The 56433-nt window shown below is 72.9% G+C and carries 50 protein-coding genes (2 of these 50 running past the window's edge); 19 read left to right on the top strand and 31 right to left on the bottom strand.

Features of this window, described 5'->3' with window-relative positions:
- On the bottom strand, window positions 1-2258 hold the 5' portion of the coding sequence (locus tag IE267_RS35845) for a sensor histidine kinase (protein ID WP_189766086.1). The gene continues 598 nt to the left of window position 1, outside the view; the window shows 2258 of its 2856 coding nt (coding positions 1-2258); the start codon lies at window positions 2256-2258; its stop codon lies off the left edge, out of view.
- A gap of 108 nt (window positions 2259-2366) precedes the next feature.
- Here IE267_RS35845 and IE267_RS39970 point away from each other — a divergent pair, with 108 nt between their 5' ends.
- A complete protein-coding gene (locus IE267_RS39970) occupies window positions 2367-2999 on the top strand; it encodes a hypothetical protein (RefSeq protein WP_229861619.1) in 633 nt (210 codons plus the stop codon).
- 42 nt (window positions 3000-3041) lie between these two features.
- Here IE267_RS39970 and IE267_RS35835 read toward each other — a convergent pair whose 3' ends face one another.
- The 4 genes from IE267_RS35835 to IE267_RS35820 all read right to left on the bottom strand — a co-directional run bounded on the left by IE267_RS35835 (window position 3042) and on the right by IE267_RS35820 (window position 11250).
- The gene (locus IE267_RS35835) at window positions 3042-7667 is read right to left on the bottom strand and encodes a coiled-coil domain-containing protein (RefSeq protein WP_189766085.1); all 4626 of its coding nucleotides are present in this window, start codon (window positions 7665-7667) and stop codon (window positions 3042-3044) included.
- Window positions 7668-7721: 54 nt separating this feature from the next.
- On the bottom strand, window positions 7722-8636 hold the full coding sequence (locus tag IE267_RS35830) for a hypothetical protein (RefSeq protein ID WP_167155106.1): 915 nt from the start codon (window positions 8634-8636) through the stop codon (window positions 7722-7724).
- A 301-nt stretch (window positions 8637-8937) separates the two neighbouring features.
- A complete protein-coding gene (locus IE267_RS35825) occupies window positions 8938-10464 on the bottom strand; it encodes a hypothetical protein (protein WP_167155103.1) in 1527 nt (508 codons plus the stop codon).
- Window positions 10465-10542: 78 nt separating this feature from the next.
- Complete coding sequence (locus IE267_RS35820) at window positions 10543-11250, bottom strand: GntR family transcriptional regulator (RefSeq protein ID WP_229861618.1); 708 nt, start codon at window positions 11248-11250, stop codon at window positions 10543-10545.
- A 271-nt stretch (window positions 11251-11521) separates the two neighbouring features.
- Here IE267_RS35820 and IE267_RS35815 point away from each other — a divergent pair, with 271 nt between their 5' ends.
- The 5 genes from IE267_RS35815 (at window position 11522) to IE267_RS35795 (ending at window position 15966) form a co-directional block, all read left to right on the top strand.
- Window positions 11522-12811, top strand: a complete 1290-nt coding sequence (locus IE267_RS35815; RefSeq protein ID WP_189766083.1) for an MFS transporter — start codon at window positions 11522-11524, stop codon at window positions 12809-12811.
- Window positions 12808-13602, top strand: a complete 795-nt coding sequence (locus IE267_RS35810) for a putative hydro-lyase (protein WP_189766082.1) — start codon at window positions 12808-12810, stop codon at window positions 13600-13602. The genes IE267_RS35815 and IE267_RS35810 overlap by 4 nt, the downstream gene beginning before the upstream one ends.
- 98 nt (window positions 13603-13700) lie before the next feature.
- A complete protein-coding gene (locus IE267_RS35805) occupies window positions 13701-14474 on the top strand; it encodes a LamB/YcsF family protein (RefSeq protein WP_161254462.1) in 774 nt (257 codons plus the stop codon).
- Complete coding sequence (gene pxpB / locus IE267_RS35800) at window positions 14471-15100, top strand: 5-oxoprolinase subunit PxpB (protein ID WP_189766081.1); 630 nt, start codon at window positions 14471-14473, stop codon at window positions 15098-15100. Before IE267_RS35805 ends, pxpB begins: the two co-directional genes overlap by 4 nt.
- Window positions 15097-15966: a 5-oxoprolinase subunit C family protein gene (locus IE267_RS35795; protein ID WP_189766080.1), complete on the top strand. Its 870-nt coding sequence runs from the start codon at window positions 15097-15099 to the stop codon at window positions 15964-15966. Before pxpB ends, IE267_RS35795 begins: the two co-directional genes overlap by 4 nt.
- Here the strand turns inward: IE267_RS35795 and IE267_RS35790 are convergent.
- The 5 genes from IE267_RS35790 to IE267_RS35770 all read right to left on the bottom strand — a co-directional run bounded on the left by IE267_RS35790 (window position 15867) and on the right by IE267_RS35770 (window position 21484).
- Complete coding sequence (locus tag IE267_RS35790; protein ID WP_229861617.1) at window positions 15867-16832, bottom strand: SGNH/GDSL hydrolase family protein; 966 nt, start codon at window positions 16830-16832, stop codon at window positions 15867-15869. The genes IE267_RS35795 and IE267_RS35790 overlap by 100 nt on opposite strands.
- A complete protein-coding gene (locus tag IE267_RS35785) occupies window positions 16829-18100 on the bottom strand; it encodes a glycosyltransferase (RefSeq protein WP_167155082.1) in 1272 nt (423 codons plus the stop codon). Before IE267_RS35785 ends, IE267_RS35790 begins: the two co-directional genes overlap by 4 nt.
- On the bottom strand, window positions 18097-19212 hold the full coding sequence (locus IE267_RS35780) for a glycosyltransferase family 4 protein (protein ID WP_167155079.1): 1116 nt from the start codon (window positions 19210-19212) through the stop codon (window positions 18097-18099). The genes IE267_RS35785 and IE267_RS35780 overlap by 4 nt, the downstream gene beginning before the upstream one ends.
- Window positions 19213-19405: 193 nt before the next feature.
- Window positions 19406-20824, bottom strand: coding sequence for a HEAT repeat domain-containing protein (locus IE267_RS35775; protein WP_167155076.1), 1419 nt, complete (start codon window positions 20822-20824; stop codon window positions 19406-19408).
- A gap of 267 nt (window positions 20825-21091) precedes the next feature.
- Window positions 21092-21484 carry an ankyrin repeat domain-containing protein gene (locus IE267_RS35770; protein ID WP_161249412.1) on the bottom strand — a complete coding sequence of 131 codons (393 nt, stop codon included), beginning with the start codon at window positions 21482-21484 and terminating at the stop codon, window positions 21092-21094.
- A gap of 296 nt (window positions 21485-21780) precedes the next feature.
- Between IE267_RS35770 and IE267_RS35765 the strand changes: the two genes are divergently transcribed.
- Complete coding sequence (locus IE267_RS35765) at window positions 21781-21975, top strand: hypothetical protein (protein WP_100577357.1); 195 nt, start codon at window positions 21781-21783, stop codon at window positions 21973-21975.
- A gap of 73 nt (window positions 21976-22048) precedes the next feature.
- Window positions 22049-23644: a hypothetical protein gene (locus tag IE267_RS35760; RefSeq protein WP_167155073.1), complete on the top strand. Its 1596-nt coding sequence runs from the start codon at window positions 22049-22051 to the stop codon at window positions 23642-23644.
- Window positions 23645-23699: 55 nt separating this feature from the next.
- On the opposite strand, the gene IE267_RS35755 is transcribed toward IE267_RS35760, so the two are convergent.
- Window positions 23700-25202 carry an SCO1417 family PLP biosynthesis transcription factor gene (locus IE267_RS35755; RefSeq protein ID WP_161249408.1) on the bottom strand — a complete coding sequence of 501 codons (1503 nt, stop codon included), beginning with the start codon at window positions 25200-25202 and terminating at the stop codon, window positions 23700-23702.
- A 30-nt stretch (window positions 25203-25232) separates the two neighbouring features.
- On the opposite strand from IE267_RS35755, the gene yczE reads away from it, so the two are divergent.
- The 4 genes from yczE to IE267_RS35735 all read left to right on the top strand — a co-directional run bounded on the left by yczE (window position 25233) and on the right by IE267_RS35735 (window position 28835).
- Window positions 25233-26009 (top strand): membrane protein YczE, encoded by a 777-nt coding sequence (gene yczE, locus IE267_RS35750; protein ID WP_229861616.1) that lies wholly within the window; start codon window positions 25233-25235, stop codon window positions 26007-26009.
- Window positions 26006-26770 carry a glycerophosphodiester phosphodiesterase family protein gene (locus IE267_RS35745; protein ID WP_189766079.1) on the top strand — a complete coding sequence of 255 codons (765 nt, stop codon included), beginning with the start codon at window positions 26006-26008 and terminating at the stop codon, window positions 26768-26770. The genes yczE and IE267_RS35745 overlap by 4 nt, the downstream gene beginning before the upstream one ends.
- 53 nt (window positions 26771-26823) lie before the next feature.
- Window positions 26824-28206, top strand: a complete 1383-nt coding sequence (locus tag IE267_RS35740) for an MFS transporter (protein WP_189766078.1) — start codon at window positions 26824-26826, stop codon at window positions 28204-28206.
- Between the two features lie 254 nt (window positions 28207-28460).
- On the top strand, window positions 28461-28835 hold the full coding sequence (locus tag IE267_RS35735; protein WP_053724453.1) for an RNA polymerase-binding protein RbpA: 375 nt from the start codon (window positions 28461-28463) through the stop codon (window positions 28833-28835).
- 202 nt (window positions 28836-29037) lie between these two features.
- Here IE267_RS35735 and fxsA read toward each other — a convergent pair whose 3' ends face one another.
- The 4 genes from fxsA to IE267_RS35715 all read right to left on the bottom strand — a co-directional run bounded on the left by fxsA (window position 29038) and on the right by IE267_RS35715 (window position 33204).
- Complete coding sequence (gene fxsA, locus IE267_RS35730) at window positions 29038-29619, bottom strand: FxsA family membrane protein (RefSeq protein ID WP_189766077.1); 582 nt, start codon at window positions 29617-29619, stop codon at window positions 29038-29040.
- Window positions 29620-29755: 136 nt separating this feature from the next.
- Window positions 29756-30520, bottom strand: coding sequence for a polyprenol monophosphomannose synthase (locus tag IE267_RS35725; RefSeq protein ID WP_161249397.1), 765 nt, complete (start codon window positions 30518-30520; stop codon window positions 29756-29758).
- A gap of 574 nt (window positions 30521-31094) precedes the next feature.
- Window positions 31095-32753, bottom strand: coding sequence for an amidohydrolase (locus tag IE267_RS35720; RefSeq protein WP_189766076.1), 1659 nt, complete (start codon window positions 32751-32753; stop codon window positions 31095-31097).
- 10 nt (window positions 32754-32763) lie between these two features.
- On the bottom strand, window positions 32764-33204 hold the full coding sequence (locus tag IE267_RS35715; protein ID WP_053724457.1) for an Lrp/AsnC family transcriptional regulator: 441 nt from the start codon (window positions 33202-33204) through the stop codon (window positions 32764-32766).
- A 203-nt stretch (window positions 33205-33407) separates the two neighbouring features.
- On the opposite strand from IE267_RS35715, the gene IE267_RS35710 reads away from it, so the two are divergent.
- Window positions 33408-33830, top strand: coding sequence for a hypothetical protein (locus IE267_RS35710; RefSeq protein WP_189766075.1), 423 nt, complete (start codon window positions 33408-33410; stop codon window positions 33828-33830).
- A gap of 80 nt (window positions 33831-33910) precedes the next feature.
- On the opposite strand, the gene IE267_RS35705 is transcribed toward IE267_RS35710, so the two are convergent.
- The 3 genes from IE267_RS35705 to IE267_RS35695 form a co-directional block, all read right to left on the bottom strand.
- Window positions 33911-35011, bottom strand: coding sequence for a phosphotransferase family protein (locus IE267_RS35705; protein WP_189766074.1), 1101 nt, complete (start codon window positions 35009-35011; stop codon window positions 33911-33913).
- A gap of 49 nt (window positions 35012-35060) precedes the next feature.
- On the bottom strand, window positions 35061-36182 hold the full coding sequence (locus tag IE267_RS35700; protein ID WP_189766073.1) for an Rv3169 family protein: 1122 nt from the start codon (window positions 36180-36182) through the stop codon (window positions 35061-35063).
- An 874-nt stretch (window positions 36183-37056) separates the two neighbouring features.
- Window positions 37057-38265, bottom strand: coding sequence for an acyl-CoA dehydrogenase family protein (locus tag IE267_RS35695; RefSeq protein WP_167155045.1), 1209 nt, complete (start codon window positions 38263-38265; stop codon window positions 37057-37059).
- 366 nt (window positions 38266-38631) lie between these two features.
- On the opposite strand from IE267_RS35695, the gene IE267_RS35690 reads away from it, so the two are divergent.
- The gene (locus IE267_RS35690; protein ID WP_189766072.1) at window positions 38632-39885 is read left to right on the top strand and encodes a glycoside hydrolase family 18 protein; all 1254 of its coding nucleotides are present in this window, start codon (window positions 38632-38634) and stop codon (window positions 39883-39885) included.
- Window positions 39886-39935: 50 nt separating this feature from the next.
- Here IE267_RS35690 and IE267_RS35685 read toward each other — a convergent pair whose 3' ends face one another.
- Window positions 39936-40595 carry a TetR/AcrR family transcriptional regulator gene (locus IE267_RS35685; RefSeq protein ID WP_167155038.1) on the bottom strand — a complete coding sequence of 220 codons (660 nt, stop codon included), beginning with the start codon at window positions 40593-40595 and terminating at the stop codon, window positions 39936-39938.
- Window positions 40596-40706: 111 nt separating this feature from the next.
- Between IE267_RS35685 and IE267_RS35680 the strand changes: the two genes are divergently transcribed.
- The 3 genes from IE267_RS35680 to IE267_RS35670 all read left to right on the top strand — a co-directional run bounded on the left by IE267_RS35680 (window position 40707) and on the right by IE267_RS35670 (window position 43365).
- Window positions 40707-41321: a DUF6230 family protein gene (locus IE267_RS35680; RefSeq protein WP_161251467.1), complete on the top strand. Its 615-nt coding sequence runs from the start codon at window positions 40707-40709 to the stop codon at window positions 41319-41321.
- Window positions 41322-41581: 260 nt separating this feature from the next.
- Window positions 41582-42487 carry a DUF6114 domain-containing protein gene (locus IE267_RS35675; RefSeq protein WP_189766071.1) on the top strand — a complete coding sequence of 302 codons (906 nt, stop codon included), beginning with the start codon at window positions 41582-41584 and terminating at the stop codon, window positions 42485-42487.
- Window positions 42484-43365, top strand: coding sequence for a hypothetical protein (locus IE267_RS35670; protein ID WP_189766070.1), 882 nt, complete (start codon window positions 42484-42486; stop codon window positions 43363-43365). The genes IE267_RS35675 and IE267_RS35670 overlap by 4 nt, the downstream gene beginning before the upstream one ends.
- A 15-nt stretch (window positions 43366-43380) precedes the next feature.
- On the opposite strand, the gene IE267_RS35665 is transcribed toward IE267_RS35670, so the two are convergent.
- On the bottom strand, window positions 43381-43545 hold the full coding sequence (locus IE267_RS35665; protein ID WP_161245538.1) for an SCO1431 family membrane protein: 165 nt from the start codon (window positions 43543-43545) through the stop codon (window positions 43381-43383).
- Between the two features lie 117 nt (window positions 43546-43662).
- Entirely contained in the window at window positions 43663-45024 is a 1362-nt protein-coding gene (locus IE267_RS35660; RefSeq protein WP_189766069.1) for a C39 family peptidase, read from the bottom strand.
- Window positions 45025-45337: 313 nt separating this feature from the next.
- Between IE267_RS35660 and IE267_RS35655 the strand changes: the two genes are divergently transcribed.
- Window positions 45338-46030 (top strand): uridine kinase family protein, encoded by a 693-nt coding sequence (locus IE267_RS35655; protein ID WP_189766068.1) that lies wholly within the window; start codon window positions 45338-45340, stop codon window positions 46028-46030.
- Between the two features lie 292 nt (window positions 46031-46322).
- Window positions 46323-48218 carry an AAA family ATPase gene (locus IE267_RS35650; RefSeq protein ID WP_161244674.1) on the top strand — a complete coding sequence of 632 codons (1896 nt, stop codon included), beginning with the start codon at window positions 46323-46325 and terminating at the stop codon, window positions 48216-48218.
- A gap of 10 nt (window positions 48219-48228) precedes the next feature.
- Here the strand turns inward: IE267_RS35650 and IE267_RS35645 are convergent, their stop codons facing one another.
- The 10 genes from IE267_RS35645 to ribD all read right to left on the bottom strand — a co-directional run.
- Window positions 48229-49323 carry a hemolysin family protein gene (locus IE267_RS35645; protein WP_167155026.1) on the bottom strand — a complete coding sequence of 365 codons (1095 nt, stop codon included), beginning with the start codon at window positions 49321-49323 and terminating at the stop codon, window positions 48229-48231.
- Window positions 49320-50657 carry a hemolysin family protein gene (locus IE267_RS35640; RefSeq protein WP_161244671.1) on the bottom strand — a complete coding sequence of 446 codons (1338 nt, stop codon included), beginning with the start codon at window positions 50655-50657 and terminating at the stop codon, window positions 49320-49322. Before IE267_RS35640 ends, IE267_RS35645 begins: the two co-directional genes overlap by 4 nt.
- A 183-nt stretch (window positions 50658-50840) precedes the next feature.
- On the bottom strand, window positions 50841-51329 hold the full coding sequence (locus IE267_RS35635; RefSeq protein ID WP_167155023.1) for a PH domain-containing protein: 489 nt from the start codon (window positions 51327-51329) through the stop codon (window positions 50841-50843).
- 71 nt (window positions 51330-51400) lie between these two features.
- Window positions 51401-52246 carry an ATP phosphoribosyltransferase gene (hisG, locus tag IE267_RS35630; RefSeq protein ID WP_161246687.1) on the bottom strand — a complete coding sequence of 282 codons (846 nt, stop codon included), beginning with the start codon at window positions 52244-52246 and terminating at the stop codon, window positions 51401-51403.
- 47 nt (window positions 52247-52293) lie between these two features.
- Complete coding sequence (locus IE267_RS35625; RefSeq protein WP_100577332.1) at window positions 52294-52575, bottom strand: phosphoribosyl-ATP diphosphatase; 282 nt, start codon at window positions 52573-52575, stop codon at window positions 52294-52296.
- A gap of 35 nt (window positions 52576-52610) precedes the next feature.
- Window positions 52611-53096: a 6,7-dimethyl-8-ribityllumazine synthase gene (gene ribH / locus IE267_RS35620; RefSeq protein WP_100577331.1), complete on the bottom strand. Its 486-nt coding sequence runs from the start codon at window positions 53094-53096 to the stop codon at window positions 52611-52613.
- A 95-nt stretch (window positions 53097-53191) separates the two neighbouring features.
- On the bottom strand, window positions 53192-54490 hold the full coding sequence (locus IE267_RS35615; protein WP_161246689.1) for a bifunctional 3,4-dihydroxy-2-butanone-4-phosphate synthase/GTP cyclohydrolase II: 1299 nt from the start codon (window positions 54488-54490) through the stop codon (window positions 53192-53194).
- Window positions 54487-55134 (bottom strand): nicotinamide mononucleotide transporter family protein, encoded by a 648-nt coding sequence (locus tag IE267_RS35610; protein WP_161246725.1) that lies wholly within the window; start codon window positions 55132-55134, stop codon window positions 54487-54489. Before IE267_RS35610 ends, IE267_RS35615 begins: the two co-directional genes overlap by 4 nt.
- 5 nt (window positions 55135-55139) lie before the next feature.
- On the bottom strand, window positions 55140-55748 hold the full coding sequence (locus tag IE267_RS35605) for a riboflavin synthase (protein ID WP_167155020.1): 609 nt from the start codon (window positions 55746-55748) through the stop codon (window positions 55140-55142).
- Window positions 55749-55750: 2 nt separating this feature from the next.
- Window positions 55751-56433, bottom strand: the 3' portion of a protein-coding gene (gene ribD, locus IE267_RS35600; RefSeq protein WP_373304629.1) for a bifunctional diaminohydroxyphosphoribosylaminopyrimidine deaminase/5-amino-6-(5-phosphoribosylamino)uracil reductase RibD. It continues 379 nt past the right edge of the window; only the last 683 of its 1062 coding nucleotides appear in the window; its start codon lies off the right edge, out of view — the gene reads right to left on this strand; its stop codon occupies window positions 55751-55753.

Genomic DNA, 56433 nt, shown 5'->3' with positions numbered 1-56433 from the left:
ACCAGGGTCGGCACCCGGTGGCGGCGCGGCAGCGGCAGCGGGTCCCGGTCCTCGCCCTCGTCGGCGGCCTGCTGGTGCTGCTGGCGTTCGTCGGCCGGCTCCGCGGCCCGGCGGGCCGAGCGCAGCATGCCACCGCGCCCCGGGTCGATCGCGTCACGGCCCACGGGCGCCTCGAACACGGAGGGCTCGTCCAGGCCCAACGGGTCGATGGGGGGCTCCAGTTCGACGGGTCCGTCCAGGACCGACTGGCCGGGAATGCCGACCGGCATGGGGGAAAGCGCCCGGCGGGGAGCGTCCTGGACGCCCCGGCTGTCACCCTTGGCCGCCTTGCGGTCGAGCCGGAGGTCGCTGCCCTCGGTCTCGGGTGCGTCGGTGAGCAGCGTCGCCGGGATGAACACGACGGCGGTGGTTCCTCCGTACGGCGACGGCTGGAGCGAGACGCGTACGTTCTGGCGCTGGGCGAGACGGCTGACGACGAACAGACCGAGGCGGTCGGTGTCGGAGAGCTCGAACTCGGGGGTCTCGGCGAGCCGCAGGTTCGCGTCGAGCAGGGCCTCGGGGGCCATGCCGAGGCCGCGGTCGTGGATCTCCAGGGTGAAGCCGTTGGCGACCCGCTCGCCGTGCACCTGGACGGCGGTGTGCGGGGGCGAGAACACCGTGGCGTTCTCCAGGAGTTCGGCGATCAGGTGGGTCAGGTCGGCGACGGCCGGGCCGCCCACGCCGAGCCGGGGCAGCCTGCGCACCTCGATGCGTTCGTAGTCCTCGACCTCGGCGACCGCGGCCCGTACGACGTCCATGAGCTGTACGGGTTTGCGCCACTGGCGGGAGGGGGCGGCGCCGGAGAGGATCACCAGGCCCTCGGCGTGCCGGCGCATGCGGGTGGTGAGGTGGTCGAGGCGGAAGAGGTCGGCGAGTTCGTCGGTGTCCTCGGTGCGCCGCTCCATGGTGTCCAGGAGCGTCAACTGGCGGTGCAGGAGCACCTGGTTGCGGCGGGCGAGGTTGACGAAGACCTCGGAGACGCCGCGGCGCATGTCGGCCTGTTTGACGGCGGCCTCGACGGCGGCGCGCTGCAGGGTGTTGAGCGCCTGGCCGACCTGGCCGACCTCGTCGCGTTCGTAGTCCAGGCGCGGCGCCTCGGTCTCCACGTCGACCTGTTCGCCGGCGGCGAGGCGGCGCATCACGCTGGGCAGGCGGACGCCGGAGACCTCGTGGGCCTCCTTGCGGAGCCGGGTGAGGTCGCGGACCAGCTCGCGTCCGATGCGTACGGACATGAACAGGGAGACCAGGAGGGCGAGGAGGCCGAGGACACCGGCGAGGGCCGCCTTGATCACCACGTTGAAGGCGACCGGCTCGACCCGGTCCTGGTAGCGGTTGCCGGCTTCGGTGCCCAGCTGGGCGAGGCGGTCGAGGACCGGTGTCGCGGCCTGCTGCCAGCGGGTGGCGTCGAGGTGCCGGGGCTCCTTGCCGGGCCCGGCGTCGATGATGGCGGCCTCGGCGGCGCGCAGCGCCTCGGTGTCGGGTCCGCGCCAGTACTGCTCGAAGACATCGCGTTCGGAGCTGGGCAGCATCTCCAGGTTGGTGTCGTAGAGCAACTGCCGATTGGCCACCAGGTCGGATATTCGGCGCAGTTCGGGTGCGGTGGTCTTCGGAGTGATCAGGGAGGAGGCGACGAGGGCGTCCTCGCGGGAGAGCATCTCGCGGGCGCGGGTGACGCCGACCAGGGCCCGGCCCTGCTTGTCCATCTCCACGTTCTCCAGGGCGTGGAGATTCATGAGGAAGCTGTAGCAGGGGTCGATGAGGCGGTTGTAGAAGTCCAGCGCCTGGGGCCGGTCGACGGTGCCCTGTTCGACGGAGCCGCGCAGCACGGCGAGCGAGTCGAAGCCGTCGAGCACGGCCTTGAGGTGATCCTTGGCTATCGGCTGGAGGTCGCTGCGGACGCCGGAGTCCCGGGCCGCGGCGCGGATGGCGGCCACGGCGGTGTCGGTGGCCGCCCGGCGGCTGCGCAGCGAGGCGAGGGCGTCGGAGGGGCGTTCGTCGGCGAGGTAGACGAGGGTCTGTCGGCGCTCCTGCTGGATGACGCGGACCGTGTCCTCGATGGGGTAGCCGACCTTCTTGACGATGTTCGCCACGTTCATCAGCTCGTTGGCCTGCCGGCCGGTGAGGTACGTGGAGAACCCCCACAGCGCGCTGAGGGAGACGAGCGGCACCAGCAACAACGCCACGATCTTCCTGCGGATGGACTTCCCGCGAAAGCGCATGGCCTCCCCCAGATCAACCGTCAAGAAACGGCGTGAGCCTACTACTGACACAGAGACAACTCGAAGGCACGTCCGGACGATTTTCGGCCGCCCTGAACGGTGGTGATCATGAGTTGTCCCGGTATTCCGGGAGATGACGGCGCCCTTCGAGGCCGGGAACCCCCGTCATGGCGGCTTTTCGCCTCTGGGGGCAGATGGCTGGAAGTCTTCGTTCCGGGCAATTCCCGGGAATCTTCCGGGAGTTCCGTTCGTCTGTCTGTACGGGTGGCGCGGAACCGTGGGGGTACGCGTGGCGGGGAGCGAGGCGTCGGGGCCCCGCGGGTGGGGAGGATGACAGGCATGAGCGTTGAGCAGCAGCCGTTGTGGGTGGAAGAGCCTGCGGTGCGACCGCGGCTGCCGGACCCGGTGCGTACCGCGGCCGTGCGCGCCGTCATCATCGTCGCCGCGACGCTGATGCAGGCGATGGTCGCCTTCCTGAGCGCACTCGCCGGTTCGTGGCTCGCCTTTCCGATGGTGCTGAGCAGCGTCGGCAGTACGGTCCTTGCCACGTGGGGGGTGCTGGACGTCTGGGTCACCCGCCAGGTGTGGAACCAGCGCAACGGCGTGGTGTCGATACCGAGCAGCACGGCGCGCAAGCTCCGCAAGGAGCGGCGCCGGGCCCGGCGGGCCGCCCGCGCCGGCGAGCGCGGGGCCCGAATACGGTCGACGGACGGCTCGGGGCAGCGGCTGTCGCGCGCCTGAGCCGGTCCGCCGCCCGGCGCCGCACCGTTGTGCCGTCGGGCCTCAACTCCCTTGCGCGGTGGGCTTCTTGAACATGCGGGTCGCGGTGATCTCACCGTGCACGGTCTCGCCCGCGGTGTCCTGCTGGGGCAGACCGGGCCGCAGATGCTCCTCGACGCTGATGTACTTCAGGCCCGCCCGGAGGTCCGCGTCGTTGCGCAGCCGGATCACCAGGGGGAACTCGGCGAGCGCGGTCGTGTCGAACAGGCCTGTGGTGTAGAGGAGTTGGACGCCGAGCGCGTCGGACACGGCCCGCTGGAGCTCCAGGAGGTACGTCGCGTTCGCGCGGCCGATCGGATTGTCGAGGAAGAGCGTGCCGGCGTGCCGGTGCTTGTCACGGCCCCGGTCGTTGCTGCGCAGCGCCGCCATCGTGCAGTACAGGGCGATCGCGGCGGTGAGCAGCTGGCCGCCGGAGAAGACGTCGCCCATCTGCCCGACGGGGACGCGCTCGGCGCGCAGCACCGCGTCCGGCTTGAGGATCTCCACGCTGATGCCGCGCGGCTCCAGGGCCGCCTGGACGCCGCGCAGTAGCAGGGACATGCCGTCCCTGCGCAGGTCGGAGTTCTTCCGCACGGCCGCGCGGGTGGCCTCGTCGATGACTTCGCCGAGGCGCTCGGTGAGGGTGGCCTGGTCCGGCTCCTCGAAGCGGATGCGCAGGAATTCCTGGCCCGACCACTCCCCGAGACCCTCGGGGAGCTGGGAGAGCCGCTGGGCTGAGCGGAGCGTGGTGAGCGCCGAATCCACCAGGCCGCGCAGCCGGTCGACGATGGAGTCCCGGTTGCGTTCCAGCTGCGCCAGCTCGTCGGTGAGGACCCGCAGGCGCGGCTCGAAGGCGGCGGCCCAGGCGGCGGCGTGCTCGGGCAGGGAGGCGGCGGGCAGTTCGCGGATCTGCTGGCGGGCCGGGGTGCGGACCTGCTCGTAGCGGGTCGCGTTGGCGTGGCGCACCAGGATGTCGCTCGCCTCGCGCACGGCGGATTCGGCGGCCGAGAGGTCGCCGGAGCAGCCGCGCAGCGAGCGGCGCGTCTCGGTGGCGGACTGGCGGGCCTCCTCCAGGGTGCCCGGGTACGGCTCGGGGGCGTTCTCCTCGTCCGGGCCCTGGCTGTTGTCCCGCAGCAGGTCGCGCAGCAGGGCGGCCGTCTCGTCGAAGCCGCCGGCCCCGTCCTCCGCGGTCCGGTGGGCGGTGAGCAGTTCCGCGTGGGCGGCGCGGGCTGTCTCCAACTCGTCGGTGCGCGCCGCCAGTTGGGTCGTCGCGGTACGCAGCAGGGCCTGGGCCTGCTCGGCGTCGGCCGGGACGTGGTCCTCGGGAAGGTCGGTGTGCCGCTCGCCGTCGGCGGGTGCCAGGCGCTCGGCCTCGCCGCGCAGCCGGCCGAGCTGCTCGCTGGCCGTGGAGGCACGGGTCTCCAGCATCTGGACCAGTGACTCGGCGCGGGCGACGGCGGCCTGGCGGGAGGGGCCGTCGGCGCCGTCGGTGCCTTCGAGGAGGGTGGCGGCGCGGGTGCGCACCTTGTTGGTGAGCCGGTCGAGCTCGGCCAGGGCCGCACTCTCGTCGCTCTCGGCGCGGGCCTGCTCGGCCCGCAGGTCGGCGCCGACGCCGACCTTCTCGTACAGCTGGGACGCGGCGCGGTAGGCCTCGCGCAGGGCGGGCAGCGCGTGGCGCGGGGCGTCCGCGTCGGGCTCCGGGAGGTTTTCGGGGGCGCCCGCGATCTCGGCGCGCTCCGCGCGCAGCGCGCGGGAGGTGCGGTGGGCGTCGTCGGCGGCGCGCTGGGCGGCCCGGCGGTCCTCGTCGGCGGCCTTGGCGCGCTCCAGGAGCGACTGCGCGCGGGCCTCCGACTCGGCCGCCTCATCGGCGAGTTCGCGGAGCTTGACCTGCCAGCCGGCCCGCTCGCGGAGCCGGAAGGCGAGCCCGGCGAGGGCGTCGGCCGCGCGCCGGGCGCGCTGGGCGGCCTCTTGGCGCTCCTCGCGCACGCGTGCCGTCTCGGCCGCCGCTTCGTCCGACTCGGCTCGCGCGGAACGGGCCTCGGCCAGTTCCTCGGTGGCTGCCTTGGCGGCTTCGCGGGTCGTTTCGGCCGCGGCGGCCAGCTCGGCGAGCATGCCGGGCGGGCAGTCCGCGCGCCAGGACCCGATCCGGGCGGCGAGCGAGCGGTCCCCGGTGAGCCGGGCGGCCAGCGTGCGGATCTCCTCGTCCCGGGCGGTGGCGCGGGCGCGCAGCGTCTGGCGTTCCTCGTCCGCGGCGTGTTCGTCGTGCATGGCCGGGTTCGGCGGCACGAGGAAGATGCCGCTCTCGCCGCCCGAGTCCGCGGCCGGTACGGGTGCGAGCAGCGCGGCAGTCGTGCCGACGGCCACGGCGGAGCGGGGCAGCAGGGCCGCGCTCGCGAGGGCCTCGCGGGCCCGGGCGTGCGAGGCGGGGTCGGTGATGACCACGCCGTCGACGAGCTCGGGGCGGGCGGCGAGCACCGCGGCGTGGTCGGCGGGGGCAACCGCCTGGGCGAGGTAGCGCCAGCCGGGCAGCGCGGGGATGCCGTGCTCGCCCAGGTACTCGACGGTGGCCAGGACGTCCGCGCTGGGCGGCAGGAGCCCGCCGTCGCCGAGCGCGCCAAGGATGCGGGAGTCGTCGGCGGCGGCCGTGCGCAGCTCGAAGAGCTGGCGTTCGGCGGAGGCGATGGACTGGTCGAGGAGCGCGCGCAGTTCGTCCGCGCTGCGGTCCAACTCCTCGGCGCCGAGCGGACCTTGGAGCTTTTCCCCGTCGTGCCTGCGGGGCTCGGGCACCCCGGCAGCGGCACCCGCGCCGGGCAGGCCGAGGAGTTCGGCCAGGCGCTCCTCGGCGGCGATCGACTCCGCGGCACGGCGCTCGGCGTCGTAGGCGTTCCCGGCGGCGCGCGCGGCGTCCTCGGCACGGGCCGCGGCCAGTTCGGCGCGGGCCTCGACGGAGGCGGCCTCGCGGGCCCGGTCGGCCGCGGTGCGGGCGGCCTCGCGGGCGGTGTCCCAGCCGGCCACGGCGGTCTTCTCGGCGTCGCTCGCGGCGAGGGCCGCGCGGGCCGGGTCGGCGTCCGGTGCGCTGTCGTCGAGCCAGCCGGCGCGGACCGCCTCGGCGGTCTCCTGCTCGACCTCGGCGAGGCGCTGGCGCAGGTGCCCGGTCTCGCTGCGGGCGCGCTGGGCCTCGGTCGCGGCGGCGGTGGCGTCGCGGTGCGCGGCCTCGCCCGCCTCCTGGAGGCCCGCCGAGCGCCCCTCCTCCTCCGCGGCGACCCGCTCGCCGTCCTCGGCGGCCGTGTGCAGGGCCCGTACGAGATCGGCGGCGGCCCTGGCGCGGGCGGCGAGCGCGGGGGCGGCGTCGCGCTCGGCCTCCTGGATGGCGACGGCCACGCGGGCCGAGCGGTCGGCGGCGGCGCGGTGGCGCAGCACGGCTTCGGCGGCCTGCCAGGCGGAGTGCAGGGTCCGGGCGTCGGCCAGTTCGCGGCGCTGTGCGGTGGCCGCCTTCTCGGCGACGGCGAGCGCCAACGAGGCGTGCCGGTAGGCGAGTTCGGAGGCGATCAGGGAGCTCGTGCCGCGGGCCTGCTCGGCGAGCGTGACCTGGTGGGCGGCGGCGGTGACCTGCTGGGCGAGGTCGGCTGCGCGGCCCCGCTCCTCGGCGGCGCGGGCCGAGAGACGGCGGGCGAGCGTACGGGTGCGGCGCTCGGCGCCGACGTGGATGTCGCGGGCCCGGGCCCGGGTCTCGGCCGCTTCGACGATCCGGTTGAGCAGGTCCACGGAGCCCGCGGTGAAGTCGCGTTCGGCGGTGAGTTCGGCACGGCGGCCGAGCTTGTTGCCGAACCCGCTGACCAGGTCCGCGAGTCCGTCCGTGTCACGGGTGTCGGTGACGGCGCGCAGGAGCAGGTCGGTGAAGTCGGAGTCCTTCTTGACCGCGAACAGGCCCGCGGCCTCGCCCTCGTCGGCGTTCATCTCCCGCTGGTAGCGGAAGAGTTCGGGGTCGAGGCCCAGGTCGCCGAGGTGCTCGTTCCAGCGGTCGTGGATCTCCTCCCAGTACACCTCCAGATGCGGGTAGGCCTTGGTCGCCTCGGTGATGGCGTCACGGAAGCCCTTCATGGTGCGGCGCCGGCCCTGGGCACCGGAGGCGCCTTCCGCGGACGGCCGCATCGCGCTGGACTCGGCGACCGGCAACGAGTCGAGGCTGAGGCCGGGACCGGGCCGGAAGGAGTACCAGGCCTCGGCGAACTTCCTCGGGTCGTTGGAGACTTGGCGGCCGCGCCACTCGCTGACCTTGCCGACCACGACCAGTTCACCGGTGAGGGTGTGCTGCCACTCCAGGGCGACGTGTCCGCAGTCGTCGGCGAGCAGGAACTTGCGCAACACGCCGGAGCTTGCACCGCCCAGGGTGTTGCGGTGGCCCGGCAGCATCACCGAGAAGATCAGCTTGAGCAGTACGGACTTGCCGCCCCCGTTCTCCAGGAAGAGCACGCCCGCGGGCGCCGGGCGGCGCGGCGGGCCGACCGGCTCGTCCTCGAAGAACTCGGCCTGCGCGGGGGCCGGGTTGGGCACGGGCGCTCCGACTCCCCGCAGGTCAAGCACGGTGTCGGCGTAGCGCGCACCGGCGGGCCCGATGGAGTAGAGGCGGACCCGGGACAGCTCGTACATGTCGGCGGACTCTCGTCGTTGTGTGGGGGGAGGGGACGGAAGGGAAGGTCGTGGTCAGGAGTGGAAGGGCAGTCCGGCGTCGGCCGCCAGTTCCAGGTCGTCCGCGTCCGACGGCGCCAGCAGGGTGGCGCCGCCGTCGGTGACCGCGACCACGCCGAGCTCGATCAGCTCGGTGAGGGCGGCGCTGCCCGCCATGTCGCGGACCTGCAACTGGTAGCGGGCGGTGGTGCGGTAGGCGCCGCCCGCGTCGTCGCCGGTCCGCTGGAGGAAGCCGGATTCGGTGAGGAAGGCGACGGCCTTGGCGACGATGCCGGTGGTCGAACCGGCGAGTCGGCGGGCGTCCTTGGTGGCCCCGGTGGAGCTGCGCCGCGCGTAAATGCGCCAGGCGGCCTCCAGGCCGGGAGCGCCGGTCTCGGGGTCGGTGTTCTCGCCGGTCTCCTCGGCCCGCTCCTCCAGCCGGCGGCAGGCCTGCCGGACGAACGCGTCCACGCCGTTGACGGTGATGCGTCCGATGTATCCGTCGTCGGCGAGGTCCTCGGGCCGCGGGAACGCGAGGGCGGCGACGGCGAGATGGGCGAGGCCGTGCAGGAACCGGTCGGCGGAGTCGGGGGCCGCGGCGCGGCGGGCGTAGTCGCCCATGCGGACGGCGAAGACGGAGTCCTCCGCCGCCGTCACGGCCATGCCGGCGCGGGGCGACACCTCCAGGACGATCAGGCCGAGCCCCGCGGCGACGGCGTCCGCGAGGCGCGCGAACGCGGGGTCCTCGCGGTGACGGCGGAGCAGTTCCGCGTACTCCGCGTCGCGGGCGGGGAGCAGCTTGGGCTGGAGACCGAAGGCGACGAGCCGTGCGGCATCGGCGGCGTCGGCGGGGGTGATCCGGCCCTCGCCGCCGGCGCCGGTGCCGGGTGCGGCGGGCGCCGGTTCGGCCTCGTCGCCGAAGGCGACGTGCTCGGTGGGGTGGTCGGTCACGGGGTGGTCTCCTTGGTGCGTGCGGTGCGATGTGCGCGGTGCGTGTGCGGGGCACCTGCGGCGGGTTCGCTCCCCGCCCCGCCCCTTCCCGCACCCCTCCGGGGGATGCCGTCCGGGTGCGGGCCGTGCGTGGTTGCTCGCGCCCGCGCGGCGAAGCCGCATGTGTCACGGCCCCGCACACCTGGCAGCACGGGGTACGCGGCGCTCCCGGCGCGTCCGGCGATAAAGGACGCGCGCCGTTCAGGCGCGAACGGAGCCCTGGGCGGGGCCCCGGGGCCGCGGGTGGTCCGGGGTGGACGTGTCACGCCGCCTCCGTCCGGCCCGCGGCCATTCCCACCGCGTCCAGCAGGGCCATTCCCACGATCAGGTCCGCCCCGCCGAACTCGGGGTCGTCCAGCTGGGTGCCGTCGTCCACCGCGAACAGCAGGCGCTCCTCGCCCTGGCGGTAGGCCGTGCCGACCGGGGGGCTCGCGGCGTGGACCGCCAACAGGGCGACCAGGTAGGGCAGTTCGGGGTCGAGGCGGCGGGCGTCGGCCAGCAGGCCGGAGAGGCGGCGCGGCGCGTCGTGCTCCAGGTCGAGCAACTCCATGGCCGAGGCCAGCTGCTCCTCGCTGAAGCGGCTGTCGTCGGGGGTGGCGATCAGCTCGGGCTCGGGCATCTCCGCGCCCAGGTGTTCGCGCTCCATGGGCGGGGTGAGCAGTATGTCCACCAGGTCCCCGACCCGTACGGACACCGGGGTGCGCAGGCCTGCGCCGCGGGCGAAGAAAGCGTCGGTCACCCGGATCGCGTCCGTCACCGGGAGCGGCAGCAGCGGGGCGACCAGCTGGCCGTACAGGTCGAGTCCGGAGCGGGCGGCGGGCCGGGCGAAGGCCTGGCGGTCCTGTTCGGCGCGGAAGAGCGGGCCGGCCTCCAGGAGGCGGGACTGGAGCTGGGTGTGGCGGCGGATGCAGTCCTTGACGATGTCGACGAGCTCGGCGGCACGGCGTTTGTTCTCCGGGTCCTCCGCTTCGTCGCGGGCCTTGCGGATGTTGGTGAGGATCGCGTTCTCGTGCCGGTAGCGGTCGGCGACGTGGTCGAGGGCCTCGGCGATCATGTCCGGCACCGCGTTGAGCCAGTCGACCGCGCGGACGTTGCGCCGCGTCGCCTCCAAGGTGCGCCGCAGCGTCTCGGCGTACTGCACCGTGCGGTAGCGGGCCTGTTCGGCGGCGAGCTGGGCGTCGGCGAGGCGGCCCCGGCTGATGAGGACCTCCAGCTTGACCTCGGCCGCGATCTGGGCGCTGGTGACGTCCGTGTCGAGGGCGCCCACCAGGACGTTGACGGCCTCGTCGGTGGTGCGCAGATAGACGGCGCCGCCGTGGCCGGGGACCTCTTCGAGGAGCTTGAAGTCGTAGTCCCTGCGGACGTAGACCCCGTCGGGGTTGAACGTGCCGTACACCGCGCGGAAGCCGCGGTCCACGCTGCCGACGTTGATCAGGTTCTCCAGGACCCAGCGGGCCACCCGCTCGTGCTCGGCGGTGGGCCGGGCCGGGGCCTGGGCGGCGACGCGCGGGATCAGCCGGGCCACGATCTGCTCGTGGTCGGCGCCCGTGTCGAAGTCCATGTTGAGGGTGACGAGGTCGATGGAGGCCAGTGCCACCTCGGCCATGGCGTACACCGAGTACTCGCCCGCGAGGTTGGCCTTGCGCACGTCGAGGTCGTGCAGCGGCGCGGTGCAGGCCAGCGCGCGCAGGCGGCGCGCGAGACCCTCGTCGGCGGCCGGGCCCGGTGCCGGGCGCACGGCCGCGCTGAGCTGGGGCGGAACGGATTCCGTCGAGGCAGGCGAAGTCACGCTGGACAGATTAGGTCCTCGCACTGACAACGGTCGAAACGGCGCAGATCCGCCCGCCCCCCGCACCCGGTGCGCGGGTCAGGCGGGCAGGCCGGTGACCAGTTTCGCGTACGCGTCGACGAGCTGGGCGCGCGAGTCGTCGAGGTAGTCGGCGAGCAGCCGCCGGGCCGCGTCCCGCCGGCCCGTGCGCAGTGCCTCCACGATCTCCCGGTTGCGGACGAGGTAGGGCTGGTGGAGGCGGCGGGGATCGTCCACCACGTGGAAGGCCAGGCGGAGTTCGGCCAGAACGCCGCGCATCAGCTCGTCCGTGCGGGCGCTGCCGGCCAGGCCCACGAGTTCGCGGTGGAAGTGGATGTTGGCGGTGGACACGCCCGCCCAGTCGCCCTCCTCGGCCGCGCGTTCGCCGCCGGAGACGGCCGCGTCGAGCCCGTCCAGGGGATAGGGCGGCTTGCCGAGACCCTGGACGACGGCGCATTCGACTAGGCGCCTGGTGCGGTAGATGTCGGTGACGTCCTCGACGGCGAGCACCCGCACGAAGACTCCGCGGTTGAGCTCGTGGACGAGCAGCCGTTCGTGGGTGAGCAGCCGGAACGCCTCGCGCAGGGTGTTGCGCGAGACCCCTAGGGCCTTGCCGATGGCGTCCTCGACGAGGCGCTCGCCCGGCGGGAAGTAGCCGTCCGCGATACGGGTCCGCAGGATGTCCGCGACCCGCTCCGCCGTGCTGGTGCGGCCGAGCAGTGCGCGGTCCTCGGCAAGTCCGCCCGGCCCGGGACCCGTTGTCGCCACAGCGCCCTCTCTCCTCCGTCGGCCGCTCCCGCCGACGCGTGCGCCCATCGTAGAAGCACCGTGAGGACATGAGGAAGCGGGAACGTCCGCGCAAGAGCCTTGTCGGATCGTTCAACAATCCCCTACGTTGAAACGACGGCACGCCGAAACGACCGCACGGTGAAGCGTCCGCACCGCGCCCCCGCACGGCACCCTCAAGCACCCAGCACCCCTCCGGCACAGCCCCGGCAGCCCTCTCGTCCGCCCTCTCGTCCCCTCCTGCGAGGTGCACATGAGCACGACCAAGGCAGAGCCGCAGCACGGTCGACTGCCCTACGAAAGCGGCCCGTTCGGCTGGCTGCGCGCGCTCGGCCCGGGCGGCCGGCGCGCGTTCGGCGGCGCGTTCGGCGGCTACGCGCTCGACTCGTACGACTTCTTCACGCTCCCGCTCACCATGGTCGCGATCTCGGCCCACTTCGGTCTCGACACCGGCCAGACCGGGCTGCTGACCACGGTGACGCTGGTGGTCTCGGCCGTCGGCGGCGCGCTCGCCGGGGTGGTCGCCGACCGCATCGGCCGGGTCCGGGCGCTGATGATCACCGTCGGCACCTATGCGCTCTTCACCGTCCTGTGCGGGTTCGCGCCCAACTACGAGACCCTGCTGGTCTTCCGCGCCCTCCAGGGCCTCGGCTTCGGCGGCGAGTGGGCGGTCGGCGCGATCCTGGTCGCCGAGTACGCGTCGGCCCGCCACCGCGGCCGCACCCTGGGCGCCGTGCAGAGCGCGTGGGCGGCGGGCTGGGCGCTCGCCGTCGTCGTGTACACGCTGGTGTTCCAGCACGTCGGCCCGGACACCGCCTGGCGCGTGATGTTCTGGACCGGAGCGCTCCCGGCCCTCCTGCTCGTCTACGTGCGCCGCAACGTCGAGGACGCCCCCGAAGCCACCGAGCAGCGCCTCGCCACGGCCCGCACCACGAGCGGCGGCGCCACCTTCGCGGCGATCTTCCGCGGCCCGCTGCTGCGCACCACCCTGTTCGCGGTGCTGCTCTCCGCCGGCGTCCAGGGCGGCTACTACACCCTCGCCACCTGGGTACCTACCTTCCTCAAGAGCGAGCGGCACCTCACGGTGGTCGGCACCGGCGGGTATTTGGCGTTCCTCATATCCGGCTCCTTCATCGGCTACCTGACCGGCGGCCACCTCACCGACCGGCTCGGCAGGAAGAAGAACATCGCCCTGTTCGCCGTCCTGTCGGCCGTCTGCATCCTCCTCTACACGCACCTCCCGTCCGGGGCGAACACCCTCCTGCTCGTGCTGGGCTTCCCGCTCGGCTTCTGCATGTCGGCGATCTTCAGCGGCTTCGGCTCCTTCCTCAGCGAGCTGTATCCGACGGCGGTGCGCGGCAGCGGCCAGGGGTTCACGTACAACACCGGGCGGGCCGTGGGCGCCTTCTTCCCGACCCTGGTCGGCTATCTCTCCGACAGCTGGGGCGTGGGCGGTGCCCTGGTCTTCGGCGCCGTCGGCTACGCGATCGCGGTACTGGCCCTGCTCGGCCTGCCCGAGACGCGCGGACAGGAGCTGTCATGACCCGACTCGAACCGCCCGCGCTCGCCTCTCCCCAGCAGGCCCGCACCCTGTTCCGTTCCGGCACGGACGTGCCGACGGCGGGCTGGGCGCCCGGGCACGCCCAGGCGAACCTGGTCTGTGTGCCTGCCGACTGGGCCGAGGACGTACGGCTGTTCTGCGAGCGCAATCCGCAGCCCTGCCCGGTTCTCGACGTCACCGGTCCCGGCGCCTTCCGGACGCGGCTCGCCCCCGACGCCGATCTGCGCTCCGACCTTCCCCGCTACCGGGTCTGGGAGAACGGCGAGCTCATCGCCGAACCGGTGGACGCCACGGCCTTCTGGCGGGACGACCTGGTGACGTTCCTCATCGGATGCAGCTTCACCTTCGAGTCCCAACTGGCCGCCGAGGGCGTGCCGTTGCGCCACATCGAGCAGGGCCGCAATGTCTCGATGTACGTGACGAACCGGCCCTGCCGGCCGGCCGGACGGCTCAGCGGGCCCCTCGTGGTGTCCATGCGCCCGGTCCCGGCCGCCCTGGTGGCCACCGCCCGCCGGGTGACCCGGGCCATGCCGGCCGTCCACGGCGCTCCGGTGCACTCGGGCGACCCCGCGGCACTCGGCATAGCGGACCTGTCCCGGCCCGACTTCGGGGACCCGGTGCGGGCGGAGCCCGGCGACGTGCCCGTGTTCTGGGCCTGCGGGGTCACCCCGCAGGCCGCGGTGACGGCCTCCCGGCCGCCGTTCGCGCTCACCCACGCGCCGGGCCGGATGTTCCTCACCGACGTCCGCGACGAGCACTACCGCACCGGCTGAACCACGCGCACCCGCGTCCCGGCCGAGCGCGCCGCGCCCGGCCGGGGCACACTGCACCACAGGACCACGCACCCCCGTGAACAGGAGACGCACCGCCCATGACCCGGTCCGCGACGACGTCGATCGACCTCAATGCCGATCTCGGCGAGGGCTTCGGCCACTGGCGCCTCACCGACGACGAACAGCTCCTTTCCGTCGTCACCAGCGCCAATGTGGCCTGCGGCTTCCACGCGGGCGACCCGGCCATCATGCGGCGGGTGTGCGCCTTGGCCGCCGAGCGCGGGGTGCGCATCGGCGCCCAGGTCTCCTACCGCGACCTGGCGGGCTTCGGCCGTCGCTCCATGGACGTGCCGTCCGACGAGCTGGCCGCCGAAGTGGCCTACCAGATCGGCGCGTTGGAGGTCTTCGCACGCGCCGCGGGCAGCCCGGTCTCGTACGTCAAGCCGCACGGCGCGCTCTACAACCGCGTCGTGCACGACGAGGAGCAGGCGGCCGCCGTCGTCGAAGGCGTGCTGCTCGCGGGCACGGGTCTTCCGGTCCTCGGCCTGCCGGGTTCCCGGCTGCTCGCCGCGGCCGAGCGGGCCGGCCTTCCGGTCGTCACCGAGGCGTTCGCGGACCGCGCCTACACCCCAGGGGCCACCCTGGTGCCGCGCGGCAGGGACGGCGCGGTGGTCAGCGACCCGGACGCGGTGGTGGCGCGGGCCGTGTCGATGGCCCTGGACGGCACGGTGGTGTCCGAGTCCGGCGAGCGGGTCGCCGTCGGGGCGGGCTCGCTGTGCCTGCACGGGGACACCCCGGGCGCGGTGGACCTGGCCCGCCGGGTGCGGGCCGCTCTTGAGGCGGCGGGCGTCTCGGTGGCGGCGTTCGCGTGAGCACGCCGCGCGTCCTGCCGGTCGGGGAGCACGCCCTGCTGGTCGAGCTGGACGACGGCGAGCGGGCCGGAGCCCTGCACGCCGAGCTGCTGCGGCGCCGCGCCGCCGGGACCCTGCCCGCGGTGACCGAGATCGTGCCCGCGGCCCGTACCGTCCTGCTCGACGGCGTGGCCGATCCCCCTTCCCTGGCAGCCCAGTTGACCACCTGGGAGATCCCTCCCCTGGAGGGGGCCGACCAGGAGACGGTCGAGATCCCCGTCCGCTACGACGGCCCCGACCTGGCGGACGTCGCCGCCCTGTGGGGGGTGTCCGAGCGGGAGGTGGCCGGCATCCACTCCTCGGCCGAGTTCCGGGTGGCCTTCTGCGGCTTCGCCCCCGGTTTCGCCTACCTCACCGGGCTCGACGACCGGTACGCGACGCCCCGCCGGGCCACCCCGCGCACCGCGGTCCCGGCGGGCTCGGTGGCTCTCGCGGGCCCGTACACCGGCGTCTACCCGCGCTCCTCCCCCGGCGGCTGGCAGCTGATCGGCAGCACGGACGCGCCCCTGTGGGACCCGCGCCGCGAGCCCGCCGTCCTGCTCACGCCGGGCACCCGGGTCCGCTTCGTCCCCGGAGGGGCGCGATGACCGACCGGGCGCTGTCCGTCGTGCGGGCCGGCGCGCTCACCTCCGTACAGGACGAGGGGCGGCACGGGCACGCGCACCTCGGGGTCCCGCGATCGGGCGCGCTCGACCTGCCCGCGAGCCGGCTCGCCAACCGCCTGGTCGGCAACGCGCCGGGAGCGGCCGTCCTGGAGACGACCCTCAACGGCTGTGCGGTACGCCCCCGTTGGGCGGTCACCGTGGCGGTGACCGGGGCGCCCTGCCCGGTCACCGTGGACGGCCGGCCGGTCGCGTGGGGAGCCCCGGTGCGGGTGCCGTCGGACGCGGTGGTCGAGGTGGGCGCGGCGACCCACGGGGTGCGCTCGTACGTGGCGTTCGCGGGCGGCATCGCCGTCGAGCCGGTGCTCGGCAGCCGCTCCACCGACCTCCTGTCCGGGCTCGGCCCGGCGCTGCTCAGGGAGGGTGCGGTGCTGCCGCTGGGGCGCCCGGGCGCCACGCGTCCCCCGGTGGACGAGGCACCCGCGCCGGGGGTGCCCGAGGAGCTCGTACTGCGGGTGCGCCCGGGGCCGCGTGCGGACTGGTTCACGCCGGACGCGCTCGCCGCGCTCGCGGCCGGGCACTACCGGGTGTCCTCGGCGAGCAACCGCATCGGGCTGCGCACCGAGGGACCGGCGCTCAGCCGGTCCTTGGAGGGTGAACTGCCCAGTGAGGGAATGGTGTTGGGGGCGGTACAGGTACCGCCGGACGGACGGCCCGTGGTCTTCCTGGCCGACCATCCGACGACCGGGGGCTACCCGGTGATCGGCGTCGTGCCCGAACCGGACCTGGCGGCCGCGGCACAGGCCGTGCCGGGCACCCCGCTCAGGTTCGTCCTGACGCACTGGCGCTGATCCGGCACCGGCGCGACGGTCGCGAGGGCGGCGGCGAGCGCGTCCGCGGCGTGCAGGTCGAGCCGGACCGCGGTGCCCCGCGCCGCGTGCCGCAGCTCGTCACCGGCGAGCCGCAGCAGCTGGGGCAGCAGGTCGGTGGAGCGCCGGGCGAGCCAGGCGGTGCCCGATGTGGCCAGCCAGTACAGCGAGGCGGCAGCGCCCGGCGGCGGCTGTTCCGGTTCGGCCGAGGGCGGTGCGCCCGCGGCGATGCCCCGCTCGGTGAGCAGGGCGTGGCAGCGGGCCGCGATCAGCCGGTGACCCCGCTCACCCGGGTGCAGCCGGTCCGCGCTCCACAGCGTGCGGTCCTCGACCCACGCCGGGTCGGCGAGGTGCAGGTGCACGGCCCCGTAGCGTGCGGACAGGGCGTGCACCACGCCGTTGACGGCCCGCTGGCGCCGCGCGAGCGGCCGGGCGAGCGGTCCGGGCAGGCCCAGCATGGCGCCGGGATCGGGCAGACATGCCGTGAGGAGCACCGCGCCCGCCCCGACGAGGTCCGCGTACAGCGTGTCCAGGCGGACGGCGATGCGCCGGATGTCGAAGGAGCGGCGCAAGGTGTCGTTGACGCCGACGACGACCGAGACGAGGTCGGGTGCGAACTCCCTTGCCCGGGGGGCCTGTTGCTCGACCACGTCGAGGGTGAGCGCCCCGCTGGCGGCGAAGTTGCGGAACTCCCATCCCCGTTGTCCCGCGGCGAGCAGCGCCGCCCAGCCGCGCCGCCCCCCGGCGACCGGATCGCCGACACCCTCGGTGAGGGAGTCGCCGAGCGCCGCGAACCGCAGGGGGCGGCGGGCGAGTCGAGGCGCCGCCTCGACGGCCGGGGCACTCACGCGATCACCTCCGGCGCCGCCCGGTGCGGGGCGGGCCCCGTGGTGTGCGGCGCGGGCTCGGCCGCCCCGGCCGCCGGGATGTCGTGGGCGGCGGGCCCGGTGGCCCCGGACGCCGGTGCGCAGTGCGGGGCGGGTTCGGCCACCACCGCCGGGGCGTCGTGCGCGGCCAGGAAGGCGGTCACCGCGCCGCCCCAGCCGAACAGCTCGGCCCGCGCCCGTGCGGCCGCCCTGCGGCGCTGCTCGGACCTGGCCAGCAACTCCCTTACCGCGAGGGCGAATTCCTCGCCGGTACCGCCCGCCGCGAGGCCCGCGTCGGCGACGACCTCGGGGAGTGCGGACGACGCCGCGCACACCACGGTGGTCCCACACGCCAGGGCCTCTAGCGCCGAGAGGCCGAACGTCTCCGCGGGCCCCGGGGCCAAGCAGACGTCGGCGGCGGCCTGGAGATCGGCCAGGTCCTCGCGGTCGGCGATGTGCCCCAGGAATTCGACCGGCAGCCGTTCCCTCGCCGCCCGGCGTTTCAGGCCGCCCGCGAGCGGCCCCTCCCCCGCGACCACCAGGGCCGCCCGCACGCCCGCACGCCGCAGCGCCACGAGCGCGTCCAGGGCGAGGCCCGGCCGCTTCTCGACCGAGAGCCGCGAGCACAGCAGGAGCAGCACCCGGGCGCCGCGCGCGTGCCGGGCCCGCAGCACCGTGGAGCGCCGGCCCGGCCGGAAGCGGACCAGGTCGACGCCGAGCGGCGCCCGGACCACATTGCGCGCCCCGATCCGCACGAACTCGCGCTCCGCCCACTCCGTGGTGCACACGATCCGCGAAAACGCCCAGCCCGTACGCCTGTTGAGCCGATCGGCGGCGCCCCGGGCCAGGGCCTCGGGCAGGCCCCAGGTGCGCAGCACCCCGTCGGCCGTCTCGTGCGAGACCATCACGGAGGGCACCCGGGCCCGCCGGGCCCACTCCCCGGTCCAGCGCAGGGTGGTCCGGTCGGACACCTCGACGCGATCGGGCGCGAGCTCCGCCAGGACCCGGCGGACCGGGCGCGGGTCGGCGAGCACCCGGTAGCCGCCGGTGCCGGGCAACAGGGCGCCCGGCAGGGTGATCACCCGTCCCTGCTCGGTGAGTTCGTCACGCGCCCGGGCGCCGGGCACGATCAGTACGGGGTCGTGCCCGGCGGCCAGATAGCCCCGGCCGAGTTCGCGCAGGGCGGTGCGCAGGCCGCCGGAGGCGGGCGTGACGAAGTTGGCGAGCCGCACGATCCGCAGGCCGCTCATGCCGCCACCGCCGTCCGCGCGTCGAGCACCTCGGTGTAGTGCTCCAGGAGCAGATCACCCACCGCGGCCCAGGTCCGCCCGAGGACGGCGCTGCGCCCGGCCCGCCCGTAGGCCGCCCGGAGCGCCGGATCGCCGAGTTCCCGCACGGCATCACGGAAGGCCCCGGCGTCCCCGGGCGGCACGAGGAGCCCGGTTCTGCCGTGGGCCACCAGGTCGAGCGGGCCGCCCGCAGCCGGCGCGACCACCGGCACCCCGCTCGCCATGGCCTCCTGCACGGTCTGGCAGAACGTTTCGTACGGGCCGGTGTGCGCGAAGACGTCCAACGAGGCGTGGATGCGGGCGAGTTCGGGTCCGGTGCGGCGGCCGAGGAAGATGGCACCGGGCAGCGCCGAGCGCAGCGCTGGGGCGCTCGGCCCGTCGCCGGTGACGACGACGCGCACGCCGTCCAGCGCGCAGACGTCCGCGAGGAGTTCGACCTGCTTCTCGGGGGCGAGCCGGCCGACGTAGCCGACGATGAGTTCGCCCTGGGGGGCGAGTTCGCGGCGCAGGGCCGCGTCGCGCAGTTCGGGCCGGAAGCGCTCGGTGTCGACGCCGCGCGGCCACAGGCGCACCCGCCGTACGCCGTGTTCGGTCAGGTCGCGCAGGGCTGCGGTGGACGGGGCGAGGGTGCGGTCGGCGGCCGAGTGGACGGCTCGCAGGCGCCGCCAGGCGGTGCCTTCGCCGGCACCCATGTAGGTGCGGGCGTATCCGGCGAGGTCGGTCTGGTAGACGGCGACGGCGGGTACGCCCAGGCGGGCGGCGGCTGCCATGCCCCGGACGCCGAGGACGAACGGGCTCGCGAGGTGGACGAGGTCGGCGCGGTGCGCGGCGATGGCCGTGGCGACCCGTCGGCTCGGCAGGGCCAGGCGGACCTCGGGATAGCCGGGCAGCGGAAGCGAGGGCACCCGTATGACGGGGCACGGCGCGTCAGAGCCCTCCCCCGTGGCCGTGGCCGGGGCTATGACGAGCGGTTGGTGACCGCGTGCGGCCAGGTGCCGTGCGGTCTGCAGGGCGCAGTGGGCCACGCCGTTGACGTCGGGCGGGAAGGACTCGGTGACGATGACGACACGCATACCCGTGTTGTCGTCGCGCCGGGAGTGGCCCGGTCGACTTGGATCTTTCCGCCCGGGGAACGTCCCGTGAGCGTTGCCCTTCCGGGGCCGGGTCGGGCGTCCATGAGCGTTGCCCTTCCGGGTCCGGCGTCCAGGAGTGTTGCCCGTCCGGGTCCGGCCGTGGGTCGCACGGCCTGCCCCCGTAGGCCGTGGATCACACGGCCGTGGGGTCCGGGCCGAGCCGGTCGTGGATGGCGCTCTGCACCTCGGCCTCCTCGGCCGGGTCGGCGGCGAGCCTGCGCAGCCGGTCGGCCACTCTGGCGTCCACGAGCTCCGCGTACTGGGCGGCCACTTCTCTCGTGGTCTCCTCGCAGTCCCACAGGCATTCGACGGCGAAGCCGGTGGCGAAGGAGGGGTCGGTCGCGGCGAGCGCACGGGCGGTGCGGCCGCGGAGCTGGGAGGAGGCGGTTTCGCGGTAGACGTGGCGCAGGACGGGGGCGGCGCAGGAGATGCCGAGCCGTCCTGCCCCGTCGACGAGGGCCCGGAGCAGCGGGGCGTCGGGGCCTTCGGCGCGTACGGTCTCGCGGAGCACGCCGAGCACCAGCTTCTCGTCGCCGGCCTCGCCGCGTGCGGCGAGCACGCCGGCGGCGGCGGCGCCGAGCTGATCGGGGCGCCGGGCCCAGCCGCGGGCCCGGTCGACGGCCTCGGGGCCGCACATCCGCTCGAAGGCGTGCACGGCCGCGTCGGCCGCGGTGCGCGAGCCGGTGGAGACGGCCGCCTCGATCAGGTCGAGGACCCGGGCGTCGCACGACTCGGCGAGGTAGTGCAGGGCGGCGCCGCGGGCTCCGTCGCTGCCGGAGCGGGCCGCCTCGACAATGGCGTCCCGGTCCTCGGGCCCGGCGACCGCGCCGAGGCACCGGGCCGCGGGCAGGTGCAGGACCGCGCCGCGTTCCAGGCCTTCGTCGGCCCAGTCGAAGACGGCTCGGACGCTCCAGCCGGGCCGGGGTCCGGACGGCCGCATCTGGCGCTGCCAGCGGTCGAAGGAGCCGGTCTCCCGGGCGGCCCGCACCCGCTTGCCCACCTCGTCGCGCGGGTCCTCGGCCCAGAGCCGCCAGGGCCGGGGCTCGAAGGCGTCGCGCACGGTGGTCGCGAGCTCGGCGTCGCCCTCCGTGGTGGCCGGGAAGCGGCCGAGCACGGACGTGGCGAGGCCGCGCAGGCCCGCGTCGTCGTCGCGCAGCGCCAGCTCGTCCAGGGCCCAGGCCCAGTTGGACCCGGTCGCGGCGTAGCGGCGGAGCAGCGCGAGGGCGTCGCTCCTGCCGTACGAGGCGAGGTGGCCGAGGACGGCCAGGGCGAGCCCGGTCCTGGAGTCCTCGGTGTCGAGGACGTCCTCGGCACTGAAGAGGTGGCTCTCGATCTGGTCGAGCCCGCCGTCGAGGTCCAGGAAGAGCCGCGCGTAGTACAACGAGCGGTTCTCGACCTGCCAGTCGGTGCGGGGGTCGCTCAGTACGCAGTGGTTGAGGGCCGCCAGGGCCTCGTCGCGCGGGGCGGCCAGCGCGTGCAGCGTGCCGTCGCCGCGGCCCCGCTGCAGCAGGCCGAGCAGCGTGCCGCTCGGCGCTATGACTGGATCGAACATGGAAATAGCCTCACATCAAGCTGTCGACGCAACCGGGGATTCGTGCCTTGCCCTAGGCCGCGCAGCAACATGAGGGGTCGCCCGCCGTCTTCTGCCTGGTGTAGACCATCTTCCTGCCTCTCGTCGTGGTTCCCGGTGAAGGAACCCTGCCCCCGATGTAGGGGTTCGACGTCATGATGACCCAGCCATTTCGCCATTGCGACCACATTTACGGCGCCCCTCTCCGCGGGCTCTTCGGTGGATCCCCCGTAAACGCTTGGTGGACGCTCAGTTGGCCCCGAACAGGGCGAGCAGCTCCGCCTTGCCGAACATCCGGGCGGTGTCGACCGCGGAGGGCGTCCCGGCGGAAGGATCGGCTCCGCCGGCCAGGAGGGCCTTGATCACGGCGTCCTCGCCCTTGAAGACCGCCCCGGCGAGCGGGGTCTGGCCGCGGTCGTTGGCGCGGTCGGCCTCGGCGCCGCGGGCCAGCAGGGCGGCGACCGCCTCGGCGTGCCCGTGGTAGGCGGCGAGCATCACGAGGGAGTCGCCGCGGTCGTTGGTGAGGTTCGCGGGCACCCCTGCGTCGACGTATGCGGCGAGCGCCTCGGCGTCTCCCTGGCGGGCCAGCTCGAAGATCTTGGACGCCAGCTCGACCACCTCGGGATCGAGGTCCTCACTCATCGAAAACTCCTTAGGGGCAACGGAACAAACCCGCACGGCGACAGCGCCGTACGAGTGAATCGACAGGGTACTGCCCACCGGGCCACATGACGTGGCCCACCGGCGGCAAAGATCACCGCGAGTGACGGTTTGACCGTCCGAAGGCCGCACAGTGTCCCGCTCCGGGCTGCTTTTCATATCCGCCACTCCAGTGAAATTGGCAGAGTTTCACCCATTTGCACCTTTTATCGCATAGATACTTCCTGTGAGCCTGGAAGAACTCATGGTGACCGTCCCCATCAACCAGGAGATCCCCAATGATCCTGTCCATCTCAGGTGTGGTGCTGCTCGGAATCATCTGCTTCCTCTTCTTCAAGAAAGACGGACTCAAGGCCTCGCACGCGCTGGTGTGCGCACTCTTCGGCTTCTACCTCGCGGGCACCGCCATCGCCCCGAGCATCACGGCCGGAGGCGCGAGCCTCGCCAGCCTGCTGGGCGGGATCAAGTTCTGACCTCCCGCCGTCCGCCGTCGCACGGCGGACAGCACGGCGGACCCCCTTGCGGACACAACTCCAGGAGAACGATGTGGCCCGGCGACCACTCCCCCGCATTCTGAGCAGCAGCAGCGCATCCATCGTTCGCAGCCGCGAGATCGCGCGCACGGCCGCCGACAGCGCCACCGACGTTCTCCATCCGCTCATCACGATCAGCCGCGGCCTGCGGCTGATCACCGCCGCCCTGCGCGGCAAATGGGCCGCCACCCCCAAGGAACGGCGTGGTCCCGCGCTGTTCCTGACGGCGGCCGTGGTCCTGGTCGTCGCGCTCATCCCGTACGGGCCGCTCCTCGCCCTGATCACGGTGATGGGCGCGGCCGGCTGGAAGGGCCGGGTGAAACCGGTCGTCAAGACGGGCCCCGACGAGGCCGAACTCACTCGCCTCCAGTCCCTCTACGAGGCCCTCGTGCCCTACTTCTCCGTCCCCGAGGACCCGAGCCCGCTCTTCTCGCACGGCGGCGAGTGGGACAAGGCCTTCAGCGACCACGCCTTCGACGACAGCGGCCGTCTCACCCGGCTCGCCATCCGCTACCCGGCGTACTTCACCGACGGCGAGCCCGCCGCGCGGGCCCGCATCGAACAGCTCCTGCACGCCAAGTCGGGGCGCGGCCGTGAGTACCACTTCGCCTGGGACGAGGAGGGCAACCAGCTCACGATGAGCGTCCTGGACGCGCTGACCACGGCGATCGCGGCCCAGCGCTTCGTGACCTCGCCGGGCGAGACCGTCCTCGGCTTCACCGACGCCGACGCCGTGCGGCGGACCGTCCCGGTCACCGCGGGCGAGGAGAGCCACGACGCCCCTCCGGTGGTCTGGCGCACCGGGCCCCGCTCCACCGAGCCGCACCTCCTGATCGTCGGCCAGCCCGGCTCGGGCACCACGACGCTGCTCCGCTCGATCGCGCTCCAGGCCCTCCAGCACGGCGACCTGCTGATCGTCGAGGGCAGCGGAACGGGTGAGTACGCCTGCCTGACGGGCCGCTCGGGCGTGCTCGCCGTCGAGTGCGGCCTCGCGGGTGCGCTCGCGACCCTGGAGTGGGCCTCGCACGAGACCGAGCGCCGCCTGATCTCGGCGAACCGGGCCCGCCAGGCGGGCCACCCCGCGCCCGAGGACACCAAGCGCCCGCTGTGGATCCTGCTCGACCGGCCCAGCGTCCTCGCCGACCTGGCCGCGGCCGACGGCCGCCCCGACCCGCAACACCTGCTCCAGGTCCCGCTGCGGCACGGCCGGGCCGCCGGGGTGACGGTGGTGGTGGCCGAACAGTTCGAGACCCTGGACGACCTGTCCGAGCCCGTGCGTTCGCAGACCCGGGCCCGCGTGGTCCTCGGCCCGGCCTCGCTGGGCGAGGTGGAGTCCGTGCTCGGCGTCCCGCCGCACACCACCCCCACCGCCGAGGTCCCGCCGGGCCGCGGCTACGCACGTCTGGGCACCGGCCCGGTGCTCCGTCTCCAGGTCCCCGCGACGCCGGACCCGTACGACGACGCCACGACGGAGGCCCACCGCCAGGCGGTCCTGGACCTCCTGCCGGCCCGGGAGGGCCCGGTGGAGGCGACGCCGGTGGAAGCCGCGACCGTCCAGGCCCCTCCCGCCGACGCAACACCGGTCGAGACGGTCCCCGCCGAGGGGTAGCCGCGGAGCAGAGGGGCAGCGGACCGGCTCGTACGGCGACCGGGCCCGACCGGGCCTACGCCACGAACGTCCGAGGCGGCTCCGCGCTCCCGGAGCCGCCGCCCGTCTCGACCAGGCGGGCGGCGGCCGCGAGGCGGACGGCCGCCTCGTCCGCGACCGGGCCGCCCACCGTGAACGGCAGCCGGACATAGCCCTCGAAGGCGCCGTCCACTCCGAAGCGCGGCCCCGACGGCACCCGCACTCCGACGCGTTCGCCGACCTCCGCGATGCGGGAGCCCGAAAGGCCCCCGGTGCGCACCCACAGGGTGAGGCCGCCGCGCGGCACGTCGAACTCCCAGCCGGGAAGTTCCCTGCGCACCGCGGCCACCAGGGCGTCCCGGTTCTCGCGGGCCTGGGTCCTGCGCAGCTCCACCGCCTGCTCCCAACCCCCCGTGCCCATGAGCCAGTTGACGGCGAGCTGCTCCAGGACCGGAGTCCCGAGGTCGGCGTACGCGCGGGCGGCGACGAGCGAGCGGATGATGTCGGGCGCGGCCCGCACCCAGCCGATCCGCATGCCCGCCCAGAACGCCTTGCTCGCCGAGCCGACCGTGAGCACCGTGGCCCCGGCCGGGTCGAAGGCGCAGACCGGGCGCGGCATGGCGAGATCCTCGTCCAGCCACAGCTCGCTCATGGTCTCGTCGACGACGAGCACGGTGCCGGCCGAGCGCGCCGCGTCCACGAGCCGGCGCCGCTGATCCTCGTCGGCGAGCGCCCCGGTGGGGTTGTGGAAGTCCGCGACGACGTACGCGAGCCGGGGCGCGGCGTCCCTCAGCACCTGGCGCCAGCGCGGCAGGTCCCAGCCGGCCAGGCCTTCGGCCATGGCGATCGGCACCAGGCGGGCGCCCGCCTCGCGCATGAGCTGGAGGATGTTGGCGTACGAGGGTGACTCGACGGCGATGCGTTCGCCGCGGCCGGCGAACAGATGGCAGATCGCGTCCATCGCCCCCATCGCGCCCGTCGTCACCATGATCTGCTCGGGCATCGTGGGGATGCCGCGCGCGGTGTAGCGGTCGGCGAGCATCTGCCGCAGTGCGGGCAGGCCCGCCGGATAGTCGCCATGGGTGTGGGCGTACGGCGGAAGCTCTTCGAGCGCGCCCTGGACGCCCCGGGTCAGCCAGGGTTCGGGCGCGGGCAGGGCGGCGCAGCCCAGGTCGATCATCGAGCCGAGCGACTCGGGCGGAAGCGGTTCCAGGCCCCGGCCGGGCAGCGGATGCCCGGCGGGCACGGCGGTCCAGCTGCCGGCGCCGCGCCTCGATTCGAGGAAGCCCTCGCCGCGCAGCGCCTCGTAGGCGGCGGCGACCGTGGTGCGGCTCACCGACAGGGCGAGGGCCAGCTCACGCTCGGCGGGCAGCCGGGCGGCGGCCGGGACGCGGCCCTCCAGGACGAGCAGCCGGATCCCGTCGGCCAGCGCACGGTAGGCGGGCGGCTTGCGCAGGCCCGCGCCGATCGGTCGGGGCTGCTGCGCCTTGAGCTGGCGGGCGAGCTGGGCGGGCCCGATCGCCGAGGTCCACTGAGCCATCGAAGTCAGTCCACCTTCCCGGAATTGGCCATGGTTGCAGTCCATTGTCCCGCCACAGAGTGGCACGGGTCAGTCCACTACCACCACACAGGGGGCCTCACCTTGTCCACGCACCTCACCCGGAGGGTGGTCCAGCTCTACGTCGGCCTCGCGCTGTACGGCGTCAGCTCGGGACTTCTCGTCCGCGCCGGGCTCGGCCTCGAACCCTGGGGGGTGCTGCACCAGGGTCTCGCCAAGCACACCGGTCTGTCGATCGGCGTCGTGTCCATCATCGTCGGGGCGGCGGTCCTGCTGCTGTGGATCCCGCTGCGGCAGCGGCCGGGACTCGGCACGGTCTCCAACGTCTTCGCGATCGGCGTCTTCATGGACGCCACCCTCGCCGTCGTCCCCGATGTGCACGGGCTGCTCGGCCAGGTGCCGCTGACGGCCGCCGCGATCCTCTGCAACGGGGCCGCGACCGGCCTCTACATCTCGGCACGCTTCGGCCCGGGTCCGCGCGACGGGCTGATGACCGGTCTGCACCGGGCGACGGGACGCTCGATCCGGCTCGTGCGTACGTCACTTGAGGTCGTGGTGGTGGCGACCGGCTTCCTGCTCGGCGGTTCGCTCGGCATCGGCACGGTCCTCTACGCCCTGGCGATCGGACCGCTGGCCCAGTTCTTCCTCCGCATCTTCGCGATCCCCGTCCCGGCCCCCGCGCCCGACACGGCACCGGCCCGGGCCACGGACCCCGCCCCGGCCCCGGCGTCCACGGGCAACCCCGCCGTCGCACCGGCGTCACCGGAGCGCGCGATACTTCCCCGGTGACTCGCGTACGCCACCCCTATCTGGACCACCCGTCGCCGATCCCGTTCGCCCATCGCGGCGGGGCGGCCGACGGCATCGAGAACACCGCCGCCGCCTTCGCCCGGGCCGCCGAGGCCGGTTACCGGTACTTCGAGACCGATGTGCACACCACGGCCGACGGGCGCCTGGTCGCCTTCCACGACGCGACGCTCGACCGGGTCACCGACGCCGGGGGCAGGATCGCCGAGCTGACCTGGGACGAGGTGAAGCGGGCCCGGGTGGCCGGGCGCGAGCCGCTGCCGCTGTTCGAGGAACTCCTGGAGTCCTTCCCCGGGGCGCGCTGGAACGTCGACCTCAAGGCCGAGTCCGCGCTCGTCCCCCTGGTCGACCTGATCCGCCGCACGAACGCCTGGGACCGGGTGTGCGTCGGCTCCTTCTCGGAGGCCCGGGTCGCCAGGGCCCACCGGCTCGCGGGCCCGCGCCTGGCCACCTCCTACGGGGTACGCGGCGTGGCCGCGCTGCGCCTGCGCTCGTACGGGATTCCGGTGCCGCTGCGCCCCGGCGCCGTCAGCGCCCAGGTCCCGCTGAGCCAGAGCGGCATTCCGGTCGTGGACCGCCGCTTCGTGCGGACCGCGCACGCGCTCGGGCTGCAGGTGCACGTCTGGACCATCAACGATCCCGAACGCATGAGGGCGCTGCTCGACCTTGGCGTGGATGGCATCATGACCGATCATCTGGAGACACTGCGCACGGTACTGACCGACCGGGGCGTCTGGCACTGACCCGACCCCCGGCAGCCACCGCTTCGCGTACGGCACGAGCGAGGGGGCGCGGGTTGAGCGCTGAAGCCACGGACACGCTGGACCGGCCGGAACGGCCGACCGGCGCGGCCGACCGCAAACGGGAACAACACGGCTGGTACTTCTACGACTTCGCCTGCTCGGTGTACTCGACGAGCGTGCTCACGGTGTTCCTCGGCCCCTATCTGACCTCCATAGCCAAGTCGGCGGCCGATGCCGACGGGTTCGTGCATCCGCTGGGCGTACCGGTGCGCGCGGGCTCGCTCTTCGCCTACGCCGTGTCCGCCTCGGTGATCTTCGCGGTGATCCTCATGCCGATCGTGGGCGCCGCCGCCGACCGCACCGGCCGCAAGAAGCCCCTCCTGGCGGCCGCCGCCTATACGGGTGCCGCGGCCACGGCCGGGATGTTCTTCCTGGACGGCCACCGCTATCTGCTCGGCGCGGTGCTCCTGATCGTCGCGAACGCGTCCCTGTCCGTCTCGATGGTCCTCTACAACGCCTATCTGCCGCAGATCGCGGGCCCCGAGGAGCGCGACCAGGTCTCCTCGCGGGGCTGGGCGTTCGGCTACACCTCGGGGGCCGGTGTCCTCGTCCTCAACCTGATCCTGTACTCGGGGCACGACGGCTTCGGCCTGTCCGAGTCGACCGCCGTACGGATCTGCCTGGCCTCGGCCGGAGTGTGGTGGGGCGCGTTCACGCTGGTACCGCTCCGGAGGCTGCGCGACCGCGAGGTCGCGGCGGCCGGGGGGCGGGCCGGCGCGACCGAGGGGCGGGTCGGCGCGGGCTGGCGGCAGCTGATCTCGACACTGCGCGACATGCGGGCCCGTCCGCTGACCCTCGCGTTCCTGCTCGCCTACCTCATCTACAACGACGGTGTGCAGACGGTCATCTCGCAAGCCTCGATCTACGGCTCCGAGGAACTGGACCTCGACCAGGACACGCTCATCGTGGCCGTGCTGCTCGTGCAGGTCCTGGCGGTGGCCGGGGCGCTCGGGATGGGTCGGCTCGCGCGGACGTACGGGGCGAAGCGGACGATCCTGGGTTCGCTCGCCGTCTGGGCTGTAATCCTCGGGGTCGGCTACTTCCTGCCGGCCCGCCAGCCGGTGCTGTTCTTCGTGCTCGCGGGCGCGATCGGCACGGTGCTCGGCGGCAGCCAGGCCCTGTCGAGGTCGCTTTTCTCACACATGGTGCCGAGCGGCAAGGAGGCCGAGTACTTCTCGGCCTACGAGATGAGCGACCGGGGTCTGAGCTGGCTGGGGCCATTGGTGTTCGGTCTCGCGTATCAGCTGACCGGGAGCTACCGGGATGCCATCATCTCGCTGGTGGTCTTCTTCGCGGTCGGGTTCGTGCTGCTCGCCCGGGTGCCGGTGCGGGCCGCCGTGGCCGCCGCGGGGAATCCCGTTCCGGCGCGGATTTAGACGTTGAAGTGAAAGGCCGGTAGTGTACGCCTTTGGCCTGCCAGGCGGACCGTTACTGCGTGCTTGAGTAGAGAAGACGCTGGGTGACATCTGCTGTCAGATGTGACAAACCGGTCACTGGTGGGTACAACAAGGGGCGGCACGACGGCGACGCATGACCCAGAACGGGAATCTTTACCGCCGACCGGACGTTGACCGGATGACGACGACAGTGACACCTGTCCTGTGGGCGACAAGCCCGGGAGGCACGATTCATGAGTGAGCGAGCTCTTCGCGGCACGCGCCTCGTGGTGACGAGCTACGAGACCGACCGCGGCATCGATCTGGCCCCGCGCCAGGCCGTGGAGTACGCATGCGAGAAGGGACATCGCTTTGAGATGCCCTTCTCGGTGGAGGCGGAGATCCCGCCGGAGTGGGAGTGCAAGGTCTGCGGGGCCCCCGCACTCCTGGTGGACGGCGACGGCCCTGAAGAGAAGAAGGGCAAGCCCGCGCGTACGCATTGGGACATGCTCATGGAGCGGCGCACCCGCGAGGAGCTGGAGGAGGTTCTGGCCGAAAGGCTGGAGGTCCTTCGTTCCGGCACCATGAACATTGCCGTGCATCCGCGCGACAGCCGCAAGTCCGCCTGATCGCGCAGTTCGGCGATACAGCGCACAAAAGCTGAGGGCCGGTCACACCATCTGGTGTGTGACCGGCCCTCAGCTTTTGCATGGGCCCTCGGCTTTCGCGTGGCCGGGCCCGTTGGAATGCGGCCCGGCCCGGGCCTGAACCGGTGCCGGAATCCGGGCCGGATGCGGGCCCTGGACGGGATGCCCAGGGCCCGATGCGCGGTCAGGGGACCAGCGGCGGACGCGGGCCCCGGTCGTCGCGCGGCGGGTAGGCGGAGGCCCCGCCCTCCCGGATGACCTCGCCCGGCACGACCTTGCCGTCCGGGTAGTGGATGCGGGCCTGCTGGAAGGCGTCCCCGAGGGCGCCGCCGCCGGCCGCCCGCATCCGCTTGTCCAGGGAGCGTTCGGCGAAGCGGGTGACGGACTTCCGCACCGGCGGGAGCAGACAGAGCAGCCCCAGCGCGTCCGAGACGAACCCGGGGATGATCAGGAGCAGGCCGCCCAGCATCGTCAGGGCGTTGCCCTCGCCGCCGCCCTTGGCGGTTGTGGGGGCCGCACCGGACTGCTGCTCCTTGAACGTCTCGGTGAGGTTGCGGAAGGCGCGGCGCCCGGCCCGCTTGATGACGTAGCCGCCGAGCAGCAGGCCGCCGACGAGCAGCAGCACCACCAGCAGGCCACTGGTGGCCGAGGCCACCACGGTGAGCAGCCAGATCTCCAGGACCAGCCAGGCGGCGATCCCCAGGGGTACGAAGGTGCGGGCGCGCGAGCGCTTGGGAGCTGTCGGAGGCGGAGTGCCGGTCGTCATGCTCCCAGTGTGCCTGGGAGCCGATCGGGGCGGCGTAAGGAGAAGATCAGTACGCCCTGGTCAGGCACCCCGGCCATACGGGTCCCCGGCTCTGCCGAAGCTCCCCGGGACCCCGGGACCCCGGGACCCCGTGGCGCTACGGCTTGCGGCCCAGGAGCTTGTTGGCGCGGGACTCGACGCCCCAGGCGGTGACCCGCCAGAGCGCCTCGACCAGGATGTCGTTGCTCATCTTGGAATCGCCGCGTTCGCGCTCGACGAACGTGATGGGCACCTCGACCACGTGGAAGCCCGAGGCGACCGCGCGACGCGCGAGGTCCACCTGGAAGCAGTAGCCGGCCGAGGCGACCTCGTCGAGGCCGAGGCCTTCGAGGGTCTCGCGGCGGAAGGCCCGGAAGCCGCCGGTGACATCGCGGATCGGGACGCCGAGGAGCAGCCGTGAGTAGGTGGAGCCGCCGCGCGAGATGTACTCGCGGTACTTGGGCCAGTTCACGATCCGGCCGCCGGGCACCCAGCGGGAGCCGAGCACCAGGTCGGCGCCCTTGAGGGCGGTGAGCAGCCGGGGCAGCTCCTCGGGCTGGTGGGAGCCGTCGGCGTCCATCTCGACGAGGACGCCGTAGTCGTGCTCGATGCCCCAGCGGAATCCCGCCAGGTAGGCGGCGCCGAGGCCTTCCTTGCCCTTGCGGTGCAGCACGTGGACCTGGTCGTCCTGGGCCGCGAGCTCGTCCGCGAGTTTGCCCGTGCCGTCGGGGCTGTTGTCGTCGGCGACCAGGACGTGGGCCTCGGGGACCGCCGCCCTGACGCGGGCGACGATCGGCTCGATGTTCTCCGCCTCGTTGTAGGTCGGGATGATCACCAAGGCCTTGCCCAGCGGGCCGTACCGCCTCTGACCGCCGTCGTTCACTGCTGCCCCTTATTGTCCGTACGCAGGGGTCCACCATAGCGAGCGGTCGTGATCAGGCCGTACCGCGAGGGTGTGTGGTGTCGGATGCGCCCGGATGGCGGCGGGGATCCGCCGGAATGCCGGATGTCGTGAACGTGTCGGTACGGGGGCCCGGCGCCCTTCGGGCCGACCTGGGACCCGCTGGCTGCGGGTCGACCGAAAGCCGTTGTCTACTGAGCATCCGGGCCCCACCCGGGTCGCACCTTCCCCGGGCCCTCAGGGGGCAGGGGGGACGCCCTCGCGGCTGAAACCTTCCCTCGCCCCCGAGGCGCGGGCGCTGAACCTGGCTGCCAGTGGTGGTGCGCCGGTGCGGCACACCACCCCATGACCCAGCGGCGTTCGACGACTGCGTGGAGGTTCAACCGTTCGGACAGTCCTGTGGTGGACTCGGCCGAACCTACCGGCCCGTTGCCGCGTTCTGTCAACAGCCGATTGAGCTGCGACGTTTTTTCAAATCGCCAGGTCAGTCCCGAAGATCCGCAGGTCGTGGCGATGCCGTGACGGCCGTCCTTCGGGGGTACGAAATGTCCCTATGTCACTCGTTCGGCCGCGCGAATACCGTTTGTCCGAACACCACGGTGCGCAGACAGACCGGCAGGGCCACGCCCGGAGTGAGGTCCGGCAGGCCCGGGGTGCCCGAGCGCGGGTCGGTGGACCAGCGGGCCACCCGGTCGTCCGGAGCCTGCACCACGAGCTCCTCGGCACGCCAGACCGCGTAGTCGGCCGGAGCGCCCGGCACCAGCGTCCCCGCGTCGTCCCGGCCGAGCGCGCGCCAGCCGCCCCGGGTGTGGGCGGTGAAGGCGGCACGGACCGAGATCCGGTGGTCCAGGGTGTGGTGGAAGGCGGCCGCACGCACGGTGCCCCACGGGTCGAGCGGGGTCACCGGGGCGTCCGAGCCGAAGGCGAGCGGCACCCCGGCCCGCAGCAGGGCCGCGTACGGGTTGAGGGTGCGGGCCCGCTCCACGCCGAGCCGCTCGGCGTACATGCCCTCCTCGCCGCCCCACAGCGCGTCGAAGGCGGGCTGCACGGAGGCGGTGAGACCGAGCTCGGCGAAGGCCGCGACGGTCTCGGGCGTGAGCATCTCGGCATGCTCGACGCGGTGCCGGGCGGCGCGGATACGGGCGAGGCCGACCCGCTCGGCGGCGGCCCGTACGCCGTCCACGACCGCGGTCAGGGCGGCATCGCCGATGGCGTGGAAGCCGGCCTGGATGCCGGCCTCGGTGCAGGCGGCCACATGGGCGGCGACCTCGGCGGCGTCCAAGTGGCGCGCGCCGGTGTGCGGGGCGTCCGCGTACGGGTCGTGCAGGCAGGCGGTGTGGGAGCCGAGGGAGCCGTCCACGAAGAGGTCCCCGGCCGCGCCGACCGCGCCGAGTTCGCGGATGCGATCGGCGTCCTCGGCCCCGGCGACACGCTCGGCCCAGTAGCCGAAGACCCGCGGCCCCCGCTCGTCGCGGGCCAGCGCGAGCAGTGAGGTGAAGTCGTCCTCGTCCGAGATGTCGGGTCCCCCGCACTCATGGAGGCTCGCGATGCCGAGCGAGGCGGCCCGGCGCAGCGCCGCGCGCTGGGCCTCGGTGCGCTGGCGCGGAGTGATCGCACCGTGGGCCGCGGCCCGCACCGCGTGGTGGGCGGCGCCGGTCAGCGGCTCGCCGTCCCGGTATCCGGCCAGGTCACGAACGCCCGGGACCAGGTCGAGCAGGGCGGTGGTCACGACGGCCGAGTGCACATCGATGCGCGGCAGATAGAGCGGGCGGCCGCCCGTGGCAGCGTCCAGCTCGGCCCGCGAGGGATGGCGCCGCTCGGGCCAGCGGGCCGCGTCCCAGCCGTTGCCGAGCAGCACCTTGTCGTCGGGGCGGGCGGCCGCATGGGCGCGTAGGGCGTCGAGTGCCTCGGGCAGGGTGCGGGCCGCGGACAGGTCGAGGCCGGTCAGGGCGAGCCCGGTGGCGGTGGTGTGCACATGTGCGTCGGTGAACGCGGGGGTGACGAGGGCACCCTCAAGGTCGACGACCTCGTCGACGCCACTGGCGAAGGCGTCCGCGGCACCCTCCGAGCCGACCCAGGCCACGTGTCCGCGTTCGACGACCATCGCGGTGGCGAACGGGTCGGCGGGGCTGTGCACGTCACCGCCGCGCAGCAGGACGGTGCGGTGGGCGGACTCTTCGGCCGGCTCTTCGGTTGTGGAACTCGCGGAACTCATGGAGGACAGCCTAGATATGCGGCGGCCGCGCCTCGTACGGGGTCGACAGGACCACGGTCGTACGGGTCGAGACGCCGGCCAGGGTGCGGATGCGGGTGAGCAGGTGCTCCAGCTCCAGGGGGGTGGCCACGCGCACCTTGAGGATGTAGTTCTCGTCCCCGGCCACGCTGTGGCAGGCCTCCAGCTCCGGCACGCCCGCGAGGCGCTCCGCGATGTCGTCGGGGGCGCTGGGGTCGAAGGGTTTCACCGAGATGAACGCGGTCAGCGGCAGGCCCACCGCCTCGGGGTCCACGACGGCGGCGTACCCGCGGATGACCCCGCGCTGCTCCAGCCGCCGTACGCGCTGGTGCACCGCCGAGGTGGACAGGCCGGTGGCCTTGCCCAGGTCGGTGTAGCTCATCCGCCCGTCCTTGACGAGCAGATCCACAATCTGACGGTCCAGCTCCTCCATGGCGATCAACCTATGGCCCCGGGTGCCCTTCGGGACAGTCGGGGGACGCCCGAAAGGGCACCTGCGGGCGGCATGTGACGAACACCACAGGTTTGCGGACGCCCGGACGGGGGCCAGGTGGTTATCGCCACGGCTTGGCGGGAAGTGCTTGCTTTGGTCGCGGCCGCGGCGCAATGCCGGCCCACCCGAGGGGGAGTGTCCCAATGCAGAATCCCAAGCGCACCGGACGTACGGAACGCGAACGTGGCGAATTGGAGCCTGCCGATATCGCCGACCTGGTCGACGACGAGGACGCGCTCGACGCGTACGACACCTTCGAGATGTACCGGGTGATCTGCCCGGACTGTGCCCAGCCCATCGGGCTGCTCGCCGACGAGGAGGAGCTCCCGGAGCACGCGCTGTGCCCGAGCCCCTGGAACCCGTTCGTGCTCACCGTGTGTGCCGGGACCGGGCGCCCCGCCACCGAGGCGAAGGCGGCCGACGAGACGCTTGAGGTCCAGGAGCAGGACACCGCACTGCTGTTGACGCTCCCTCAGGGGCTCGACTGGCGCACCCAGCCGTTCTCCCACGTGGGCGGCCCGGGCTCGCGCCCGCTGCGCGTGCCGCAGATGCGCCGCGCCGCCTGACCGGCGCTCGCCGTGCGGGCCGGACGCCACCGGGGGGCGTCCGGCCGTCATCGCTCGACTCGCGTGCACACCGTCTTCCCTCAACTCCAGTACGTACCGCGCACCATGGCGTCCAGCGTGGCCCGGTGCAGGATCAACGCGTCCGGGTCCCGCGGCGGTTCGACCTCGCCGAAGTGCACCTGCCGGTAGGAGATCCGCAGCATGACCACGGCGTGCCGCAGAGCCGCGTACAGGGTGTGGAACTCCATGTCGCGCGGGACGTGTCCGGTGAGTTCGGCATAGCGGCGCTCGACGTCGTCGCGCCGCAGGAAGTCCGGCAGGCCGGGCTGGCCGAAACCCACCGTGAGGTCCTGGAAGAAGCGGTGCAGATAGACGGTCCAGCCGAGGTCGAGTTCGCGGGGGCCGTAGGCGGCCATCTCCCAGTCGAGGACGGCGGCCGGCTCGAAGCCGTCGTAGACGATGTTCCCGATGCGGGCGTCGCCCCAGTTGAGCACGGCGGGAGCCTCGTCCTCGGGCCAGTGCGCGTCGAGCCAGTCGAAGGCCGCCTCGATGAGGGGAGAACGTGGCAGTCCGTCAACCACCCATGTGTAGTAGCCCCGTTGGGCTTCGACGTGCCGGCTGAGGGCAGACCCCTTGGGGAACTCTCCCGGCAGCAGGAACTCGGCCTCCCCGGGCGGGAATTGACCGTGCAGGCGGGCCAGGACGGACAGGGTGCCCTCCTGGAGGCGGGCGCGCTCGGCGTCGGTGGCGGCGTGCAGCCAATTGCCCTCGTACGTATAGGGCATGACGTCCGGCGGTACGCGCCCCTCGGCCCGGTCCATCACGAAGAAGGGCGCGCCCAGGGGCCCCGGGTCCTCCTCAAGCCAGCGCACGCGCGGCACGGGGACGTCGGTGTGCTCGGCCACCAGACGCATCACACGGTGCTGGCGGGCCATGTCGTACACGGGGAAGACGGTGTACGCGGCCGGGTCCGCGGCGAGCCGCAGGGCGCAGGCGCGGACGGGGGTGTCGGGGTGCTCGATGTCGAAGAGCAGGGTCTCGCTGGACATGCCGTTGGACGACGGCACGCGGATGCCGGTGACGCGGGCGCCGGGCAGGCGGGCGTCCAGCCAGGCGGTGAGGCGGCGGCCGACGTCCTCGGGGTCGCGGGTGGAGGTGCGGGGGCGTGGCGCGGTGGCCAAGGCGGTGCTCCCTTCACGACGAACGACGAACGACAAGCGGGCGGTTGGGTCAGGGGGCGACGGAGGCGTAGTCCGTGAAGCCGCTGGGGTCGTGGCGGCCGAAGCTGCCGTGCTCGAAGATCCCGTAGCCGGTCCGCCCGTCGAGGGTGAAGCGGGCCGCGTGGTCAGTGACGCCGTAGGCGGCCATGGGGTGGGCGGCCGGGTCGGACAGGTCGTATTCCTGCCGGTCGGTCCAGTCCCGGCCCTGCCAGGTGCCGTGCTGCCAGCCGTCGGCGGGCGGGTATCCCGCGCCGACCGCGAGCGGTGAGGAGGCGAGGATCTCGACGCCGAGTTCGAGGGGTTTGCGGGACTGGTCGGTGAGGTGGATGACCGCGCGCTCGGGGTGGCGGGTGCCGGGGCGGTAGGTGATGTCGGCCTGGGGCCAGCCGAGTTGGGCGTCGGGGTGGCCCTCGCGCACGAGCGCGGCCTCGTTGAGCGTGCGGTATCCGTCGGCGTCCTCCTGGGCGACGACCATGACGAACCGGTCGTCGAACCGGGCCGGCACCCACAGCCAGTGGAAGCCCTCGGGCCGGTACTCCGCGCCGCGCCCGGGCTCCTCGCCGGGGATCGGCCGCACCCCCCAACTCCGGTCGCGCGTCCCGGTCCACTCCCCCGCCGTGACGGGCATCTCCTCGCCGCCCACCCGGATCACCCCGGTGCAGTGGCCCGCCTGCACGAACCGGCGCCCCTCCAGCGTCAGCCGCCCGCCGCTGCGCTGCACGTGATGGGGTTCCCACAGGGCGGGGAAGTCGGCGTTCCAGACGATGTCGTACGAGAGTGAACTCGGGTCGTCCGGATCGGGAGCGCAGTGGAGTGCGAGGCGGCGCAGCGGGACGTCGACGGTGATCCGCAGGGGGCCGACGGCCAGGTTCATACGGTCGTCCGTGAGGGCGTCGGACGCGCGGACGGCGTGCAGCCGGTCGCCCACCCGGAGGGTGGCGTAGGCGTCGATCACCCCGGTGTTCGGGTAGACCCCGAGGCCGGCGATCAGCAGGGCTCGGCCGCGGTGGTCGAAGACGTGGAAGATGCAGCGGTCGTAGGCGTTGCGGTCGCCCGTCGCGACGTGCCGCATCGAGAGGGGGGCCTGGTGGATGGGGTACTCGTCGAGTGGGGCGGGGCGGTCCTGGGTCATCGGCAACCTCCATGCGTCCGGGGGCACCTGACGGTACGTCAGCTCTTTGCCTGCCGCCATACCCCGGGCGGTGGGGGGGTTTGCCCGCCCTCCCGCCCGTGACTCGGGGTTGGTTGGTTCCGGCCCCTGGGGCTGCGCCCCAGACCCCCTGAGGGGCTGCGCCCCTCGAACCCCCGCAAGGGGCTCCGCCCCCTGCACCCCCGTTCGCGCCTGAACGGCGCTCGTCCTCAAACTCCCCCAAGGCCTCAAGGGCCAGGGGGGACCCCCATGACAGGCTGAGGTTGCCCGGTGCTGGCCCGCACCGGGCATTTAGGGGCGCGGGAAACTGCGCGACCAGCCACGCACGGCCCGCAGCCGAAAACGGGTTTTGGGGGCGCGGGGAACTGCGCGAGAAGCGAGCACGGTCCGCGGACACAAACGGGGTTGGGGGCGCGGGGAACTGCGCGACCAACCGCAAGCGGTGCGAGGCCGAAAAGGGGTGGGGGCGCGAGTTCCGGCGTTATCGGCGCCGCACGGCTCGCGGCCGACGGCAGAGGCGGGCCACCCGCGACCCGCGTGGTCGACCGAGGCGGGGCGGTGCTCGGGTCGAGCCCCGGAGGGGGGTCGTACGGACGGGCGAATTCGGGTGGGGGTGACCCCGGCCCGGCGCGTCCCGTTGGCCAGGCTATGAGTTCGCTGTATTCGAACGCCCCCGGCCGAGGCCGGCGAAGGCTCGTGACGGGCGGCGGCGTCGCCACCCCCGCACCGGCCACCGACCCGCCCATCTACCAGGCCCTGCTGCGGCATTGGGCGAGCCGGGGCCGCACCCTGCCGGGGCGGCGGGATCAGGAGTGGGCCCGGATCGCGGCCGCCCCGGTGTGGCCGGGGCACGGGGTCAGCGGGTCTCCGGACCCGCGAGGTGGCGGGCGATGACCATCCGCTGGATCTGATTGGTGCCCTCGACGATCTGCAGCACCTTCGCCTCGCGCATGAACCGCTCGACGGGGAAGTCCGCCGTGTAGCCGTAGCCGCCCAGGACCTGGACCGCGTCCGTGGTCACCTTCATCGCCGCGTCCGTGCAGAACAGCTTGGCCATCGCGGCCTGGCGCGAGAAGGGGCGGCCCGCGTCGCGCAGCCGCGCCGCGGCCAGGTACAGCGCGCGGCCCGCCTCGATCTGGGTCGCCATGTCCGCCAGCATGAAGCGCAGACCCTGGAAGTCGGCGATGGGACGGCCGAACTGCTGCCGTCCGGTGGCGTATTCGAGCGCCTCGTCGAGCGCGGCCTGGGCCACACCGATCGCGCAGGCCGCGATGCCGAGCCGCCCCGAGTCGAGGGCGGACAGGGCGATCGCGAAGCCCTGCCCCTCCTCGCCGATGCGGCGCGCGTCGGGTACGCGTACGCCGTCGAAGTGGAGCTGGGCGGTGGGCGAGCCCTTCATGCCCATCTTCTTCTCGGGGACGGCGGCGCTGAGCCCCTCCGCGTCGCCCGGGACGAGGAACGCCGTGATGCCGCGGGCGCCTTCCCCGCCGGTGCGGGCGAGGACCGTGTAGAAGTCCGCGATCCCGCCGTGGGTGATCCACGCCTTGGTGCCGGTGATGACCCAGTCTCCCCCGCTCTCGGCTCCGCTTGAGTGGGAGGTGCCCCCACCGTCGCGCACCGCCTTGGTGCGCAGCGATGCCGCGTCCGAGCCCGAGGCGGGCTCGGAGAGGCAGTACGCGCCCAGCAGGCCGCCGCCGAGCATGGCGGGCAGATGCTCGGACTGCTGCTCCTTCGTGCCGTAGCCCGCGAGCGCGTGGCAGGCGAGGGAGTGGACGCTCACGCCGAGGCCGACCGTGAGGCGGGCCGCGGCGAGCTCTTCGAGCACTTGGAGGTAGACCTCGTAGGGCTGGTCGCCGCCGCCGAAGTCCGAGTCGTACGGCAGGCCGAGGAGGCCGGATTCGGAGAGCAGGGTGAAAATCTCGCGCGGGAAGTGCCCGGCGTCCTCCTGCTCGGCGGCCCGAGGCGCGATCTCCCGCTGGACGATGTCGCGCACCAGCGCGACAAGGTCCCGGGCCTCTTCGGTGGGCAGCTGTCGTTCCACCGGCTGTGGGGCACGGTCGGGCATGGCGCGCTCTCCTCCCTGTCGGGCGCTACGACGGACGCACGCGCAGGGTGTGGCGGCGCCGCCGGTGACTCTGCTCTACGACTGTTGCCTTCCCTCCCGGGTCACGGAAGTAGCAGGCGGGCGGCCGTGGCGCTGTGAGTATGCCCGATCGGACGCGTCCCGTCACTGGCTCCAAGATCACGATTTCCCCCGGTCCGGCTTCAACGGGCCGTTGGAATTCGGCACTCCGGAATTGGTCCGAACCATTGACCGCACTGGTCTAGTCCTTCTAGCGTTCCCTTCGACGCCTTAGTGCGTTCATGTCAAAGCAGTGCAAGCAGCACCAGTGCGCGTCCCCCACTCTCCCCTCCCCACGAGGAGAACACGATGCCCGGACCCCGTCCCCCACTTCCCCGGTTCAAGTCCCTGATCGCGGCCGCGTGTACCGCCGCCCTCGGCGTCACCCTGCTCGCCGGCGCGGGCAGCGCCACCGCCGCCCCCGAGAAGGCCCCCGCCCCCGCCCCGCAGGCCGCGGCGGCCGGCTCCAAGGTCGTCGGATACTTCACCGACTGGGGCGTCTACCAGCGCAATTACCACGTCAAGAACATCGAGACCTCCGGCTCGGCCGCGAAGCTGACCCACATCAACTACGCGTTCGGCAATGTCACCGGCGGCAAGTGCGCCATCGGCGACGCCTACGCCGACTACCAGAAGACGTACGACGCGTCCTCCAGTGTGGACGGCACCGCCGACACCTGGGACCAGCCGGTCGCGGGCAGCATCAACCAGCTGCGCGAGCTCAAGAAGAAGCACCCGGGCCTCAAGGTCCTCTGGTCGTTCGGCGGTTGGACCTGGTCGGGCGGCTTCGCCGAGGCCGCGAAGAACCCGGCCGCGTTCGCCTCCTCCTGCTACAGCCTGGTCAAGGACCCGCGCTGGGCCGATGTCTTCGACGGCATCGACATCGACTGGGAGTACCCCAACGCCTGCGGTCTGTCCTGCGACACCAGCGGACGCGAGGCCTTCAAGAACCTTCTGGCGGCCCTGCGTTCGAAGTTCGGCGGCTCCAGCCTGGTCACCGCAGCCATCACCGCAGATGCCTCGGCGAACGGCAAGATGGACGCCACCGACTACGCGGGCGCGGCCGGTTACGTCGACTGGTTCAACCCGATGACGTACGACTTCTTCGGCGCCTGGGCCGCCCAGGGCCCGACGGCCCCGCACTCGCCGCTGACCTCCTACAGCGGCATCCCCACGCAGGGCTTCAACACCGACGCGGCGATCACGAAGCTGAAGGGCCTCGGCATCCCGTCGAGCAAGCTGCTGCTGGGCATCGGCTTCTACGGGCGCGGCTGGACCGGCGTGACCCAGAAGGCGCCGGGCGGCACCGCGACGGGCCCGGCGGCGGGCACGTACGAGCAGGGCATCGAGGACTACAAGGTGCTCAAGACCAAGTGCCCGGCCAACGGCACGGTCGCGGGGACGGCGTACGCGTACTGCGGCAACAACTGGTGGAGCTACGACACCCCGTCCACCATCGCCGGGAAGATGACCTACAAGAACAACCAGGGTCTCGGCGGAACCTTCCTGTGGGAGCTGAGCGGCGACACCACCAACGGTGAGCTCATCAAGTCGATCAGCTAGTACGGGAGTTGGGCCGAAGGGGCGGGGCCGTGGCGGCCACCGCCCCTTCGTCATGCCCCGGGCGGTCCCGGCAGCCAAGACGGTTCGGGCGGTTCCGGCGAGGGGCAGGACGGCTCGAACTCCTCGATGGTGTCCAGGGTGCGCCGCAGCATCCGTACCAGCAGCTCGCGCACGGTGTCGCGGGGCGGCCGCAGCTCGCCCAGCCAGTCCAGGGTGACGCTCTCCACGCTGCCCAGCCACCCGAGCAGCGCGAGCCGGGCCAGGACCGGGATCTCCCGGGTTCCGTAGGCGCCCTCGGCGATGGTGGCGATGAGTTCCTCGCGCACCGCGTCCCGGATGGCCTGCACCTGGGTGTCGAAGCCGACCCCGCCCGTGACGATCGTCCGGTACGCCGCCTGGTGGTGCTCGGCATAGCGGAGGTAGCCGTCGATGGTGCGGTGGACCCGCTCGGCGCGGGGCAGATCGGTGTCGCTGCCCGCGCGGGACACCAGGTCGGCGACGGAATCCTCGACGATGGCCAGGTAGTAGCCCCGCTTGGACTTGAAGTAGTAGTAGATCAGCCCCTTGGCCACCCCGGCCTGCTTGGCGATGTCGTCCATCGACAGTGCGTCGTAGGAGGTGTCGGCGAACAACTTCCGCCCTGTTGCGATGAGTTCGGAGCGACGGACCTGGGATCTCTCGGTCGTACCGCCCTGTTGACTATTATTCAAATTCGGCCCTAGTCTCCAACTGCCACAGGATGCCCGCAGTATGGCAGACCTGCATTCGCACTCCCCCTGCACCGCCCTTCGAGGGTTCGCCGGATCGTACGGGAGGATCAAGTGAGCGCAGCCGGACGGCCGTTGGCCGAAGGCAGAACAGCCTGGAAGAAGACGGCGGTCATCGCCCTGCCCGCGGTGGTCGCGGTCGGGATCATGGCCAATGTGATGGCGGAGGGCGCGCTCGCGGCGTCCTTCGCGGTCTCCGGGACCAGTTTTCAGGTCTCCTCGGGGAAGCTGACCAGCTCGGGGCTCTCCTCGTACGTACAGACCGACCGGTCCGTCGACGGCAAGGGCCACCCGGTGGCCCTGCTCGGCATCGGGGACGCCACGCTCAGCGACATCTGCCAGTCCGCCGAGGTGAGCACCCCGGTCGGCACGGTGGTGTTCAAGCTGACGGCCGGCGGCGACGCGGGCCAAGTGACCGCCAGCAACCTCGTCATCGACGGTGAGGACCTGGTCGGCGACGCCCGGTTCGGCACCGCGGAGATCGGCCGCGACGCATCGACTCTGGACGCCGTCAAGGGAGTTCAGGGCCAGGCGGGCAAGTTCGGCCTGCAGGCCGGGGACATCGAGGTGAACGGTGTGAGGTCGCACGCCTGGTCGGCGACCGGCGGCAACTTCCGGCTGAAGGGGATGAAGGTCGATGTGAGCATCGGCGGCAAGAAGTGCTTCTGAGACGACTCGGGCTGCTCCGGCTCCCCCGCACCGGCGCGACCACCCCCACGCCCCGGCCGCCGGTCCGGGTCCAGGGCGGCCCGCGGCCGGGCGGGGCCGGTGCCCCGGGCGAGGGCGCCGGTTCCCGCGCCGGGTCCGCCCCCGGCGCCCGGACCGGCCGGGGTGGGGGACCCCGCACCGGCGAGGGGACGGGGTTCCGCATCGGCGAAGGGCGCCGCTCCCCCCGGGGCGGGCCCGTGCCGGGCGGAGGTCTTGAGCGGGTGCGGCATCCGTGGCTCGACGAGCGACTCCCGCTGCCCGAGGCCCGCCGGGTGCTGCGCGGCTGGCGACGGACCCGGCCGTTCTGGGCGGGACTCTTCCTCCTGCTCGGCGGCGTCGAACTGCTCGTGGTGCCGCTGTCGCCGCTGACCATCCTGGTCAGTCTGGGGCTCGGCGGCATTGCGGCGATCGGCATCGGGCTCGCGCTCGTCGCGGCCGGCCTCTTCCTCTGGTTCCTGCCACACACCCGGCACTACGTGTCCATCAACGCGCTGATCCTGTCGGTGCTCTCCTTCGCGGCCACCAACCTGGGCGGGTTCCTGATCGGGATGGCGCTCGGCATCACGGGCAGCGCGATGGGGTTCGGCTGGACGCCGAAGGAGCGGCCGGATTCGCGGGTGCCGGACGTCCGCACCCAGCGCACGCTCGCGGCCGCCCTGCCGCTGGCCCTGCTCGTCACGCTCGGCGGGCGTCCGGCCGCGGTCCCGCAGGCCGGGGGGATCACCGCCCCGGCGGTGCCGCCCACGGTCACCACGACCCGCTTCTCGCCCCACGGCTTCCTGCTCGCCGGGGTGACGACGGTGCCGACCGCGCACGGCCCCCTCAAGGTGATGGTGCTCAGGATGACCTCGGCCTCGCTCACCGACTACCGCCTCAACACCCGCGACGGACACGACGAACTCGCCCTGGGGGCCTCCTCGTTGGACCTGAGCGGGAACGTGACGCTCTACCTCTCCAAGTTCAGCGGCTGCCTCGAAGGGCTGATCTGCGTCACCTTCGACCCCAACACCCTGCCGGTGCCGCCGATCGTGCCGCCGTTCGTCTTCATGACCGATGTGTCGGCCGAACAGGCCCTGGTCACCTCGGACTCGATCGTCGCGAACGGCCTGACCCTGGGGGCATCGTGATCCAGATCCAGGCCGCCCTCTTCTGGGCGTACGCGACCGGCGCGACCTTCGCCCTCTCGGCGGCGCGTCAACTCCAGTGGTGGCAGCGGTCGGTGTACCAGGAGGGGGTGCGCACCCGCAGCCGCGCGGCCAACCCGTATCTGATGCTGACCGTGCTCTTCGCGGCCTTGCTCCTGGTGCCCACCGGCCTGTTCATGCTGTGGCAGAACCCGTCGTGGGCGACCATGCAGGTGGCCGGGGGCCACGGCGGGATCTGGGCCGGGTTCGTGCTCTTCTACGCGGGCGGCACGGTCGTCGCGATCGTGCTCGGCTTCCTCGTGGCGCAGACGCTGGTGCTCGTGGGGGCCGGCTACTGGGCGTACCTGCAGAGCGTGGGCGGCCACTTCCTGCTGTTCGGGGTGCTGATCCACGGCTGGGACGGGACCGGCTACCGCCGCCTGCTCACCACGAACCGGACCGCGCTGCGGGACTGGCCGAAGGACAGCGTGGTCAACGACCTGCTGCACTTCCTGACGTCGGGAACGTTCCTCGCGCTGCTCGTCCTCGGGGCCGCCGTGATCGGCACGATGCTGATCACCGAGATCGGCTGGCTGATGGAGGGCTGGGAGCTGCCGGGCGCGGACGAGGACCGCAAGGTGCCCCGGGTGCTCGCGGTGGCCGTCGCGGCGGCCGGGGTCTACGGGCTGCCGTTCGTCGGGGCCGTGGCCGCGAGCGCGCTGGTGCGGCTGCTCGGGTGGCCACTGGGTCTGGTGCTCTTCGCCGCCCTCGCGGGCGCCGTGCTGCTGGCCCGGCGCTCACCGGTGCGACTGCTCTACGGGCTCGTCGGCGTCCCGCGTCGGCACTGGAAGGCCGACCTCGACCTGGAGCCGACGTCCTAGCCGGGGCGGCTCCGGCTACAGCAGGCCCGTCTGCGTGACCAGCATGGCGATGACCACCACGAGGGTCCAGCCCAGGACGTGTTCGAGGACCTTGGGGCCGGTGTCCTTGGGGCCGCCGGTGCGGGCTCGCAGCTCGGCCCGGGCTCGGGGATCGTCGAGGGTGGTGGCAGGCAGGGTCATGGGCTCACTCGTTCGTGTGGCGGTGCACGGTCCCCCCGGTGACCCGTCCACCGTGCCATCGGAACGGCGCCCCGGGGTAGAGACGTTCGTCACTGCACCCGGGGCGCGAAGGGCCGCTCAGCGGATGCCGACGGCCGCGAGGGCCTTGCGCTGACCGGCTGTCGGGGACGCGGGCCAGTACAGGTAGCAGATGCCCCCTGTGCCCGAGGACACGTTTCCGCTCGCGTTGTAGCGCTTGGTCCGCAGCCAGATGGTCTCGAATTCGTGCCGCTTGTAGACGCGCCGCACGGCCGCGTCGCCGGGCGATGCCGGGTCGTGGGCGATGACGTCGCCGTCCGCGGTGAAACCGGTCACGGTCATCAGGTGTCCCGAGGTGCCGTAGCCCGCGCCGGTCAGTTCGGTCGCGAGGAACGACTGGGACGTTATGGCCGGAATGCCGGCGCGGACCAGCCTCTCCACGTCGTTCAGCGAGCCCAGCCGGGTCACCACCGCGCTCAGGTCCCGGTAGGTGGCGGCGTAGGCAGCGTTGAAGGGCCAGTTGCCGCAGCCCTGGTACTGGTAGTCGTACGTCCCGCGGGCCGCCTGGCAGACCTGGGGGTCGGCGTAGGACGGGTCCACCCAGGCGAGGTCCGCGGCGCTCGGGCGGCGCCCCCAGTACTCGATGATCATCTGCGAGGAGGTGGGGCTGCACCAGGCCTCGCCGCCGTTGTCGTACTGGGGGTACTGGCCCTTGTGGATCTCCTGCGAGTAGCTCGGCACCGCCAGCTCGCCCGCGTAGCCCGGTGTCGAGGCGTCCACGGTGAACCGGTCGGGGATGTCCGACGCCATCGCGCCCAGCCGCCACACGGTCGGCGTGAGCCGGCTGCCCGGCGTCCGGTAGAGCGTGACCCGCAGCCGGTAGGAGGCCAGGCGCAGGCCGCCCGCCGGGGTGTCGATGGCGAAGGTGTCCGTCGAGATGGAGCTCTTCCCGTCGCCCTGGCCGTCGACCGAGGTGCGCCGGATGTCCGTGTCGCCGTCGCCCGCCGTCCAGCGGCCCATCACGTACGCCGGTGTGGCGGTGCCGTCGGTGTAGGTGCCGAGCAGCTCGACCTGGATCCAGGTGCCGGGCGGGGTGTGGGCGTTCCAGTGGGCGACGGCCTCGGTGGCGGGGACGGTGGAGCGGTGCACCGGCGAGGTCCAGCTCGCGTACTCCCAGGTGGCGGTCTTCTGGGTGTGCGGGTCGGTGTAGGAGCTCGTTCCGGCGGGCCGCGCGATGACGATGCCGGGGCGCCGGCCGGTCTCGACGCGCACGCCGTGGGCGGCGCCGGAGCGCCAGTCGGCGCCCGAGGTCCAGGCCTGGTTGTCCACGAGCTGCTGGCCCTGCTTCGGTCGGGCGGCGCCGCCGGACGCGGCCGCCGGTCCCGCGGACGCGGTGACGGCGCCGGCCGCGACGGCGACGGCCGCGGCGAGGACGGTTCTGCGGGAGGTGGGGCTTGTCACGGTGAGGACCCCCGGTCGGTCACGGATGGGGTGAGTGCACGACAGCGGGCCCACTATCCCGGGTCGGGGGCACCCTCGGCCAGTGATTCGGCGCGCGCCCCGGCGCCAATATGGGTCTGGACCCCTTGGTCTCGACCACTGGCATGAGCTGGTCGGCTTCCGCGTGGCCACCGGTCGGCCCCCGAGGCGCCCGCGGCCTGCCACCCGCGCGCCCCGCTCCCCCGGACCGGGTACCGTCGAGGTCCCCTCTCCTCCGGAGCCCGCCCGGCATCGCCCCGGCCCGGGCCCGCCCGGAACCACCAGGCAGGACGCGATGACGAGCACGCCCGCTACCGACCCCACCGCGGCTGAACTGGCAGCGTTGGTAAGGGAGTTGCCGCCGTCCTGCGGGCCGGTGCGGCTGGTCGGGGTGGACGGGCACGCGGGCTCGGGGAAGTCCACGTTCGCCGGCCGCCTGGCCGGGGCGCTGGGCGGGGCGCCGGTGCTGCACCTGGACGACCTGGCCACGCACGAGGAGTTCTTCGGCTGGCCCGACCGGCTGGACCGCCAGGTGCTCGACCCGTTCCTGCACGGCGAGCCGGCCCGGTACGACCCGTACGACTGGGAGCTGCGGCGCTTCGGAGCCCCGCGTTCCCTGGAGCCCGCGCCGGTGGTGATCGTCGAGGGCGTCGGCGCCGGGCGCCGGGCACTGCGCCCCCGGCTCGCCCTGCTGATCTGGATGGAGCTGGACGCCCCGGCCTCCTGGGCGCGGGGCCGGGAGCGCGACGGAATCGGACTCTCCGCCTTCTGGGACGACTGGACGGAGGCGGAGATGCGCCATTTCGCCGAGGACCCGTCCCGACCCTTCGCGGGCGCGTTGGTACGTCAGGTGCAGAAGGGGTACGAGTGGCTGCCGGGACTTGATTCGGCTGCCCGTACGAGCCGTTCGCTCACCGAACGTGACGAGCTCACCCCACCGCCCGGAACAGTCGCAAAACAGCCCCCGGAGTGCTTCAACTCCGCTTGACCCAGGGGCCATACAGGTCTTACGTTCTCAATGTGCGGCTTTTCGGAGCCGCCGCGGACGCGAAGCCCCCGGTTGTTCCCCCGTGATCGGGGGCTTCGTTCTGCCCTTTCCTCCCTTCTGAGCCCGTCACGCAGGGCGTTTCACTCACCCTGGGTCACCATCCGAGCTCCCCTCCCGCCCCCTTCGGCAGCGGGCCTTCCCGCAGGTACGATGCACATCGGTGCGGTCAACTCCCGTCAATTCCGTTGTGCGAATGGGCGGTTCAGCACGGGGCACGGTGGTGGGGGACGTGATGGACTTCGGCACTCCGGGGGTACACGCCCCGGCCGATCTCGCTTGGCTGCGCGGGGTGGACGCGTACACGATGGGCGCGTATCCGCAGGCCGAGGAGGAGTTCCGCACCGCGGTGCGGCTCGACCCCTCGATGGCGGACGGCTGGTTGGGACTGCACGCCCTGCGCGTGGACACCACGACCGCCCTGCTGCGCATGTACCGCCATCGCGAACGCTTCGGCGAACAGCGTGCCGGACACCGCAGGACCTTCAACTCCTGGTACTGGCTCGGCTGGTGGGTTCAGCCGGTGCTCGAGAGCCCGCGCGATCTGCTGCTCGCGCACGCCTCCCACTGGCTGGACGGACGTCATGTCCCGGAACTGGACCGGGCGTTGGCGGGGCTGCCGCCCGTGGACGCCGATCCTCAGGTGCGCTTCCTGCACGCCTGCCGGGCCTATCTGGTCAAGGACTGGGAGCAACTGGTGCGCCACACCGAGCCGTTGGTCGACGACCCGCTGCTCGGCATCGAGGCCGGCCTGTTCGGCGGGATGGCCCGGGTCCGCCTGGAGATGTTCGGGCAGGCCGAACCGCTGCTTTCGGCCGCGCTGATGCGCTGCCGCAGCGAACAGCCCCAGCGCAAGGAGCTGCGCTACTGGCTGGCCCGCGCCCACGAGGGCACCGGCCGCTCGGCCGCCGCGCTGCCCCTGTACCGGGCCGTGCACCGTGTCGACCCGGCGTTCATGGACACCGCGGCACGGCTGACCGCGATCACCGAGAACGACGGGTACGAGGGGGCGGACGAGTCCCCCGACCTCGCCGCGGTCGCCCTGTCCGGCTTCGGCGACACCGTGGAGGCCGAGGCCGAATCCGCCCTCGGGCTCGACGCCTCCGACGGCCGCGAGCTGCGGCTCGGCGGTGAGGCGCAGTCGCCGCTCGCCGGTCCCGCGGGGGGCGTGCGCGACGGCGTCCGGGACAAGCCCGGCGTTCCCGCGCAGCCCGCTCCCCCGCAGTTCCCGGCCGGCCCCACCGACCCCGTGCTCCTTTCGGAGGCCCTCGCCGAGCTGGAGCGGATGGTGGGCCTCGAACCGGTCAAGCGTCAGGTGAAGGCGCTGTCCGCACAGCTCAACATGGCGCGGCTCCGGGCGAGTCAGGGGCTTCCCGTCCAGCCGCCGAAACGTCACTTTGTCTTCTCGGGCCCCTCCGGCACCGGCAAGACCACCGTCGCCCGCATCCTGGGCCGGGTCTTCTACGCGCTCGGTCTGCTCGGCGGCGACCACCTCGTGGAGGCCCAACGGGCCGATCTGGTGGGCGAGTTCCTCGGCCAGACGGCCGTCAAGGCCAACGAGCTGATCGACTCGGCGCTCGGCGGCGTGCTCTTCGTGGACGAGGCGTACTCGCTCTCCAACTCCGGTTACAGCAAGGGCGACGCCTACGGCGACGAGGCGCTCCAGGTGCTGCTGAAGCGTGCCGAGGACAACCGGGACCACCTGGTGGTGATCCTCGCCGGATACCCCGAGGGCATGGACCGCCTGCTCGCCACCAACCCGGGCCTGTCCTCGCGCTTCACCAGCCGCGTCGACTTCCCCTCCTACCGCCCGCTGGAGCTGACCTCGATCGGCGAGGTGCTGGCGGCCGAGAACGGGGACGCGTGGGACGAGGAGGCCCTGGACGAGCTGCGCTCGATCAGCGGGCACGTCGTCGACCAGGGCTGGATCGACGAGCTGGGCAACGGGCGCTTTCTGCGCACCCTGTACGAAAAGAGCTGCGCCTACCGGGACTTGAGGCTGTCGATGTATCCGACGACCCCGACCCGCGACGACCTCTCCACCCTGCGCCTGCCCGATCTGATGCAGGCGTACGGGGAGGTCCTGTCGGGTCGCGGCCCCTCGCGCCGCGACCCTCAGGAACCTCTGTAGCTGTCCGGAGCTATCCGGCCAGCGCCTGCTGGGCCTGTTCGCCGCGGGGCTCGGCGAGCCGGGCCAGCGGGGGCGGCTCGTCGCGGTGGGCCGGGTCCCGGACCTCGCCGACGAGCTTCTCCAGGACGTCCTCCAGGGCGACCAGGCCGAGCACCCGCCCGGAGCCGTCCGCGACCTGGGCGAGGTGGGTGGCCGCGCGGCGCATCACGGTGAGGGCGTCGTCCAGGGGCAGTTCGGCCCGCAGGGTGGCGAGCGGCCGCCACAGCTGCTGCGGTACCGCGCGCCCCTGCTCCTCCACGTCGAGCACGTCCTTGACGTGCAGGAAGCCCATGAAGGCGCCGCCCTCCGCGCACACCGGGAAGCGGGAGTATCCGGTGCGTACCGTCAGCTCCTCCAGTTCCCGGGGTGTCACCGAGCAGCCGACCGTGACCAGGGACGCCCGGTCGAGCAGGACGTCGGTGACCGGGCGGCTGCCCAGCTCCAGGGCGTCCTCCAGGCGTTCCTGGGCCCCGGGTTCCAGCAGCCCGGCCTGGCCGGAGTCCTCGACGAGGCGGCCGAGCTGGACGCTGGTGAAGACGGCCTCCACCTCGTCCTTGGGCTCGACCCGGAACAGCTTCAGGATGAGCCGCGCACAGGCGCCGAGCGCGATCGTCACGGGCTTGCAGACCCGGGCGAAGGCGACCAGGCCCGGGCTGAACCAGAGCGCGGTGCGCTCGGGCGCGGCCATGGCCATGTTCTTCGGGACCATCTCGCCGATGACGAGGTGCAGCGAGACCACCAGGGCGAGTGCGATCACATAGCCCAGCGGGTGGACGAGGCCCTCGGGGAGCCGGGCCGCCTGGAAGACGGGCTCCAGGAGCCGGGCCACGGTCGGCTCGGCGACCGCGCCGAGCGTCAACGAGCAGACGGTGATGCCGAATTGGGCGGCGGCCATCATCTGCGGCAGGTTCTCCAGGCCGTGCAGCACCTGGCGGGCCCGCGCGGAGGAGGCGGCCAGCGGTTCGATCTGGCTGCGGCGCACGGAGACGAGCGCGAACTCGGCTCCGACGAAGAAGCCGTTGGCGAGCACGAGCAGCAGCGCGAACAGGAGTTGGAGCAGGCTCATCGGACCGCCTCCGCCACCGGTGCGTCGGCCGTCCGCACGAAGCGGACCCGCTCGGCCCGGTACCGCTCGACCTGGCGGACCTGGATGCGCCAGCCGGGCAGCTCGACCCGGTCGCCGGGGACCGGGATGCGGCCGAGGAGGTCGGCGACCAGGCCGGCGACGGTCTCGTAGGGGCCCTCGGGCGCCTCCAGGCCTATCCGGCCCAGCGAGAGGACCCGGCAGCTGCCGTCGGCCTCCCAGGCGGGCCTGCCGTCCTCGCCCGCCACCACGGCGAGCTCGGGCCGGGCGGCGTCCGCGCCGTCGTGCTCGTCGCGGACCTCGCCGACGAGCTCCTCGACGATGTCCTCCAGGGTGACGACGCCGGCCGTGCCGCCGTACTCGTCCACGACCACGGCTATCGGCTGTTCGCTGCGCAGCCGCTCCAGGAGCTGCTGCACGGGCAGCGTCTCCGGGACGAGCAGCGGCGGCACCGCGATCAGGCCGACCGCGGTGCGCAGCCGCTCGGGGGGCCGCACCGCGAGCGCGTCCTTGAGGTGGACCATGCCGACGACCTCGTCGATGCGCTCCCGGTAGACCGGGAAGCGCGAGAGGCCGGTGGCGCGCGTGAGGTTGAGGACGTCGGCGGCGGTGGCGGTGGTCTGCAGGGCGCTGACCTTGACGCGCGGGGTCATCACGTTCTCGGCCGTGAGGTGGCCGAGCGAGAGGGTCCGTACGAAGAGGTCGGCGGTGTCCTGCTCAAGGGCGCCGGCCCTGGCCGAGTGCCGGACCAGGGAGACGAGCTCGCCGGGTGTGCGGGCCGAGGCCAGCTCGTCGGCGGGCTCCACGCCGAGCGCCCGCACCAGCCGGTTGGCGACGGTGTTGAGCAGCGAGATGAGCGGGCGGAAGAGCCGCGAGAAGCGGTCCTGCGGCCCGGCCACGAAACGGGCCACCTGGAGCGGCTTGGAGACCGCCCAGTTCTTCGGCACGAGTTCGCCGATCACCATCTGGACGGCGGCGGCGAGCAGCATGCCGAGCACGACGCTGATGCCGGAGACCGCGCCGGCCGGGAGCCCGGTGGCGCCGATGGGCCCGTCGAGCAGGTCGGCGAGCGCGGGCTCGGCGAGCATGCCGACCACGAGCGAGGTGATGGTGATGCCGAGCTGGGTGCCCGAGAGCTGGAAGGACAGCTCGCGCAGGGCGCGCACCACGGTGCGGGCCCTGCGGTCGCCCTCGGCCGCCGCCCGTTCGGCGTCCGGCCGGTCGACGGTGACCAGGCCGAACTCGGCCGCGACGAAGAAGCCGTTGGCGAGGATCAGAAGGAATGCCGCGAAGAGCAGCACGAGTGTGATGGTCATGCCGCCGCCTCCTGGGAGGGGGCGGCGCAGGTACTACCGGACGATCCGTCCATTGCTGGAGGGAGTCACTCCTCGGGTCGCTGGTGCCCCGCGGCCGATGAAGCTGGCCCTTGTGCGGGGCGGGGCGCACTCGGCGCCACCGACATCAGGGTAATCAAGATGGTGCCAGGTGGGGCAAGGGGCTCAGCCGTTGTCGTGAGCCGAGCCGGGTGAATCGGGGCCGGTGCCGCGGCTGCCGTGGCTCTCGGCGAGCGCGCGCAGTGCCTTGGCGTCCCGGATGGCGCGGGCCTTGCCGCTGCCGGGCTGGATGCCGAGGGCGGGCAGGCTGGTGCCGTCGGAGAGGTCGAGGAAGACCCAGGGGTCGCCGGGGCGCAGGTTCACCCGGAGGATCTCCGGCCAGGCGAGCCGGCGCCGCGCGGTGAGGTTGACCACGGTGACGCCCGCGTCGTCGGCGACCACCTTGGGCCGGCTGAGCAGCACGAGCACCCCGGCGAACAGGGCCGCCATCAGGATGAAACTGCCCCGCTCGCCCCCGCTCAGGGTCTCCAGGAGCAGCGACATCACCGTCATGGCGACGAACATGGCGGCGGCGCTGATCAGCAGGACGGCCCGGGTCACGGTCGGCCTGAACGTGACCGGCAGGACGGGGGGTTGGGGCACGGGGGCGGACACGGTGTCGTTCGCTTTCGTCGCGGTCGTCTTCGTCGCTGTCGTCGGCGGCGCCGCTCGGCGCCGTGCGCGGGTCAGAGGCGGCAGGCGTGGATGGCCGTGGTGAGGATGGCGCGGGCGCCCAGCTCGTACAGGTCGTCCATGACCCGCTGGGAGTCCTTGGCGGGGACCATGGAGCGTACGGCGACCCAGCCCTCGTTGTGCAGCGGGGAGATCGTCGGCGACTCCAGGCCCGGCGTGAGCGCGACCGCCCGCTCCAGGTGCTCGGCGCGGCAGTCGTAGTCCATCATCACGTAGCTGCGGGCGACCAGGACGCCCTGGAGGCGGCGCAGGAACTGCTGGACCTTGGCGTTGTCCTCGGCGCCGGTGCGGCGGATCACGGCCGCCTCGGACTTCATGATCGGGTCGCCGAAGACCTCCAGGCCCGCGTTGCGCAGCGAGGTGCCGGTCTCCACGACGTCGGCGATGACCTGGGCGACGCCCAGCTCGATCGCGGTCTCCACGGCGCCGTCGAGGTGCACCACGGAGGCGTCCACACCGGCCTCGGCCAGGTGCTTGGCGACGATGCCCTCGTAGGAGGTGGCGATCGTCTTGCCGGCCAGGTCCTCGATGCCCGAGACGGTGCCGGGCTTGGCGGCGAAGCGGAAGGTGGAGCGGGCGAAGCCGAGCGGCAGGATCACCTCGGCCTCGGCGCCGGAGTCGATCAGGAGGTCCTCGCCGGTGATGCCGATGTCGAGCTTGCCCGCGGACACGTAGATCGCGATGTCCTTGGGGCGCAGGTAGAAGAACTCGACCTGGTTGACGGGGTCGACGAGGACGAGTTCCTTCGACTCCTTGCGCATCCGGTAGCCGGCCTCATGGAGCATCGCCGACGCAGGTCCGGACAGTGAACCCTTGTTGGGGACGGCGATGCGCAGCATGAGGTCAGCTTCCTTTTCGTACGGGAGAGATGTGCTGGAGGGCGTGCTCAGAGGTGGGCGTAGACGTCGTCGAGGGAGATCCCGCGCGCGACCATCATCACCTGGACGTGGTACAGCAGCTGCGAGATCTCCTCGGCGGCGGCTTCCTTGCCCTCGTACTCGGCGGCCATCCAGACTTCGGCGGCTTCCTCGACGACCTTCTTGCCGATGGCATGCACGCCCTTGTCCACCAGCTCGGCGGTGCGGGAGGTGGAGGGGTCGCCGTTGGCGGCCTTGAGCTGGAGCTCGGTGAAGAGCTCTTCGAAGCTCTTGGAGGGTTTGTTCGCCATGATGCTTCTTAGGGTAAGGGGTGGGTTCCGGTCGCTCAGCGCCAGGGTTCGCTGACCGTGCGCAGCGTGGCCGCGGTGGCCACGGCGGCGGTGACCGCTTCATGGCCCTTGTCCTCGTTCGACCCTTCGAGGCCGGCCCGGTCCAGGGCCTGCTCCTCGGTGTCGCAGGTCAGCACGCCGAATCCGACGGGTACGCCGGTGTCGACGGTGACCTGGGTGAGGCCGTTGGTGACACCCTGGCACACGTACTCGAAGTGCGGGGTGCCGCCCCTGATGACGACGCCGAGCGCGACGATGGCATCGTAGCCGCGGCCCGCGAGCACCTTGGCCACCACGGGCAGTTCGAAGCTGCCGGGGACGCGCAGCAGCGTCGGCTCGTCGATGCCGAGCTCGTGCAGGGCGCGCAGGGCGCCGTCGACGAGTCCGTCCATCACCTTCTCGTGCCACTGTGCCGCGACCACCGCGACACGGAGGTCTCCGCAGTTGCGTACGGACAGTTCGGGTGCGCCCTTGCCGCTCACGTGCTCTCCTTCAGGTGTTCTGGGACGTGCTGTGTTCTGGACGTGCTGTGTTCTGGGATGTGCGAGGTCTCGGACGTGCGAGGTCTCGGACGTGCTTACTGGTTGCCGCAGGCCGACATCGGCGCGGGGCCGCCGTCGAGCCACGGCAGGTCGTGTCCCATGCGGTCCCGCTTGGTGCGCAGGTACCGCAGGTTGTGCTCGCCCGCCTGGACGGGCATGGGCTCGCGGCCCGACACCGTCAGGCCGTGCCGGACGAGCGCGGTGATCTTGTCGGGGTTGTTGGTCAGGAGCCGCAGGCTCCGCACGCCGAGGTCGGTGAGGATCTGGGCGCCGGCCGCGTAGTCGCGGGCGTCGGCGGGCAGGCCGAGCTCCAGGTTGGCGTCGAGGGTGTCCCGGCCGCGCTCCTGGAGTTCGTAGGCCCGGAGCTTGGAGAGCAGGCCGATGCCCCGGCCCTCGTGCCCGCGCAGATAGACCACGACGCCCCGCCCTGCCTCGGTGATGCGCTCCATCGAGGCCTGGAGCTGGGGGCCGCAGTCGCAGCGCAGCGAGTGGAAGATGTCGCCGGTCAGGCACTCGGAGTGGACCCGGACCAGGACGTCCTCGCCGTCGCCGATCTCGCCGTGGACCAGGGCGACGTGCTCGACGCCGTCGACGGTGGAGCGGTAGCCGTAGGCGGTGAACTCCCCGGCGGCGGTGGGCAGATGGACCTCGGCCTCGCGGCGCACGGTGGGCTCCGCGGAGCGGCGGTAGGCGATCAGGTCCTCGATGGAGATGATCGTCAGGCCGTGCTTGCGGGCGAAGGGCACGAGCTCGGGCAGGCGCAGCATGACGCCGTCCTCGCCCGCGATCTCGACGATGGCGCCGGCCGGGGCAAGACCGGCGAGCCGGGCGAGGTCGACGGCGGCCTCGGTGTGGCCGTTGCGGACCAGCACCCCGCCGGGCTTGGCGCGCAGCGGGAAGATGTGGCCGGGGCGGACGAAGTCGCCGGATGCGGAGCGGCCGTCGGCGAGCAGGCGCAGGGTGGTGGCGCGGTCGGCGGCGGAGATGCCGGTGCTCACGCCGTGGGCCGCCGTGGCGTCCACGGAGACGGTGAAGGCGGTCTTCATCGACTCGGTGTTGTGCTCGACCATCTGCGGCAGTTCGAGCCGGTCGAGGTCCTCGCCCTCCATGGGCGCACAGATCAGACCGCGGCACTCGCTCATCATGAAGGCGACGATCTCGGGGGTGGCCTTCTCGGCCGCGATGACGAGGTCGCCCTCGTTCTCGCGGTCCTCGTCGTCGACGACGACGACGGGCCGGCCCGCCGCGATGTCGCGGATGGCCTGCTCGACGGGGTCGAGGGAGAGGTCCTCGCGGTTGTCGGTGGAGTACCAGGTGGGTGCGTGCGTGGTCATGCCGTCGCTCCTTCCAGGACGGGCTTGACGCTCGTGCGCGAGCGCAGCCACCAGTCGCGCATGCCCCACAGGACGAGCGCGCCGTAAATGACGTAGACGAAGCCGGAGAAGGCGTATCCGTTGGCGAAGTTGAGCGGGACGCCGACGAGGTCGACGAGCAGCCAGGCGAACCAGAACTCGACCATGCCGCGGGCCTGCGCGAACATCGCCACGACGGTGCCGACGAAGACGTACGCGTCGGGCCACGGGTCCCACGAGAGCGCCGGGTAGGCGGTGAAGAGCCCGGCCACGGCGACCGTGCCGACGGCGGCGCCGCCGAGCAGGAAGGCCCGCTCGCGCCAGGTGGCGAACCGTACGGCGATGGAGCCGTCCTGCGCCTGCTGCCGGCCGCGCCGGGTCCAGGCGAGCCAGCCGCCGGCCGCGACGACCATGACCACGACCTGCTTGCCCGCGCTGCCGGAGAGGTGTCCGGCGGCGAACGCCACGAACAGGATCAGACCCGAGACGAACTGGGCGGGCCACGTCCATATGGAGCGGCGCCAGCCGAGGGCGAGGGCGATCAGGCCGATGGTGTTGCCGATCATGTCCGACCACTTGATGTGCTGACCGAGGACCGTGAAGGCCTCGCCGTTCAGCCAGTTCACTGCGCTCACTTGGCGTTCCCCCCGTGGCTCGCGCCGAGCAGCCGCTCGACGTACTTGGCGATGACGTCGACCTCAAGGTTGACCGGATCGCCGGGCTGCTTGATGCCGAGCGTGGTCAGCGCGAGGGTGGTCGGGATGAGGCTGATGGTGAAGTAGTCGGCGGCGGCCTCCACGACCGTGAGGCTGACGCCGTCCACGGTGATGGAGCCCTTCTCGACGACGTACTTGGAGAGGTCGGCGGGCAGGGCGATCTTGACGATCTCCCAGTTCTCGGAGGGGGTGCGGGCGAGCACCGTGCCGGTGCCGTCCACGTGCCCCTGCACGATGTGGCCGCCGAGCCGGCCGCCCACGGCCATGGGCCGCTCCAGGTTGACCCGGGAGCCGGCTTCGAGGGCGCCGAGGCTGGAGCGCTTGAGCGTCTCGTCCATCACGTCGGCGGTGAACTCGCCGTCGCCGAACTCCACGACGGTCAGACAGACGCCGTTGACGGCGATGGAGTCGCCGTGTCCGGCCCCTTCGGTGACGAGGGGGCCCCGCAGACGGAAGCGGGAGGCGTCACCGAGGGTCTCGATGGCGACGACCTCGCCCAGCTCTTCGACGATTCCGGTGAACACGTTCAGCGCTCCTTGGCGAGAGGGGTGGCAGTGATGCGCAGGTCGGGGCCGATCCGTACGGCCTCGGTGATGTCGAGCCGCAACGCGTCGGCGATGGTGCTGATTCCCGCTCCGGCGAGCGCGGTGGGGCCGGCGCCGAGCAGGGCGGGGGCGAGGTAGCCGACGACCTTGTCGACGGCGCCCGCGGCGACGAAGGCGCCGGCCAGGGCCGGGCCGCCTTCGAGGAGTACCGAGCGCACGCCCCGGGTGTGGAGCGCGGCGAGCAGCGCGGGGATGTCCAGGCCGCCGGTGGCGCGCGGGATGCGCAGGACCGCGGCCGCGGGCAGCTGGGACGCGTCGGCGTCCTGGGCGACCGCGATCAGGGTGGGCGCCGCGTCGTCGAGGATGCGGGCGCCGGGCTTGACGGCGGTGGCGTTGGTGTCGACTGCCAGGCGCAGCGGCTGAGTTGCCCCCTCGATGCCGCGCACGGCGAGGTGCGGGTCGTCGGTGCGGGCGGTGCCGGAGCCGACGACGACGGCATCGCACTCGGCGCGCAGCCGGTGGACGTCGGCGCGGGCCTCGGCGGAGGTGATCCAGCGGCTGGTGCCGTCCTCGGCGGCGGTGCGCCCGTCGAGGGTGGCCGCGTACTTCCAGGTGACGTGCGGACGGCCGAGCCGCATCGAGGTGAGCCACGCGGCGTTGACCG

This window comes from Streptomyces xanthochromogenes (assembly GCF_014650455.1).
In the GTDB taxonomy this organism is placed as follows: Bacteria; Actinomycetota; Actinomycetes; order Streptomycetales; family Streptomycetaceae; genus Streptomyces; species Streptomyces xanthochromogenes.
The sequence above is the reverse complement of the archived record's forward strand: the minus strand, read 5'-3'. Positions and strand labels throughout refer to the sequence as shown.

What these genes read in the sequence shown, in the direction of transcription:
- IE267_RS39970 (WP_229861619.1), top strand. Translation starts at nt 2,367, where the DNA reads ATGAGTTGTCCCGGTATTCCGGGAGATGACGGCGCCCTTCGAGGCCGG.
- IE267_RS35835 (WP_189766085.1), bottom strand. Translation starts at nt 7,667, where the DNA reads ATGTACGAGCTGTCCCGGGTCCGCCTCTACTCCATCGGGCCCGCCGGT.
- IE267_RS35815 (WP_189766083.1), top strand. Translation starts at nt 11,522, where the DNA reads ATGAGCACGACCAAGGCAGAGCCGCAGCACGGTCGACTGCCCTACGAA.
- IE267_RS35810 (WP_189766082.1), top strand. Translation starts at nt 12,808, where the DNA reads ATGACCCGACTCGAACCGCCCGCGCTCGCCTCTCCCCAGCAGGCCCGC.
- IE267_RS35805 (WP_161254462.1), top strand. Translation starts at nt 13,701, where the DNA reads ATGACCCGGTCCGCGACGACGTCGATCGACCTCAATGCCGATCTCGGC.
- IE267_RS35795 (WP_189766080.1), top strand. Translation starts at nt 15,097, where the DNA reads ATGACCGACCGGGCGCTGTCCGTCGTGCGGGCCGGCGCGCTCACCTCC.
- IE267_RS35785 (WP_167155082.1), bottom strand. Translation starts at nt 18,100, where the DNA reads ATGAGCGGCCTGCGGATCGTGCGGCTCGCCAACTTCGTCACGCCCGCC.
- IE267_RS35780 (WP_167155079.1), bottom strand. Translation starts at nt 19,212, where the DNA reads ATGCGTGTCGTCATCGTCACCGAGTCCTTCCCGCCCGACGTCAACGGC.
- IE267_RS35775 (WP_167155076.1), bottom strand. Translation starts at nt 20,824, where the DNA reads ATGTTCGATCCAGTCATAGCGCCGAGCGGCACGCTGCTCGGCCTGCTG.
- IE267_RS35770 (WP_161249412.1), bottom strand. Translation starts at nt 21,484, where the DNA reads ATGAGTGAGGACCTCGATCCCGAGGTGGTCGAGCTGGCGTCCAAGATC.
- IE267_RS35765 (WP_100577357.1), top strand. Translation starts at nt 21,781, where the DNA reads ATGATCCTGTCCATCTCAGGTGTGGTGCTGCTCGGAATCATCTGCTTC.
- IE267_RS35755 (WP_161249408.1), bottom strand. Translation starts at nt 25,202, where the DNA reads ATGGCTCAGTGGACCTCGGCGATCGGGCCCGCCCAGCTCGCCCGCCAG.
- yczE (WP_229861616.1), top strand. Translation starts at nt 25,233, where the DNA reads ATGGTTGCAGTCCATTGTCCCGCCACAGAGTGGCACGGGTCAGTCCAC.
- IE267_RS35735 (WP_053724453.1), top strand. Translation starts at nt 28,461, where the DNA reads ATGAGTGAGCGAGCTCTTCGCGGCACGCGCCTCGTGGTGACGAGCTAC.
- fxsA (WP_189766077.1), bottom strand. Translation starts at nt 29,619, where the DNA reads ATGACGACCGGCACTCCGCCTCCGACAGCTCCCAAGCGCTCGCGCGCC.
- IE267_RS35720 (WP_189766076.1), bottom strand. Translation starts at nt 32,753, where the DNA reads ATGAGTTCCGCGAGTTCCACAACCGAAGAGCCGGCCGAAGAGTCCGCC.
- IE267_RS35715 (WP_053724457.1), bottom strand. Translation starts at nt 33,204, where the DNA reads ATGGAGGAGCTGGACCGTCAGATTGTGGATCTGCTCGTCAAGGACGGG.
- IE267_RS35710 (WP_189766075.1), top strand. Translation starts at nt 33,408, where the DNA reads ATGCAGAATCCCAAGCGCACCGGACGTACGGAACGCGAACGTGGCGAA.
- IE267_RS35700 (WP_189766073.1), bottom strand. Translation starts at nt 36,182, where the DNA reads ATGACCCAGGACCGCCCCGCCCCACTCGACGAGTACCCCATCCACCAG.
- IE267_RS35695 (WP_167155045.1), bottom strand. Translation starts at nt 38,265, where the DNA reads ATGCCCGACCGTGCCCCACAGCCGGTGGAACGACAGCTGCCCACCGAA.
- IE267_RS35690 (WP_189766072.1), top strand. Translation starts at nt 38,632, where the DNA reads ATGCCCGGACCCCGTCCCCCACTTCCCCGGTTCAAGTCCCTGATCGCG.
- IE267_RS35665 (WP_161245538.1), bottom strand. Translation starts at nt 43,545, where the DNA reads ATGACCCTGCCTGCCACCACCCTCGACGATCCCCGAGCCCGGGCCGAG.
- IE267_RS35655 (WP_189766068.1), top strand. Translation starts at nt 45,338, where the DNA reads ATGACGAGCACGCCCGCTACCGACCCCACCGCGGCTGAACTGGCAGCG.
- IE267_RS35650 (WP_161244674.1), top strand. Translation starts at nt 46,323, where the DNA reads ATGGACTTCGGCACTCCGGGGGTACACGCCCCGGCCGATCTCGCTTGG.
- IE267_RS35645 (WP_167155026.1), bottom strand. Translation starts at nt 49,323, where the DNA reads ATGAGCCTGCTCCAACTCCTGTTCGCGCTGCTGCTCGTGCTCGCCAAC.
- IE267_RS35640 (WP_161244671.1), bottom strand. Translation starts at nt 50,657, where the DNA reads ATGACCATCACACTCGTGCTGCTCTTCGCGGCATTCCTTCTGATCCTC.
- hisG (WP_161246687.1), bottom strand. Translation starts at nt 52,246, where the DNA reads ATGCTGCGCATCGCCGTCCCCAACAAGGGTTCACTGTCCGGACCTGCG.
- IE267_RS35625 (WP_100577332.1), bottom strand. Translation starts at nt 52,575, where the DNA reads ATGGCGAACAAACCCTCCAAGAGCTTCGAAGAGCTCTTCACCGAGCTC.
- IE267_RS35615 (WP_161246689.1), bottom strand. Translation starts at nt 54,490, where the DNA reads ATGACCACGCACGCACCCACCTGGTACTCCACCGACAACCGCGAGGAC.